The 57,671-nt window shown below is 38.8% G+C and carries 59 protein-coding genes, 1 tRNA gene and 1 riboswitch (2 of these 61 cut by a window edge); of the genes, 48 read left to right on the top strand and 12 right to left on the bottom strand.

The features are described from left to right. Nucleotides 1–865, top strand: partial view of a bifunctional metallophosphatase/5'-nucleotidase gene (locus KW850_RS21275; RefSeq protein WP_256358367.1) — the 3' end only. The gene continues 893 nt to the left of window position 1, outside the view; the window shows 865 of its 1,758 coding nt (coding positions 894–1,758); the start codon falls outside the window, past its left edge; the stop codon is at nt 863–865. Nucleotides 866–909: 44 nt separating this feature from the next. Here the strand turns inward: KW850_RS21275 and KW850_RS21270 are convergent, their stop codons facing one another. Further along, nucleotides 910–2,592: a DMT family transporter gene (locus tag KW850_RS21270; protein WP_218349763.1), complete on the bottom strand. Its 1,683-nt coding sequence runs from the start codon at nt 2,590–2,592 to the stop codon at nt 910–912. Between the two features lie 168 nt (nt 2,593–2,760). Next, nucleotides 2,761–2,961, top strand: a riboswitch (cobalamin riboswitch). A 185-nt stretch (nt 2,962–3,146) separates the two neighbouring features. On the opposite strand from KW850_RS21270, the gene KW850_RS21265 reads away from it, so the two are divergent. The 3 genes from KW850_RS21265 to KW850_RS21255 are packed head-to-tail and all read left to right on the top strand — an operon-like array spanning nt 3,147 to nt 6,920. After that, the gene (locus KW850_RS21265) at nt 3,147–5,390 is read left to right on the top strand and encodes a ribonucleoside-diphosphate reductase subunit alpha (protein WP_374226376.1); all 2,244 of its coding nucleotides are present in this window, start codon (nt 3,147–3,149) and stop codon (nt 5,388–5,390) included. A 34-nt stretch (nt 5,391–5,424) separates the two neighbouring features. Continuing rightward, the gene (locus KW850_RS21260; protein ID WP_218349761.1) at nt 5,425–6,471 is read left to right on the top strand and encodes a ribonucleotide-diphosphate reductase subunit beta; all 1,047 of its coding nucleotides are present in this window, start codon (nt 5,425–5,427) and stop codon (nt 6,469–6,471) included. Next, nucleotides 6,468–6,920 carry a flavodoxin domain-containing protein gene (locus tag KW850_RS21255; RefSeq protein WP_218349760.1) on the top strand — a complete coding sequence of 151 codons (453 nt, stop codon included), beginning with the start codon at nt 6,468–6,470 and terminating at the stop codon, nt 6,918–6,920. Before KW850_RS21260 ends, KW850_RS21255 begins: the two co-directional genes overlap by 4 nt. Before the next feature lie 63 nt (nt 6,921–6,983). Here the strand turns inward: KW850_RS21255 and pepF are convergent, their stop codons facing one another. Further along, nucleotides 6,984–8,798 carry an oligoendopeptidase F gene (pepF, locus tag KW850_RS21250; RefSeq protein ID WP_218349759.1) on the bottom strand — a complete coding sequence of 605 codons (1,815 nt, stop codon included), beginning with the start codon at nt 8,796–8,798 and terminating at the stop codon, nt 6,984–6,986. A 241-nt stretch (nt 8,799–9,039) separates the two neighbouring features. Between pepF and KW850_RS21245 the strand changes: the two genes are divergently transcribed. The 4 genes from KW850_RS21245 (at nt 9,040) to KW850_RS21230 (ending at nt 11,381) form a co-directional block, all read left to right on the top strand. Next, nucleotides 9,040–9,516 carry a PaaI family thioesterase gene (locus KW850_RS21245; RefSeq protein WP_218349758.1) on the top strand — a complete coding sequence of 159 codons (477 nt, stop codon included), beginning with the start codon at nt 9,040–9,042 and terminating at the stop codon, nt 9,514–9,516. Between the two features lie 256 nt (nt 9,517–9,772). Then, on the top strand, nt 9,773–10,153 hold the full coding sequence (locus KW850_RS21240) for a CidA/LrgA family protein (RefSeq protein WP_218349757.1): 381 nt from the start codon (nt 9,773–9,775) through the stop codon (nt 10,151–10,153). Then, nucleotides 10,134–10,829 carry an LrgB family protein gene (locus KW850_RS21235; RefSeq protein WP_218349756.1) on the top strand — a complete coding sequence of 232 codons (696 nt, stop codon included), beginning with the start codon at nt 10,134–10,136 and terminating at the stop codon, nt 10,827–10,829. Before KW850_RS21240 ends, KW850_RS21235 begins: the two co-directional genes overlap by 20 nt. Before the next feature lie 138 nt (nt 10,830–10,967). Then, nucleotides 10,968–11,381 carry a hypothetical protein gene (locus KW850_RS21230; RefSeq protein ID WP_218349755.1) on the top strand — a complete coding sequence of 138 codons (414 nt, stop codon included), beginning with the start codon at nt 10,968–10,970 and terminating at the stop codon, nt 11,379–11,381. 8 nt (nt 11,382–11,389) lie between these two features. Here KW850_RS21230 and KW850_RS21225 read toward each other — a convergent pair whose 3' ends face one another. Beyond that, a complete protein-coding gene (locus KW850_RS21225; protein ID WP_218349754.1) occupies nt 11,390–12,310 on the bottom strand; it encodes a TetR/AcrR family transcriptional regulator in 921 nt (306 codons plus the stop codon). A 183-nt stretch (nt 12,311–12,493) separates the two neighbouring features. Here KW850_RS21225 and KW850_RS21220 point away from each other — a divergent pair, with 183 nt between their 5' ends. The 3 genes from KW850_RS21220 to KW850_RS21210 all read left to right on the top strand — a co-directional run bounded on the left by KW850_RS21220 (nt 12,494) and on the right by KW850_RS21210 (nt 15,616). Further along, the gene (locus tag KW850_RS21220) at nt 12,494–14,032 is read left to right on the top strand and encodes a DHA2 family efflux MFS transporter permease subunit (protein WP_218349753.1); all 1,539 of its coding nucleotides are present in this window, start codon (nt 12,494–12,496) and stop codon (nt 14,030–14,032) included. Nucleotides 14,033–14,160: 128 nt separating this feature from the next. Next, nucleotides 14,161–14,760: a branched-chain amino acid aminotransferase gene (locus KW850_RS21215; RefSeq protein WP_218349752.1), complete on the top strand. Its 600-nt coding sequence runs from the start codon at nt 14,161–14,163 to the stop codon at nt 14,758–14,760. Nucleotides 14,761–14,842: 82 nt separating this feature from the next. Next, a complete protein-coding gene (locus KW850_RS21210; protein WP_218349751.1) occupies nt 14,843–15,616 on the top strand; it encodes a cobalamin-binding protein in 774 nt (257 codons plus the stop codon). A gap of 48 nt (nt 15,617–15,664) precedes the next feature. Here the strand turns inward: KW850_RS21210 and KW850_RS21205 are convergent, their stop codons facing one another. Together KW850_RS21205 and KW850_RS21200 are read right to left on the bottom strand one after the other, a co-directional pair. Next, nucleotides 15,665–15,964: a hypothetical protein gene (locus KW850_RS21205; protein WP_218349750.1), complete on the bottom strand. Its 300-nt coding sequence runs from the start codon at nt 15,962–15,964 to the stop codon at nt 15,665–15,667. Nucleotides 15,965–16,070: 106 nt separating this feature from the next. Further along, nucleotides 16,071–16,646: a CBO0543 family protein gene (locus KW850_RS21200; RefSeq protein WP_218349749.1), complete on the bottom strand. Its 576-nt coding sequence runs from the start codon at nt 16,644–16,646 to the stop codon at nt 16,071–16,073. A gap of 179 nt (nt 16,647–16,825) precedes the next feature. Here KW850_RS21200 and KW850_RS21195 point away from each other — a divergent pair, with 179 nt between their 5' ends. From KW850_RS21195 to KW850_RS21085, 23 genes are all read left to right on the top strand, one after another. Then, complete coding sequence (locus KW850_RS21195; protein WP_218349748.1) at nt 16,826–17,512, top strand: NAD(P)H-binding protein; 687 nt, start codon at nt 16,826–16,828, stop codon at nt 17,510–17,512. Between the two features lie 25 nt (nt 17,513–17,537). Then, nucleotides 17,538–18,344, top strand: coding sequence for a uroporphyrinogen-III synthase (locus tag KW850_RS21190; RefSeq protein WP_218349747.1), 807 nt, complete (start codon nt 17,538–17,540; stop codon nt 18,342–18,344). A 719-nt stretch (nt 18,345–19,063) separates the two neighbouring features. Next, nucleotides 19,064–20,434 (top strand): NAD(P)-dependent oxidoreductase, encoded by a 1,371-nt coding sequence (locus KW850_RS21185; protein WP_374226375.1) that lies wholly within the window; start codon nt 19,064–19,066, stop codon nt 20,432–20,434. 30 nt (nt 20,435–20,464) lie between these two features. Continuing rightward, on the top strand, nt 20,465–21,751 hold the full coding sequence (gene preA, locus KW850_RS21180; protein ID WP_218349746.1) for an NAD-dependent dihydropyrimidine dehydrogenase subunit PreA: 1,287 nt from the start codon (nt 20,465–20,467) through the stop codon (nt 21,749–21,751). A 21-nt stretch (nt 21,752–21,772) separates the two neighbouring features. Beyond that, nucleotides 21,773–23,191 (top strand): dihydropyrimidinase, encoded by a 1,419-nt coding sequence (gene hydA, locus KW850_RS21175; protein ID WP_218349745.1) that lies wholly within the window; start codon nt 21,773–21,775, stop codon nt 23,189–23,191. 62 nt (nt 23,192–23,253) lie between these two features. After that, on the top strand, nt 23,254–23,469 hold the full coding sequence (locus KW850_RS21170) for a hypothetical protein (RefSeq protein ID WP_218349744.1): 216 nt from the start codon (nt 23,254–23,256) through the stop codon (nt 23,467–23,469). 38 nt (nt 23,470–23,507) lie between these two features. Then, nucleotides 23,508–23,741, top strand: coding sequence for a hypothetical protein (locus tag KW850_RS21165; protein WP_218349743.1), 234 nt, complete (start codon nt 23,508–23,510; stop codon nt 23,739–23,741). Between the two features lie 80 nt (nt 23,742–23,821). Continuing rightward, nucleotides 23,822–25,414 (top strand): PucR family transcriptional regulator, encoded by a 1,593-nt coding sequence (locus KW850_RS21160; protein ID WP_218349742.1) that lies wholly within the window; start codon nt 23,822–23,824, stop codon nt 25,412–25,414. A gap of 192 nt (nt 25,415–25,606) precedes the next feature. Beyond that, nucleotides 25,607–27,073 carry a CoA-acylating methylmalonate-semialdehyde dehydrogenase gene (locus tag KW850_RS21155; protein WP_218349741.1) on the top strand — a complete coding sequence of 489 codons (1,467 nt, stop codon included), beginning with the start codon at nt 25,607–25,609 and terminating at the stop codon, nt 27,071–27,073. A gap of 100 nt (nt 27,074–27,173) precedes the next feature. Beyond that, nucleotides 27,174–28,529: an aspartate aminotransferase family protein gene (locus tag KW850_RS21150; protein WP_256358366.1), complete on the top strand. Its 1,356-nt coding sequence runs from the start codon at nt 27,174–27,176 to the stop codon at nt 28,527–28,529. A 399-nt stretch (nt 28,530–28,928) separates the two neighbouring features. After that, on the top strand, nt 28,929–29,891 hold the full coding sequence (locus KW850_RS21145; RefSeq protein ID WP_218349740.1) for a DNA-binding transcriptional repressor DeoR: 963 nt from the start codon (nt 28,929–28,931) through the stop codon (nt 29,889–29,891). After that, nucleotides 29,884–30,543 carry a phosphate propanoyltransferase gene (gene pduL, locus KW850_RS21140; protein WP_218349739.1) on the top strand — a complete coding sequence of 220 codons (660 nt, stop codon included), beginning with the start codon at nt 29,884–29,886 and terminating at the stop codon, nt 30,541–30,543. Before KW850_RS21145 ends, pduL begins: the two co-directional genes overlap by 8 nt. Continuing rightward, the gene (locus KW850_RS21135) at nt 30,543–31,295 is read left to right on the top strand and encodes a hypothetical protein (protein ID WP_218349738.1); all 753 of its coding nucleotides are present in this window, start codon (nt 30,543–30,545) and stop codon (nt 31,293–31,295) included. The genes pduL and KW850_RS21135 overlap by 1 nt, the downstream gene beginning before the upstream one ends. Then, nucleotides 31,292–31,591 (top strand): EutN/CcmL family microcompartment protein, encoded by a 300-nt coding sequence (locus tag KW850_RS21130; RefSeq protein WP_218349737.1) that lies wholly within the window; start codon nt 31,292–31,294, stop codon nt 31,589–31,591. The genes KW850_RS21135 and KW850_RS21130 overlap by 4 nt, the downstream gene beginning before the upstream one ends. A gap of 2 nt (nt 31,592–31,593) precedes the next feature. Further along, nucleotides 31,594–33,027, top strand: coding sequence for an aldehyde dehydrogenase family protein (locus KW850_RS21125; protein ID WP_256358365.1), 1,434 nt, complete (start codon nt 31,594–31,596; stop codon nt 33,025–33,027). A gap of 113 nt (nt 33,028–33,140) precedes the next feature. Next, nucleotides 33,141–33,419 carry a BMC domain-containing protein gene (locus KW850_RS21120; protein ID WP_144548608.1) on the top strand — a complete coding sequence of 93 codons (279 nt, stop codon included), beginning with the start codon at nt 33,141–33,143 and terminating at the stop codon, nt 33,417–33,419. A 10-nt stretch (nt 33,420–33,429) separates the two neighbouring features. Continuing rightward, nucleotides 33,430–34,269 (top strand): triose-phosphate isomerase, encoded by an 840-nt coding sequence (gene tpiA, locus KW850_RS21115; protein WP_218349736.1) that lies wholly within the window; start codon nt 33,430–33,432, stop codon nt 34,267–34,269. Then, nucleotides 34,266–34,724: a ribose 5-phosphate isomerase B gene (rpiB, locus tag KW850_RS21110; RefSeq protein WP_218349735.1), complete on the top strand. Its 459-nt coding sequence runs from the start codon at nt 34,266–34,268 to the stop codon at nt 34,722–34,724. Before tpiA ends, rpiB begins: the two co-directional genes overlap by 4 nt. Nucleotides 34,725–34,898: 174 nt before the next feature. After that, entirely contained in the window at nt 34,899–35,186 is a 288-nt protein-coding gene (locus tag KW850_RS21105) for a EutN/CcmL family microcompartment protein (RefSeq protein WP_218349734.1), read from the top strand. A gap of 1 nt (nt 35,187) precedes the next feature. Continuing rightward, nucleotides 35,188–35,463, top strand: a complete 276-nt coding sequence (locus KW850_RS21100; RefSeq protein WP_218349733.1) for a BMC domain-containing protein — start codon at nt 35,188–35,190, stop codon at nt 35,461–35,463. Continuing rightward, on the top strand, nt 35,463–35,726 hold the full coding sequence (locus tag KW850_RS21095; protein ID WP_218349732.1) for a EutN/CcmL family microcompartment protein: 264 nt from the start codon (nt 35,463–35,465) through the stop codon (nt 35,724–35,726). Before KW850_RS21100 ends, KW850_RS21095 begins: the two co-directional genes overlap by 1 nt. 174 nt (nt 35,727–35,900) lie before the next feature. Further along, on the top strand, nt 35,901–36,548 hold the full coding sequence (gene deoC / locus KW850_RS21090) for a deoxyribose-phosphate aldolase (protein ID WP_256358371.1): 648 nt from the start codon (nt 35,901–35,903) through the stop codon (nt 36,546–36,548). Between the two features lie 175 nt (nt 36,549–36,723). Continuing rightward, the gene (locus tag KW850_RS21085) at nt 36,724–36,924 is read left to right on the top strand and encodes a helix-turn-helix domain-containing protein (RefSeq protein WP_218349731.1); all 201 of its coding nucleotides are present in this window, start codon (nt 36,724–36,726) and stop codon (nt 36,922–36,924) included. A gap of 47 nt (nt 36,925–36,971) precedes the next feature. Here KW850_RS21085 and KW850_RS21080 read toward each other — a convergent pair whose 3' ends face one another. Beyond that, complete coding sequence (locus KW850_RS21080) at nt 36,972–38,162, bottom strand: hypothetical protein (RefSeq protein WP_218349730.1); 1,191 nt, start codon at nt 38,160–38,162, stop codon at nt 36,972–36,974. 108 nt (nt 38,163–38,270) lie between these two features. On the opposite strand from KW850_RS21080, the gene KW850_RS21075 reads away from it, so the two are divergent. From KW850_RS21075 to KW850_RS21045, 7 genes are all read left to right on the top strand, one after another. Continuing rightward, nucleotides 38,271–40,514 carry an AAA domain-containing protein gene (locus tag KW850_RS21075; RefSeq protein ID WP_218349729.1) on the top strand — a complete coding sequence of 748 codons (2,244 nt, stop codon included), beginning with the start codon at nt 38,271–38,273 and terminating at the stop codon, nt 40,512–40,514. A 118-nt stretch (nt 40,515–40,632) separates the two neighbouring features. Continuing rightward, a complete protein-coding gene (locus KW850_RS21070; protein ID WP_218349728.1) occupies nt 40,633–41,430 on the top strand; it encodes a hypothetical protein in 798 nt (265 codons plus the stop codon). A gap of 28 nt (nt 41,431–41,458) precedes the next feature. Next, nucleotides 41,459–42,304, top strand: coding sequence for a DUF3307 domain-containing protein (locus KW850_RS21065; protein WP_218349727.1), 846 nt, complete (start codon nt 41,459–41,461; stop codon nt 42,302–42,304). A gap of 210 nt (nt 42,305–42,514) precedes the next feature. Beyond that, nucleotides 42,515–43,123 carry an alpha/beta hydrolase gene (locus KW850_RS21060; RefSeq protein ID WP_218349726.1) on the top strand — a complete coding sequence of 203 codons (609 nt, stop codon included), beginning with the start codon at nt 42,515–42,517 and terminating at the stop codon, nt 43,121–43,123. 368 nt (nt 43,124–43,491) lie between these two features. Continuing rightward, entirely contained in the window at nt 43,492–44,604 is a 1,113-nt protein-coding gene (gene proB / locus KW850_RS21055; protein WP_218349725.1) for a glutamate 5-kinase, read from the top strand. A gap of 6 nt (nt 44,605–44,610) precedes the next feature. Beyond that, the gene (locus KW850_RS21050; RefSeq protein WP_218349724.1) at nt 44,611–45,852 is read left to right on the top strand and encodes a glutamate-5-semialdehyde dehydrogenase; all 1,242 of its coding nucleotides are present in this window, start codon (nt 44,611–44,613) and stop codon (nt 45,850–45,852) included. Between the two features lie 156 nt (nt 45,853–46,008). After that, the gene (locus tag KW850_RS21045; RefSeq protein WP_218349723.1) at nt 46,009–48,309 is read left to right on the top strand and encodes an ATP-dependent DNA helicase; all 2,301 of its coding nucleotides are present in this window, start codon (nt 46,009–46,011) and stop codon (nt 48,307–48,309) included. 38 nt (nt 48,310–48,347) lie between these two features. Here the strand turns inward: KW850_RS21045 and KW850_RS21040 are convergent, their stop codons facing one another. After that, nucleotides 48,348–48,668 (bottom strand): hypothetical protein, encoded by a 321-nt coding sequence (locus tag KW850_RS21040; RefSeq protein ID WP_218349722.1) that lies wholly within the window; start codon nt 48,666–48,668, stop codon nt 48,348–48,350. Nucleotides 48,669–48,935: 267 nt separating this feature from the next. Here KW850_RS21040 and KW850_RS21035 point away from each other — a divergent pair, with 267 nt between their 5' ends. The 3 genes from KW850_RS21035 to KW850_RS21025 are packed head-to-tail and all read left to right on the top strand — an operon-like array spanning nt 48,936 to nt 51,247. Next, entirely contained in the window at nt 48,936–49,187 is a 252-nt protein-coding gene (locus KW850_RS21035; RefSeq protein WP_218349721.1) for a FeoA family protein, read from the top strand. Then, nucleotides 49,180–49,899, top strand: a complete 720-nt coding sequence (locus tag KW850_RS21030; protein WP_218349720.1) for a FeoB small GTPase domain-containing protein — start codon at nt 49,180–49,182, stop codon at nt 49,897–49,899. Before KW850_RS21035 ends, KW850_RS21030 begins: the two co-directional genes overlap by 8 nt. Beyond that, nucleotides 49,874–51,247, top strand: coding sequence for a nucleoside recognition domain-containing protein (locus KW850_RS21025; RefSeq protein WP_218349719.1), 1,374 nt, complete (start codon nt 49,874–49,876; stop codon nt 51,245–51,247). Before KW850_RS21030 ends, KW850_RS21025 begins: the two co-directional genes overlap by 26 nt. Nucleotides 51,248–51,354: 107 nt before the next feature. Here the strand turns inward: KW850_RS21025 and KW850_RS21020 are convergent. From KW850_RS21020 to KW850_RS21005, 4 genes are all read right to left on the bottom strand, one after another. After that, nucleotides 51,355–51,440, bottom strand: a tRNA-OTHER gene (locus tag KW850_RS21020). 51 nt (nt 51,441–51,491) lie between these two features. Continuing rightward, complete coding sequence (locus KW850_RS21015) at nt 51,492–52,577, bottom strand: Ger(x)C family spore germination protein (RefSeq protein WP_218349718.1); 1,086 nt, start codon at nt 52,575–52,577, stop codon at nt 51,492–51,494. Continuing rightward, on the bottom strand, nt 52,570–53,655 hold the full coding sequence (locus tag KW850_RS21010) for a GerAB/ArcD/ProY family transporter (RefSeq protein WP_218349717.1): 1,086 nt from the start codon (nt 53,653–53,655) through the stop codon (nt 52,570–52,572). The genes KW850_RS21015 and KW850_RS21010 overlap by 8 nt, the downstream gene beginning before the upstream one ends. Before the next feature lie 19 nt (nt 53,656–53,674). Further along, entirely contained in the window at nt 53,675–55,171 is a 1,497-nt protein-coding gene (locus KW850_RS21005) for a spore germination protein (protein ID WP_218349716.1), read from the bottom strand. A 203-nt stretch (nt 55,172–55,374) separates the two neighbouring features. Here KW850_RS21005 and KW850_RS21000 point away from each other — a divergent pair, with 203 nt between their 5' ends. Next, a complete protein-coding gene (locus KW850_RS21000; RefSeq protein WP_218349715.1) occupies nt 55,375–56,286 on the top strand; it encodes an LCP family protein in 912 nt (303 codons plus the stop codon). Between the two features lie 193 nt (nt 56,287–56,479). Here the strand turns inward: KW850_RS21000 and KW850_RS20995 are convergent, their stop codons facing one another. Next, complete coding sequence (locus tag KW850_RS20995; protein WP_218349714.1) at nt 56,480–56,779, bottom strand: hypothetical protein; 300 nt, start codon at nt 56,777–56,779, stop codon at nt 56,480–56,482. Between the two features lie 145 nt (nt 56,780–56,924). On the opposite strand from KW850_RS20995, the gene KW850_RS20990 reads away from it, so the two are divergent. The 3 genes from KW850_RS20990 to KW850_RS20980 form a co-directional block, all read left to right on the top strand. Next, entirely contained in the window at nt 56,925–57,206 is a 282-nt protein-coding gene (locus KW850_RS20990) for a DUF1292 domain-containing protein (RefSeq protein WP_218349713.1), read from the top strand. A 131-nt stretch (nt 57,207–57,337) separates the two neighbouring features. Continuing rightward, the gene (locus KW850_RS20985) at nt 57,338–57,586 is read left to right on the top strand and encodes a hypothetical protein (RefSeq protein ID WP_218349712.1); all 249 of its coding nucleotides are present in this window, start codon (nt 57,338–57,340) and stop codon (nt 57,584–57,586) included. Nucleotides 57,587–57,609: 23 nt separating this feature from the next. Next, nucleotides 57,610–57,671: the 5' portion of an alpha/beta fold hydrolase gene (locus KW850_RS20980; protein ID WP_218349711.1), read on the top strand. The gene runs 724 nt beyond the window's last position; the window shows 62 of its 786 coding nt (coding positions 1–62); its start codon is at nt 57,610–57,612; its stop codon lies off the right edge, out of view.

Genomic DNA, 57,671 nt, shown 5'->3' with positions numbered 1-57,671 from the left:
TCCAAAAGGGCAGTTAGTCGATATTGCTAACAGGGTGGACGATGAAGTGGATATCATTTTTGGCGGCCATAATCACGCCTATATGAACGCAATGATTGACAATAAATTAGTAGTCCAATCCTATTCTTATGGCACGGCCTTTTCAGATGTGGATATCGAGATTGATCCACAAACTAAGGATATCGTCTCAAAATCGGCAGAAATTGTAACTACGTTCCAGGAAGGTATCAAGCCAGATCCAGAGATAAAACGAATGATTGAAGGATATGAAGCAAAAGTGGAACCCATTGTTAATCGGGTGGTCGGGTCTTCAGCGAATAGTCTGACCGCTAAGCAAAATGAGAATGGTGAGTCCGTCCTTGGTGATTTCATTGCAGATGCGGGGAGGAAGGCGATGAATACCGACTTCGCCTTTATGAATCCTGGCGGAATCCGAGCGGACATCGACCCTGGTGATATTACCTGGGGAGAAGTTTACACAGTTCAGCCCTTTAATAATGACCTTGTTAAAATGACAATGACTGGACAGCAGATTAGGGCACTGCTTAACCAGCAATGGGGTCCAACCAAAACCAATATGCTGCAGATATCTGGTTTAAGCTATAGCTGGGATCCCAATAAATCAATCGGTCAAAGAGTAGTGAGCATTAAGTTGCCAGATGGCACGGAAATAGATCCAAATAAATCCTATTCAGTAACAGCGAATATCTTCCTTTCTGGCGGCGGAGATGGATTTACCGTATTTACTCAAGCCCAAAACAAAGAAGTCGGGCCCGTTGACCTTGATGCGTTAGTGAACTTTATCTCAGCCCAACATAAACCATTCACTTATCAAATTCAAAACTGTATCCAGAGGGTTCAGTAATAAAATAGGGTGTCAGGCACCAATTGGTGCCTGACACCCTATTTTTAGTGTAAAGCTTCGATAGTCAGATCTTTGGCGGGAAGGAAGTCTTCGCCGGTGTCCAAGTAATGGACGGTTACTTTATCACCTTCTTTTAAGTAGATAGCGAGTGGGGATTTTTCCGAAGAAACGATAAAGTTTTGGCGGTTGTTTAATAAGAATGAGACAACGGTGAAATCCCCGCTTTTTTCCTTGTAAACTCGCACAACAGTTCCGCTGATTTGCTTTTCTTCCGCCTTTGAATTTCCATCAACAGTGCCCTTGCCCCTTTGTAAAGCTGTTTTATATTGTTTAAGGGCCTCATTTGGGGTGCTGGCGTACACAGAAATTTCTGGATTAGCTGCTGATACAATAAAGTAATTTTGGAGAAATCCGTTTGAATCCAATACGGGTGTTAACCAACTAGCTTCCCCATAAAAATTATAAAGAATCGGCATTTGCCCAAGCCATTTCTTTTCAATAAATTTCTTCTCAATGATCTGCAAGGCACCTTGCGAATCCATATATGACTGCTCTGGATTTCCAGTATAGAATGTTGCTTTACCTGTCCGTGAGTTAGTCAGCGAGTACCCTAGCATGGAATCAACCCCTTCTTTAGGACTAGTGAAATCAGTGAAATAATACATCATTCCATTTTCATCAAAGATTGGGCTTACGTTTGACTCCGTTCCTTCATCGGAGGGCAGTTTCACATCAGACTTTCCGAATACACTATTCCAAAATCCATGAATGAGGTTTCCGTAATAGCTGTTTTGCAAACTAACAGCTTCAGGGGAGACTGCACCATCGATAAATTCTGGAACATTTGATAACGGAAATTCTTTCATTTCGCCACTTTTAGAATCGACGACGACAACACCCTTTGTATTAAATCCATTACGGGCGGAAATAAATTCACCGTAGGTACGGATATAATATGGTTTTCCGTCCTCGTCAATTTCTAATTGAACGTCGCCATAGAAAATTTTCATCGGATATTTCATGCGAATATGACGCTCAATATTTTTATTAAAATAAGAGGAAGGGGTATAAATCATTTCTGACTTAATGAATTTAGGATTAGCGCTAGAATCGGTTGCACTTAATGTAAAGTAGCCTGGTGTACTTTCTCCTTTCCACCATTTGAAAAAGCCCGAGAATTCAACGGGAGCGATGTATACATAATCCCCGTTCAGTTTTTGAATTTGCAGGTTTCCAAGCTCGTAGTAACTAGTGTTCGGTACCTGCCCAAATGCCTTTTTCATTTTGTTGCGGGCAAACTGCGGCGGAACGCTGGCAGGAGTTTCTTTCTCATCAAAGGTTTGAATCTCTACCTTTTCATCCATCTTGGCGACTTCATATTTTTCATCAGCATTAAATATAAACGCAGTTAAAAAATAAATCCCAAGGGCCACACTTGCTAGAAAGAGAATACCTTTAATCTTTCTTTCTGCCCCTTTAGAAAATACGGCTCCAGCAGCGGTAAGAACAATACCTAAAGGCCAAACCGAGGTGAAATTTCTATCATGATTACTTAAATAATAGAATAAAAACACAGCTAGCATAAGAATGGCTACAACTGTAATGAAGAGCCTGATTTTCCGTTTTTTTCCGTCTTTTTTACTTGACTGTTCATGTTTAAACATTGGGATTAGTATAACTGCTGCGGCTATCCCAATAATCAACGTAAATAGAAATATGCTCCCCATAAAAAATGCCCCTTTTCAACTAAGTCTTTCTACATTTACGGATATAAATCCAACAAGGTTTCATTTTTATTTTATTAATAGACTTGAAATACTTTGGTGACTATACTATTATATAATTTAATTGATTCACTATATATTGGTTCAATTAAGATTATTAAAACTACATATTGTGTTAGCCTTAAGAGATGATGCCATTGTGGCTTAATAGGGAATCTGGTGTAAATCCAGAACTGCCCCCGCAACTGTAATTGCTGACGAAATGAACAAACCACTGTATAAAACTGTCTAATTTATTAGGTACTTATATGGGAAGGGTTCAAAGTAGGTAGAAGCATGAGTCAGGAGACCTGTCTTTCTTAAGATGTTTCAACTTCTTCGGGGATTGAGAAGATGAACGGTGGCGACAAGAGGCATTAGAATATTGTTTATTTTTTTCCTTTTGGCATGTTATCGTTTCATCCGCTCAATGACCCTTGAGCGGATTTTTTTATTTTAGGGGGAAATGAATCATGATTAATGAGATTCTATCAGAACGTAATTATGTTTTAGAAACGATGGAACAAATTACAGGACAATATCAGATTGATACAAGGGAACTTAAAAAACAAATAAGCGAAATGAATGTATCGGAGCTAGAAGCAAACCAGCAAGCATTAATCTATGCAGTAAATCATATTGCTATGGACCAGCCGGATTGGACATATGTTGCAGCCCGTTTCTATTTAAATGAATTATATGGAAAATCCGCAATAAGTAGAGGTTATCACCATTCATTAAAATATGGTGACTTTTATCAATTAATAAAAGAATTAACCGATAGAGGGATCTATTCTAATGAATTATTAAGTTTATATAGTAAAGATGAAATCGATCAATTGGCAAAAGAGATTAATCCAGATAAAGATTTTTTATTTAATTACATAGGGTTATTTTTACTGGCGGATCGCTATCTTGCTCAAGATCATAATCGCAATGTGTATGAACTCCCGCAGGAACGGTTCATGATTATTGCGATGACACTTATGAAGTATGAAAGGCAGCCTATCCGCCTCCAGCTTGTAAAGGAAGCTTACTGGGCATTAAGTAATTTATATATGACGGTTGCAACCCCGACTTTAGCGAATGCAGGCAAAAGCTATGGGCAACTTTCTTCCTGCTTTATTGATACTGTAGACGATTCTCTTGATGGTATCTATTTAAATAACTGGGATATTGCCCGGTTAAGTAAAGATGGCGGAGGGATTGGCATCTATTATGGCAAAGTCCGCGCCCTTGGTTCCGATATAAAGAAATTCAAAGGAAACTCTTCTGGTGTGGTGCCGTGGATTAAATTGGTAAATGATACTGCGGTCAGTGTCGATCAGTTAGGTCAACGTCAAGGTGCCATTGCTATTTACCTGGATTTGTTTCATAAAGATATCATGAATGGGTTTCTCGATTTGAAAACAAATAACGGGGATGAACGCCGTAAAGCCCATGATATTTTCACTGGTGTCACCATACCTGATTTATTTATGAAAAAATTGGAAGAGAAAGATGAACAGGGCAGAAGTATTGGACAGTGGCATACATTTTGTCCCCATCAAGTAAAACAAATTATGGGTTGGAAAGATGACCAGGGGAACCTTCTCGGCCTTGAGGATTTTTATGATGAAACGGATGTTAAGTATTTTTCCGAGAAATATGAAGAGGCCACAAATAACCCGCTACTTCCTCGAAAAACCTATCGTGCAATGGATATTATGACACGTATCATGGTTGCCCAATTAGAAACAGGAACGCCATATATGTTTTATCGTGATGAAGTAAACAGGCAAAATCCAAATAAGCATGTAATGGGAAAGGGAAGGACCTCCATTTACTGCAGTAATTTATGTACAGAAATTGCGCAAAATATGTCCGCAACAACAATTGTTAATGAATACCAAGATGAAGACGGCAATATCGTCATGGTTCGGAAACCAGGTGACTTTGTAGTTTGTAATTTATCATCTATTAATCTGGCAAAAGCAGTACCTTCAGAAGGCATTGAGCGTTTAATTCGGATCCAAGTTAGAATGCTCGATAACGTAATAGATTTAAATACTATCTCGGTTGGACCAGCTCAATTAACAAATAAAAGGTACAGAGCAGTAGGGCTTGGTACGTTTGGCTGGCACCACCTATTAGCGCTAAAAGGAATACATTGGGAATCTGAAGCCGCAGTAAAGTATGCAGATCGTTTGTATGAGGAAATCGCCTATTTTACGATCCGTTCGTCCATGGAACTGGCAAAAGAGAAAGGGGCATATAGTAAGTTTAAAGGTTCGGATTGGCATACTGGATTGTATTTTGAGCGGAAAGGATACAAATCAGAAAGGTGGAATGAGTTAAAGAATGATGTAGCTAAGCACGGCATAAGAAATGGTTGGTTAATGGCCATTGCTCCGAACTCATCAACTGCCAAGATAGGAGGTTCCACAGATGGAATCGATCCAATTTATGCTGTTGAATATGCAGAGGAAAAGAAGAACTTTAAATTTAAAGTCACTGCACCTGATTTAAACCATATGACGTATGACTATTATCGTCGTTCGAGACATTCATTAGATCAACTTTGGAGTATTAAACAGAATGCAGCACGCGGACGGCATATTGATCAGGGGATTAGCTTTAACCTTTATGTTAGGCATGATATTAAGGCCAAGGACCTGCTTAACCTTCACATGGAAGCTTGGAAGCAAGGTTTGAAGACAACTTATTATGTAAGAAGCACTTCGCAAACAGAAATTGATGAATGTGAAGCATGCCATAGTTAACATCTTTTTAAGAATGAGTGGAGGAGAAATCCAAATGGATATTCATTTACCAATGTCAAAAATAAAACTGTTAAATCCAGAGTTTCCTAATAAATCAACTGGGATTATTAACGGACAATCATCTGGACTGCTTAATTGGAATGATATTGCCTATCCGCAAATATATGATTTATATCAGACATTATTGTCCAACTTTTGGAAGGCGCAAGAGATTAATATGCAGGATGATATTAAACAGTGGGACCTGCTCAGTTCAACAGAACAAGATGTTTTTTTGCGCATTAATACACAACTCGCTTCATTAGATAGCCTACAGACACCTACCATGTGTCAGGTGATGGACTATGTGACTGATTCTAGTTTTAAAGCAATATTTGCGGTTATTGCCCAGCAGGAAGCAGTTCACAATGAATCATACTCCTATATTCTAAGTTCACTTGTACCTTTAAGTGAACAAAATGATCGCTTCAATCAAGCAAAAAGTGATCCCATAGTGAAAAAACGAAATCAACTCATTTTAGATTCTTATGAAAGATTTCGAGAGAATCCCACACCTCAAAATCTTTTTCAATTAGGTGTAAATTCTATTAATCTTGAAGGTATTTATTTTTATGCAGGCTTTGCTTTTTTCTACCATCTTGCCCGTCAGCAAAAAATGCTTAAGACAAGTACAATGATTAGTTATATCCAACGTGACGAAATGCAGCATGCATATTTCATGGCCCAGTTTCTACGAATTCTCTTAACAGAACATCCGGAATTGAATACAGACGCGAATATTGATTATGTGTATAAGACAGTTGGACAAGCTGTCCAGCTTGAGAAAGAATGGGCCCATGTAATTTTGAAGGATATAGAAGGTATTAACTTGAATGAGTACGAAGAGTACACAGAATACCTTGCAAATAAACGTCTGCGCCAGCTTGGATTACCAAACTTATTCAGCGAAAGGATCAATCCAATGCCATGGATCCATGTTTTCAGCGATGAAATGATAAATGAAACAAAATCCGATTTCTTTGAACAGAAGGCGAGGACCTATGCAAAGGTAACCCAATCAAATGGCTTCGATGAATTATGAGGATGGCTCTTGTTTATTCCTCAAAAACGGGAAATACAGAAGAGGTAGTTCATTTGATTCGGCAGTTATTTTTAGAGGAAAAGATTGATGTCACACTTTTTCGAATCGAAGAATTTCCTGTTATGAATGTAATTCACTACGAGGCTGTTGTGATTGGTACTTACACTTGGGGAAATGGAGAAATTCCTCTAGAAATGATGGAGTTATATCGTGCTTTCGAAAAGTTGGATGTAAAGGGAATCCTTACAGGAGTGGTTGGCACGGGAGATAGTGGGTACCCGAAGTTTTGTGGAGCTGTTGATGAATTTAAAGATATGCTGTTCGTTCACACAAATTTAATGGTGACACTGAAGATTGAGCTAAGCTTACAAATGAATGATATTCTTAAGTGTCAAATGTTTGTAAGTAGTCTTGTTAAAGGTTTAAAGCGAAAGAAAGGAAAAGGGTAGTCCATCTACGGATGGACTACCCTTTTAATGTTGATCGTATCCCCATTAATATTTCACCTGATTTTACTGATAAGACCGTTCAAGTTCCTCAATCAATGACTCAACATATTCAACCGCTTTCCGAATTGGATCAGGTCTCGACATGTCGATACCTGCATGTTTCAATAACTCAAGTGGTTTCATTGTTCCACCCGCACGAAGGACATCGAGCCACCTTTCGACTGCTGGATGACCTTCTTCCTGAATCAGTTGAGCAATTGCTGTCGATGCCGTCAATCCTGCTGAATAGGTATAAGGATATAAGCCCATATAGTAGTGAGGCTGGCGCATCCAGGTTAGGCTGGCACCTTCATCGATTTCAACCGTTTCACCCCAAAACTCGGAAAGGACTGCACCAGTAACCTCTGATAATGTTTTAGCAGTAAGGGCTATGCCTTCCTCCGCAAGACCGTAGACTCTGCGCTGAAATTCTGCCTCGAGTAAATGAGTGACAAAGTTATGGTAGTAGGTTCCAAGCAGCTGTAGGACTACCCAGCGACGCATCTGTTTATCTTCCGTTCCAGCAAGCAAATGGTGGCCTAATAACATTTCATTCATTGTTGAAGGTGCTTCAATAAAATACATAGAAGGACGAACATTCATGATGCGCTGATTTTTATTCGATAAATAAAAATGCCCAGCATGACCGAATTCATGTGCTAAGGTGAAACATCCGCGCATGTTATCCTGCCATGTGATGAGAATATATGGGTGGGCCCCATAAGGGCTGGAACAGAAGGCACCCGTTGATTTTCCAACATTGTCAGCAAGGTCTATCCATCTCTCCTTAAAGCCCCTTTCGATGATCCCGACGTACTCAGGTCCCAATACTTTTAGTGATTCTAAGATTACTTCACTAGCTTCTTTAATGGTTATGGTTGGATTGAAATCTGGGTCTAGTGGCGCTTTCAAATCACAGAAAAGCATTTCGTCGAGTCCTAAAACTTTCTTCTTTAATTGGGCGAAACGGCGCATATGCGGGGCCAATTCTTTATATATGATATCGATCTGATTATTGTACATTTCCAGAGTAACTTGGTGCGGTTCTAAAAGCATTTGCTCTACGGATTCATACTTGCGCAGGCGAGAGAGTGTTACTTGCTTTTTCACCTCTGTCGAGTATGTTGCTGCCATCGTATTTCTATATTGTTTAAGAGTAGAAACGAATGAGTCATAAGCTTTTCTGCGAGTATCAGTATTAGGTGAAAATTCATGCTTGCTCTCAAATAAGGCAAAGGATACAGGCTGTTCGTTGCCTTCTGAATCATGAATCGGAGTAAACTCCATATCTGCTAATTTGGTCATTTGATAGATTTGATAAGGGGCTCCTTGCAGTTCACCAAGAGCAGCCAGTACTTCTTCCGTTTCTGGTGAGAGCATATGTTTTTTCGTCTCAAGTAGTTCTACAAGGTTTTTACGGAATGGTTCCAGCTCTTGTTCTTCTCGAAGGTATTTTTCAACTGTTCCCTCTTTAAGTGCAAGGATTTCAGAATTAATGAAGGATAAGACAGCCATCCCTTTTGTGCGTAAAGCAGAAAACTTAGCGGAATTTGCCTGATTCACTGGGTCTGTTCCGTCAGCTGATTGTTTTAGATTTGCATATGTCCAGGCTTTTATTATTCGCATTGAAAGCTGTTCTTGTGCGCTTAAACAGTCTAATAAAGCTTTTGAACCTGTATGTAAGGTGCCTTTAAATTTAGCAAACTGCGCTATTTCTTTCTCAATCACATATAATTCATCTGCCCAGGCTTGCTCAGAAGGAAATAAATCAACTAGATTCCAAGTCAATTCTTCAGAAACCTCAGAGCGGGTCAACCGTTTCCCAACTGTTTTTTTCATTAAATCTCCTCCTCAAATCTTTCGAATTTACTAAATTTTATCATAGATTTTTAGAAAATTGTGTCAAATGATAGTTGGTGTCAGGCACCGACTACAGAATTCTCAATATTTGGTCTATTGGTTGACCGCTTATTTTTTTTGATGGTATTATTTATCTGTTAGATATTGAAATCGTTTTCAATATGCGTGGAGTGAAACTTAAGTTCTAGATTTACTAAGAAAAGTATAGGGGGAGATCTAAATGACTGAAGAGGTAGTTAATGCAATTCAAGATGAGTATCCGGCTGATTTTGCTTGGTGTTATGGCTGTGGTCGATTGAATGAAGGGGGACATCATTTTCGAACTGGCTGGCAGGGTGAGCAAACAGTAACTCTTTTCACACCAGAAGCAGAGCATCTAGCACTTCCAGGTTTTGTTTATGGCGGCATTGTTGCCTCATTAATTGATTGTCATGGGACTGGTTCGGCAGCACTAGCCCTTCATCGGAAAAATGGCCATGAAACTGGGGATGGAGCGGAGCCTCCAAGGTTCGTAACTGCTTCCTTAAATGTGAATTTCCTCAAGCCCACTCCACATGGTATACCTTTAAAAGCAATTGGAACCGTACATGAAATTCACCCTAAAAAGTTTAAGGTTGAGACGGAGGTTTACGCCAATGATGTAATTTGTGCTCGTGGAGAGGTCGTCGCTGTTGTTATGCCTAAATCCTTTTTTTAAATAGGAAATTAAATAAATTCAGTTTTAGCCGGTCCTACTATTGGGAATCGGCTTTTTTTACTTCATGAAGGGTATCTCGAAAAAAAGTAAGTTTTACTAACATGTATTAAATCAATTTTATAAAATTTATGTTAGAAACCATTCCACATTTACAGAAAAACTTAATAAGGTATGCAATACTGACGTTAGAGAAATAAGTGACTTCATTTGTCAAAAAATAATGGGTCATTAGACTAAAAGCAGGGGGGTGAGCCAAATGGTTCGTACTATTGCTCAGTTTCTCACAATATTAGTAATATATTTGATCGGAACAAGGCTTGTTACTTGGCTGGATCTTCCTGTCCCAGGAAGTATTGTTGGTATGGCCCTCTTATTCATTGCATTGGTGTCAGGTGTTTGTAAGCTCAAATGGATTGAAGCATGCGCCCAGTTGCATATCAGACATATAACGCTTCTATTTATTCCCTTTATAGTAGGTGTTTGGCATTTTGCGGGGATTTTTAGAGCAGAAGGAATAAAATTAGCCATTACCCTAGTAGCAAGCAGCCTGGTCGTTCTTCTTGTTACAGCTTTTATTGCTGAGTATTTAGAATCTAAAAGAAAAAGGAGTAAACAAAATGGGAACAATGATTTCTAATATATTGTTATGTACCAGCATTACTGTGATGAGTTATGCAGCAGGAAATAAGGTGTTTAAAACGTATAACAAGGCATGGTTAAATCCGTTATATACTGTAACAGTGTTCATCATTTGTTTATTGACGCTTTCTCATGTGCAATTCGCCCAATATTCTTCTGGAACAGGAATATTTTCACTTTTATTAGGAACTGCCACTGTATCACTCGCTGTTCCCCTATATAAACATGTGAGAATTATTCAAAAAAATTTCTTAATTATTTTCTGGGCGGTCATGCCAGGCACATTAACTGGTGTAATTTCAATTGTCTTATTGACGAAGTCTTTGCACATGAATAAGGAAATTATGTTGTCGCTTATCCCAAAATCTGTAACTGCTCCAATTGCCTTATCAGTATCCCAGTCATTAGGGGGTATTCCGTCACTTACGATTTTGTTTGTATGTATTTCTGCTGTTTTTTCATTAATGATTGGACCATTTCTTTTAAATTTTACTCGGATTAGAAGTAGAATTGCTAAAGGATTAGCGTTAGGAACCTCAGCCCAGGCAATTGGTGCCAACCGTGCATTTGAATGGGGTGAAATCGAAGGGGTGATGGGGAGCATCGCGATGATTACTTCCGCATTGATTATGTCTATTATGATACCTTTATTATTACATCTTTACCTTTTTTAAAAAACTAATAATCCTAATTAAAAAATTCAATAGCTCATATTAAAACAATTTTAATGAAAATGAAATATTTTTTTCGAAACCAAAAATACCCATCCGTCGTCAAATTAAATAGAAGCAGATAAATAAGGAGGCGAAGGGGTGGAGGGGATTAGAAAAATGGCCGTTACCCTCGTGATTGTTTCAGTCATAGGATGTGGTCTAGTTTTCAGCAGTTTTGGATCTGCGCTTTTTCAGGAGGGAAATCCAATACCATTAATTATTTCTGCATTGAAACTTCACTTTTCCGATTCTGAATTTGAACTGTTCTCAAAAACAGAAAAACGTAGCAGGTTCTTGTCGGAAAGGAATGGAAGTAGCAGCTACAATGTGGTAAATAAATATATGAAATCAAAAGGGTGGAAGTTTCAAGAACAAATGGGTTCAGGGTTAATATTTACAAAAAATGGTGAGGATGCAATTGTAGTGGTAAAACCATATTTAAAGAATTACTTTATTTGGGAAATTCAGCAACGCTTTTCAAATAATAAAAGCCTTACATACACAACCCCCTAATCCATGGATTAGGGGGTTGTGTCTATCGACTCTGTCAGACTATAGAAAGACTCAATCAATTCATTAAGCTGCCCGAGCTCTTTTTTCCAAAGTGTAGCGGGGTTTTGCTTTAAAGATAACAGGGCACTTTGAATAAGATACTTTCTTGGTGATCTAGTATGGATGATTTCTTCTTGAATAAAATCCAAAAGTTCATTGTATTTGTTTTGTTCTTCTACTTCCTGAATGCTCTTCGTTATCGATGACCGTAACGTTACCGTTATTTTCATCAACTGGGTGATTATCTCTTGATTGTTTATTTCGCAGCCAGGAACCCATTTTTCTAAAGTTTTAGGTTCAATTAATTGCTCGCCTGATTCAGAAACCTCATCAACCATTTTAACTATTCGCGCCACACTGTAGCGGACAACACTGCTTATTTTTTCACCAGATTCATGGGCCATTCTATTGTATTGAACATTATGTTGTAATATCCCCTGAAACATAATCGCACAGTCTAACAGGAATGGCTTTTTCCCTTCGCCGAAGATGTCGATAAACCGATTGAAATACCAACGAAGCGCATTTAAACGACTCCGTTGGACAAATTGTTTGAGGTCAGCATCATTAGAGGACAATACTTCCTCGTAGAGGGCAATTAATTTATTTTTCCTATTAGAAATCATTTGCATTTCCACTTGCTTAATGAAAATCTCAATACTTGAAGGGTTTTGACCGATTAGTAAATCGTTTCGATCCTTTTCCAGCTTCTTATAAATTGTTTTATAAATCGCGATTAATAATTCACTCTTAGATGAAAAATAATTATAAAATGTCCCTTTAGAAATCCCGCTATAGTCTAAAATATCCTGTATAGACGTTGCTTGGAATCCTTTATCGATGAATAATTGATGAGCCATATTTACTACATGCAGTTTGCGGTCATTCATAAAATCACCTTTATTTCAATTTGTACTATTAGTATAAAATTATAGTACATTATTTATAGAATGATTACAAACCCATAATTTTGTAGGTTTTTTTAATTGCAAAAATTGAACTCTGCGTATATTATTATGTAAGTGTGAAATAGGTGTATAAAAAAATGAACATATATTATAGGGGGAACTTTAATGAATCAAACCATAAAAAAGACTGCAGGCCCACCGTATGGCGTTCTTGCCGTACTGATAATCGGCGCTTTTATTGCATTCTTAAATAACACATTGTTAAATATCGCACTGCCTTCGATCATGGCAGACTTAAAAATTGAACCATCAACTGGTCAGTGGTTGATAACCGGTTTTATGTTAGTGAATGGAATACTGATTCCATTATCAGCATTTTTAATTCAAAAATTTTCTGTCCGGCAATTATTCCTAGCAGCCATGCTTTTATTTACGTTAGGAACGGTATTAGCCGGCTTTGCTCATACCTTTCCATTATTGTTATCTGGTCGGATGATTCAGGCTTCTGGATCAGCGATTATGATGCCCTTGTTAATGAATGTAATGTTAACAAGTTTTCCAGTTGAAAAACGTGGATTAGCTATGGGGGTTTTCGGGTTAGTATTAATGTTTGCTCCTGCAATTGGCCCGACTTTATCGGGTTGGATTATTGAACACTATGACTGGAGAATGCTGTTTCATTTTGTCACACCAATCGCGATTCTCGTCGTTTTGCTTGGCTTTTTCTTGCTTAAGGATAAAAAAGATAAGGTGGATATACGTCTGGATTTCTTATCTGTGGTGTTATCCAGCATAGGTTTTGGCGGTATCCTTTATGGATTTAGTTCAGCTGGTAAAGAAGGATGGGATAGTCCTCAGGTTTATGGGACGCTTGCTGTTGGTCTCATTTCATTGGTAACATTTATTTTGCGTCAATTAAGACAAGAACGGCCACTCCTTAACTTCCGGATTTATAAATACCCAATGTTTGCTTTATCTTCTGCAATATCCATGGTAGTTACAATGGCGATGTTTTCAGGTATGCTTCTTCTGCCAATTTATGTCCAAAATATTCGCGGAATTTCCCCGATAGATGCGGGTTTAATGTTGTTGCCAGGGGCAATTCTAATGGCCATTATGATGCCGATTACAGGTAAACTATTTGATAAGTTCGGTGGTCGTGCTTTAGCTATTATTGGTTTAGCAATTACCGTAATAACAAGTTACTTATTTAGTAAATTAACACTGGAAACCACATATCCTCATTTAATTATTTTATACACGATCCGTATGTTTGGTTTTTCAATGGTAAATATGCCAGTTACGACCAATGGCTTAAACCAATTACCGGCACGGTTTTATCCACACGGCACAGCGATGAACAATACGATGTCGCAGGTATCCGGTGCGATTGGTACAGCGTTATTGGTAACGGTAATGACCACCCGTGCGAAAACACATGCTACTGAACTAATTGCTGCTGCAAAGAAGGCTGTACCAAATCCATCAGTCAAAATAACGGAAGCAATGCAATTAAAAATGCAGCATGATATTCAAATGAAAGCTACGTTAGAAGGTATTAATGATGCTTTCTTTGTTACCGTCTTTATCGCCGGTCTTGCTTTGGTGCTTGCCTTATTTATTAAACGGGCGAAGCAAGCGGAAAATCCAGGTGAAGTAAAACCTTCTACACATAAGGTAAAAGCGAAATTAGCGGAGAATTAAATTGCACGAGAAAGAGGGGACTTAAAGAGTCGCCTCTTTTTTTGATTATAAACATCTTCACATTTGCTTTTTTATAAATAAACAATCAAAATTAGAAGCAGATAAGCGATTCATAGGAGGATATTCTGATGTTAAAAGACAAAATCAAACAGTACATCACTGAACAGCAAAATAGTTCAAATGGAAATATAACCATTTTTAAAGAAGAAAAAGAATATGTTGAAAAGAATCAGTTAGCAGATCATATACAATTTTTGGAGAAGGATAAGAAGGCGCGCTTCGCTGACGCTTACATAGAGAGATGTGATAAAGAATCTGAAAACATGATCAAAAACGAATCATCATCCTTTTTAAATGAGCCGCTTGATTTCTTAAAAAAGCATAAAAGTGAATTTATCTATGTGGAATCGAATTGGTTTGAAATCATTAGTGTCGAAGCTGTTTCTTTAGAAGCAGATGATGTGTTCGGGACTTATGATGTTATGTTAGGTTTAAAACTCCAAAAGAAATTTGAAAAAACGTTAAAGGAAAATTTGAATTTCCTCTTACATGGGGATGAAGCGAAATTTGATTTAATGTTTAGTTTAGAGGATGGCTTATGGAATTTGAATTTTGCCTTAAACTATGTCGATGGTTTTAAGGAAGAGATCACAATAGGTGAGGCGTTCCAGCTCATTTATCAGTTTTTATTTCAGTTGGTTGAAGCGGTGGAAGGGGAACGCAAGTAGCATTTGTCAAAGACGCATGGATAATAATCGATCCATGCGTTTTATGATTCATTCGCTTTAACTAGAGGAGAGATGTTAATAGATGCGAGTCATTTCCATATGCCCAAGTAATACGGAAGTCATCGAATATCTGGGTTTAACACACTTACTAGTAGGAGTGGACGACTTTTCCGATTGGCCAGCCTCAATCGAAAGTCTCCCTAAGTTAGGTCCAGATTTGTCCATTAATATGGATTTAGTTGAACAATTGCAGCCAGACATGGTCCTTGCATCCCTAAGTGTTCCAGGGATGGAAAAAAACGTGGAAGCTTTACAGAAACGTGGGATTCCCCATCTTGTTTTAAATCCGCAATCACTAACTGATATTGAAAATGATTTAATGACAATAGCAGAAGCACTAGGGGAACTTGAACGGGGAGTAGATGCGGCCCGGCAATTTCATTTCCGTCTGGAAAAAGTAAAACAGCGAAGTGCAAATCTTAGTTACAGGCCAAGTTTGTACTGGGAATGGTGGCCAAAGCCGATATTTACCCCAGGAAAAGTAAACTGGCTTACAGAGATCTCCCAGGCTGCTGGAGCAGTGAATATCTTTCAAGATGTTGAATTAGCTAGTGTTCAGACGGATTGGGAGGATGTAGTAAGTCGCAAGCCCGATTTTATTTGTCTTGCTTGGGTAGGTGTAAGGAAGGAAAAGATTCAAAAAAGCATCGTGAAAAAGCGGTCTGGATTTGAGAAATTAGGATTTTCAAGTGATGAGCGAATTCTGATACTTGAGGAAGAGCTTTACTGTAGACCCTCTCCACGGCTCCTTGATGGATTAGAGAGGTTAGTAGAGTTAATCCATAGAAATCAATGACCATGCAATGATAAAATGAAAAGGGAGGGTATCACCCTCCTATAAAAATTAATTAATATCCTGCTCAGAAATCGAAATCGCCGAACCCGTTGAGGTGTGCGCGTTGACCCATCCAAGCGAGGTTTCTGACACATTCGTCCAATTTGGAATTTCATCCTTATGCTGTTCCACCCAGCTCATACAATATTGCGGGTCAATATTATAATCGAGGCACTGGGCTAGAAAAGCTTGGATAGTTTCTTCATTACAATTCTGCCAAGACCCACATGTATTGATCCACACATTTTCCATTTTCGTCTGTAACGAAACCTCATTAATAAAATTACTAAATTGGAAATCGTTAGGCATCTATGTTCCTCCTTTAAAAAAAATTTCACATCCTTCAGTATGTCCAACGAGAAAATAATTGAACATAAAAAACAAATTAATTTCAAAAGTTTATCATTACTAAGGTTTATATCGCTTTGTCTTCTTCACTTAAAGGTGAAAATTTATTTTTCTTACTTAACCAATAAGCTCCCATAAATATCGCGATTTGAATAGGGACAGAATAGATAAACCGCCAATGTATAGGGTTGTATACCTTCAACCATGCGAAAAAAGGTTCGGCTATATTGGAACTAAGGAGGGCGAAGAATATCGCTTTAAGCAATGGATTTCCTTTTGGACGAAACTGTAATAATACCATAATTGTTAAGGGCATAAGCGTAACGTCCCAAGGAAAGTATGTTGGAAGAACGGGGATCACATGGTATCGATAATGCCATAAACCTAATTGGTCTCCGATAATATCAAGCATAACGGAGATAGACATGACATAAAAACCCACATACATCAGTAGGTCGGTACTTTGCCTTTTTCTAATCATGAACCAAATCATCCAAGGCAAAATGGAAAGAGCAACTCCCATCCACCATAATCCTGAAAAAAGGACATGTTCTTTCCAAAGATCAATTTTAAGATCAATTAAATCTTCAATTTTATCCACGTTTTTATCTAGTATATTAATAACTTTATCGTTATTTTCCATATTTACCTCTTTAGTTCTGGATCGTTCTTTTTAGGTTTTATACAAACAAGGGAAAATATACTTCTGAGGATTAATATTCTTCATTATTCCTGGGGATTATGCCATAATCTAAATGTAGTCGATTCATCAATTTTTTTATAGGAATTGAGTTAAATGGTTGGATCGAAAGGGGACTAGATGTGAATAACAGGAAAAAAACTGCCCTGATTCTAGGTGCTACCGGACTAGTAGGTAATGAATTAGTAAAAATACTCACCCAACAAAAAAATTATGAAAAGTTACACTTGTTAGTTCGAAGACCGATTGAAAGCAATAATGCTGTATGTGAAGAGCATGTTGTTGATTTTGAGCAGCTTCATACATACCGAGAATTATTTCAGGTAACAGACGTCTTTTGCTGTTTAGGGACTACAATAAAAAAAGCAAAAAGCAAAGAAGCTTTTCGTAAAGTAGACTATGAATATCCAATCGGGGCAGCCAAAATAGCAAAAGTGAGTGGGGTAGAGAAATTTCTCATTATAACCGCGATGGGTTCAAATCCAAAATCAAGGATTTTTTATAATCAAGTTAAAGGTGAAGTTGAGGAATCTCTTGGTAAGTTAGATTTACCATCCGTTCATATTTTTAGGCCATCATTATTATTAGGGGAAAGATCAGAATTTCGTTTTGGTGAAAAAATGGCAGCAAAAGCAAGTGCTTTCTTCAATGTATTCATGGTTGGTCCATTACGTCCTTATAAAGCAATTGAAGCTAAAACCGTAGCAGCAGCAATGGCCGCAGTAGCCGAATCTAGTAAAAGTGGAGTAAATATTTATCCATCACATACGATTGATCAAATTGCGAAAGAAAAAAATAAAACCATTTAATAATTTAGTCTGAGAGGTAAGTAAAATGGAAAAAGGCTTGACAGGAAAGCGAGTCGTCATCTGCGGATCGCGCAAGATAGAAGAAATAAGTACCTTAATTAAAAAACAGGGAGGTATTCCTCTCGTTCGACCCCTTCAAGGGACAGTATTTTTGGCAGAGAAAGAAGTAGAACCAGATTTAAAGGAATTCGTGGAAAATGGTGCAGATTGGGTGATTTTCACCACTGGGATTGGCTTTGAAACCCTAGTCGATCTAGCAGGAAGACTTGGGATACAAGATTCATTTTTTAAGAATATTCGCCAAGCAAAGATTGCATCGAGAGGATATAAGACCTATTCTGCCCTTAAGAAATATGATCTTCAGCCACTCGTGGTCGATGAAGATGGCACAACTAAGGGATTAGCGCTCGCGCTCGAAAAAGAAGATTTATCTGGAAAGAGGGTGATGGTTCAACTACATGGTGAAACAGCTCCATCATTAACAAATTTTTTAAAAGAGCGTGGGGCAACTGTAAAAAAGATACTTCCTTATCAACATATACCCCCTGAAAATGAGACAGTCGACCAGTTACTTCATGAACTGAAATTCGATAAGTGTGATGCGGTTTGTTTTACCACGGCTACACAGGTTCATTCACTTTTTGACTATGCACGTAAACAAAGTATCAATTCAGAAATTGTGGCCCTGTTTAAGGAAAAGGTGGTTGCTGGAGCTGTTGGGAAAGTGACTGAAGCAGCATTAAAAGATGAAGGAATAGAAAGAATTGTTGTTCCTGAAAAGGAACGAATGGGAGCAATGGTTATCAAGTTAGCTAAATTTTATCTAAGTTAAACTAGTATTCGTGTACCTGCATGACGTTTGGTACACTTTTTTTATAAGGCTGTGTTAAACGATATTGTTGATATTTCACCTGTGTTGATTGGAGCGGAAATCAACATGTAAGTTTTACACAACCTTTTTGAAAACGGGTGAATGTCATAACTGTAGAAAATGTCGAGAAGTTTTTAACAGAATTATATCGAAATTTATGTTTTTCTAAGTGAGACGAAGTCCAAGTAAATAAGTAATGAAAAGGGTGAGTAAACCTTCCAGCGTGTATAAATAAAGTATGGAAGATTATTTGACAATTCGATATATTTTTACAATTTTTTTGGTATTATTATGTTAAATTGAAAAAGTATTCAGAAAAGAGTACATGAAAAGTAAGTCCTCTGTAAAGTCTTTATCCAACATTCCCTATCAATGCCAACTTACATCAATGTTCCTCTAGGATTCTACATTCATTGGCAACAACTTTCTTTTTACATAATGGTTAATTTATTGCATGCATCATTTTACAGATTGTCAGGTGAAATGCCTATTTACAGTCTGTAAAATTATTATAAGATGCAGAATTTTCTGCGAAATACATAAATGCGTTAAAGGAGTTGGTCCCTTTTTGGTAATATCAGTTTATTAAAGCGCTTACATTTTAGAGTTCAAAAAAAGCAGGACAACTTTAAAAACCCATAAGTATTGAAAAATCCATATATATAAAAGGAGGTTTCTCTATGGCGAATGAAAAAATGCAGCGTATTTCCTTATCCCATCTTGAAAAGAACTTTCTAGAAGTGGAAAAGGGGCTGACAAACCGAGAAGCTGTTGAAGAATCTAATCGTTGCCTCTATTGCTATGATGCTCCATGTATTAAAGCCTGTCCGACAGGTATTGATATTCCTACCTTTATTAAAAAAATTGCCTCAGGAAACTTGTTAGGATCTGCCAAAACAATCATGTCTTCCAATCCTGTGGGTGCAAGTTGTTCGAGGGTTTGTCCAACCGAAGAACTTTGTGAAGGGGCTTGTGTCCTAAATCACTCCACCAAGCCAATCATGATTGGCGACTTACAAAGATATGCTACGGATTGGGCAATGGCAAATAATCAAACACTGTTTCAAGCTGGTCAAGCAAACGGAAGGACAGTGGCTGTTATCGGTGGTGGTCCGGCAGGATTATCTTCAGCCAGAGAATTGGCAAGATTAGGGTACGAGGTAACGATCTTTGAAGGAGCCGAGAAAGCAGGCGGTTTAAATACGTATGGTATTGTCTCATTCCGATTACCGCAAAGGGTATCTTTCTGGGAAGTAGAGCAAGTCGAGAAATTGAATGTAGAAATTAGAACGAACACGTTAGTCGGCAAGGATATTTCAGTTGAAGAAATTACTGAAAAGTTTGATTATATCGTCCTGGCGGTGGGGATGGCACATGTTCCAAACCTTGGAGTGGAAGGAGAAAACCTCGCAGGTGTCTATGATGCGATCGAATTTGTTAAGGCAACAAAAAGCGGTCAGTTATCCGATGAATTTGTTGGTAAACGAGTAGCTGTGATTGGGGCCGGAAACACCGCGATTGATGGTGCAACCTGTTCTGTCCGCTTAGGAGCTGAAAACGTCAAAATCTTATATCGAAGAACAGAGGAAGAAATGACCGCGTATGACTTTGAATATGAATTTGCTAAACAGGACGGAGTGGAATTCCGTTGGTTAACAGCACCAAAACGAATTATCGGTGATGAATCTGGAAAAGTAACGGGAATCGAGTGTATCAAAATGGAGCTCGGCGAGCCTGAACTAGATGGCCGACGCCGCCCTGTAGCCATTGAAGGGTCTGATTATGTACTTCCTGTTGATGCCGTGGTAAAAGCCATTGGACAAACCAGACACCTTAAACTGATTGAAGAGTTTGGTCTTGAGCATAATGGTGGTGTTGTCAAGGTAGACTCAGAATCATTCCAAACCTCCAATCCAAAAGTATTTGCTTGTGGTGATGTCGTGTTTGGTAAAGGAAACGGAGACGCCATGGTCGTAACGGCTGCCCAACAAGGAAAAGATGTGGCTTATGCGATTCACAAACAATTATCTGTTGTAGGAACGGTAAACTAACTTCTTATTTGATAAAGGGGAGAAATATAGATGGCTGATTTACGTATCGATCTTGCAGGGATTAAATCTCCTAACCCATTCTGGCTGGCATCGGCTCCGCCAACCAACTCTGGTTATCAAGTGCAAAGAGCCTTTGAAGCAGGCTGGGGCGGGGCTGTCTGGAAAACATTAGGAGATCCGATATTAAATGTATCTTCAAGGTTTGCTGCGGTAAGTTTTAACGGACAAAGAGTAGCCGGTTTTAATAATATTGAACTTATTACTGACAGACCATTAGAGGTCAATTTAAAAGAAATCTATGAAACTAAGAAACGGTTTCCAAACCATGCCATCATTGCTTCGTTGATGGTGGAACCGAAGCAGGAAAAGTGGCATGAGATCGTTAAACGAGTCGAGGATGTCGGTGTTGATGGACTTGAGTTAAATTTCGGCTGTCCTCACGGAATGGCCGAACGTGGCATGGGAGCAGCTTCAGGTCAGGTGCCTGCCCTTGTTGAACGTCAAACCTATTGGGCGAAGGAAGTTGCCAAGACACCTGTCATTGTAAAATTAACACCAAACATAACCGATATCACCGCTACGGCTGAAGCTGCCTGCAATGGTGGTGCTGATGCAATAAGTATGATTAATACGATTAACAGCCTAATGGGCGTCGACCTCGATACCTGGAATACGATTCCACATGTTGCAGGAAAAGGAGCACACGGTGGATATTGCGGACCTGCAGTAAAGCCGATTGCCTTAAATATGGTCGCAGAATGTGCAAGGCATCCACATATTAATGTCCCAATTTCTGGGATTGGCGGGATTTCTGACTGGAAGGATGCCGTTGAATTTATGTTAATGGGTGCAACAGGAGTTCAAGTTTGTACAGCTGCCATGCACCATGGTTTTCGAATTGTTGAGGACATGATTGAAGGTCTTAGCAATTACCTGGATAGTAAAGGGATTGCTTCCGTTTCTGAAATCATGGGGAAATCTGTACCTAAATATTCGGATTGGGGTAATTTGGATTTAAATTACAATATCGTTGCAAAAATCAATACGGATGTCTGTATTAATTGCAATAAGTGCCATATTGCCTGCGAAGATACTTCACACCAATGTATTGATATGGTAACAGACGAAAATGGAAAGAGCATTCTTAAAGTTAGGGAAGAAGATTGCGTCGGCTGTAACCTATGCTCAATTGTATGTCCTGTCGATGGGGCAATTGACATGGTGGAAATCCCAAGTGAATTGATGCCGATGACCTGGAACGAGCGGCAGGCTGCCTTAAGTGGAGTAGCCGTGACTAAAGCAGATATTACCAAGTAAAAGATACGGAGGGAATTGTAGATGAAAAAAATTATCAAAAATGGCACGATCGTCACTGCTTCTGACACCTATCAAGGAGAAATATTAATTGAGGATGGGAAGATAACACAAATCGGCACGAATTTAACAGCGATTGGGGCAGAAATTATCGATGCAAAAGGCTGTTTTGTTTTTCCGGGCGGGATTGATCCACACACCCATCTCGACATGCCTTTTGGTGGAACGGTAACGAAGGATGATTTTGAATCAGGAACCATCGCAGCTGCCTTTGGTGGTACGACAACGGTTATTGATTTTTGCTTAACGAATAAGAGTGAGCCACTAAAGAATGCCATTCAAATTTGGCATGATAAATCAAAAGAGAAAGCGGTCATTGATTATGGCTTCCACTTGATGATCTCAGAAATCAACGAGGATGTCCTTAATGAACTGCCGCAGGTTATTAGTGAAGAAGGAATTACTTCTTTTAAGGTATTTATGGCCTACAAAAATGTCTTTCAAGCGGATGATGAAACATTGTTTAAGACCCTTATTTCTGCGAAAGATCATGGAGCCTTGGTTATGGTCCATGCAGAGAATGGGGATGTCATCGATTACTTAACGAAGAAAGCCCTTGATGAAGGGAATACAGCTCCAATTTACCATGCTTTAACAAGACCGCCTGAATTAGAGGGAGAGGCTACAGGCCGTGCCGCAAATTTCACCGGGCTAGCCAATTCCCAACTGTATGTGGTCCATGTATCTTGCGCTGAGGCTGTTGAACAAATTGCTAAAGCACGAGCTAAAGGCTTTGATGTCTGGGGAGAAACATGCCCGCAATATTTAGTCCTTGACCAAAGTTATTTAGAAAAACCTAATTTTGAAGGAGCAAAATATGTATGGTCCCCGCCGCTAAGAGAGAAATGGAATCAGGATGTACTTTGGAATGCGTTGAAGAGCGGTCAGCTGCAGACCCTTGGATCAGATCAATGCTCGTTTGATTTTAAAGGCCAAAAGGATTTAGGAAGAGATGACTTTACTAAAATTCCGAACGGCGGCCCAATTATTGAAGATCGATTATCGGTTTTATTCTCTGAGGGGGTGAAGAAAGGACGGATAAGTCTAAATCAATTTGTTGATATTACTTCAACGCGGAGCGCTAAGCTATTTGGTTTATTTCCGAAAAAAGGAACAATCGCCATTGGTGCAGATGCGGACCTTGTAATCTTTGATCCTAACATCGAACGTGTAATTTCAGCTGAAACACATCATATGGCTGTGGATTACAATGCGTTTGAAGGAATGAAGATTACTGGTGAGCCTGTTTCCGTGCTGTCCCGTGGAGAATTTGTTGTCCGCGATAAGCAGTTTGTAGGTAAACCTGGATCTGGTCAATATTTGAAGCGTATGAAATATAATAAAAATGCTCTCGTAAACCAAGGCGAAACTCTATCAATCTAACCTTTATAGAATAAAGCACAAATACGATAAGAAATATATGAATGAAAAAGGGGGGAGATTGGATGTCAGAACATCAGCAATTTTTAGATGAAAGAGACAAAATTGATTTTCTCATCCAAAAAGGGTATCGGATTAGTGGTGTCAAAGAACATCTTAATGGGGCTACAGTTGAATTTGCACATCCAAAAGGAAATGTAACTGAAATTTTGAAAATTGGAACGGCAAATGCCCGTAAGTATTTTGCTAGTCTCCTATTAAAGCAAAACCACTCAAGATAGAACAGGGTTAAAAATAGAGTAAAAAGGGGGTGGGAAGTATGGAATTTTCTTTAAGATCCAAAGATAATGCCTATCCTTGTGAAGTCACAATTGACGAAGACAATGGCCGTTATACGATTCGAAAGTCCGATTCGAGCGGAGAATACTTTAACTCTGCGAAAGAATTAGTAGTTTGGATTTTGGAAAATTGGCACTCTGAGGATTTTCTTGATCGAGTGGAATTTGAATCAATGCTTAGCCAAATAAAAGTATACTTCCCAATAATCCATTAGAAATAACTGAAAGGATTGGTTGAAAGGCCAATCCTTTTATCAACCATTATTTCTGTTCAAATTTTTCCAAGGAGAGTCAAATGATCAAAGACCATTTTCATTTAACAGTGGCAGATATTTTAAAGCGAAAAAATTTTGAAAATGCACGGGTTATTGCCGGGGAAAAAGGTATCCAACGCTTTGTCAAATGGGTTCATGTTGTCGAGGTCACCAGTATTCGAAATCTCCTTAATGGAAATGAACTTATTCTCTCTACTGGTGTTGCCTGGAGGGAAAATACCGATTTATTTGTCTCGATGGTAAAGGAATTTCTTGAAAACCAAGCTGCAGGTTTATGCATTGAAATGGGAACATATATGACGGAGATTCCAACTGAAGTCATTGAAATTGCAAATGAACATCAATTCCCTATCATTATTTTTTCTCAGGAAGTTCCGTTTGTACAGATTACTCAAGACATTCATTCTATGATCATTAACCAGCAATACCAGAAGATATCTGATTTAGAGAATTACTCTCAAAACCTGAATAAACGACTCCTAACGATCGAAAGTTATGAAGATATTTTGCAATGTATGTATTCTGCTTTGGATTTACAGATTATTTTTCGTTTGAAAAATCAAGAGTATGAATTTGTTCCACACATCAATCAACATGATCAAAAATCTATGATTATCCAGCTCAAAGCACTCAAAACACACCCATGTGAAAACATTGCCTCATCCCCAATTTTCTTGTTTGAGCAAGAATGTGCAGAGTTATTTATTTATTCGAAAGATCTTCCGATAAGTGAATACGATTTATTGATTTTAGATCGGACCGCTACAGCAATTGCCCAACATTTATTAAGGGATATGTATGTCGAAGAAAAAAAACGTGCAGAAGAGTTTGAGTGGTTGTATGGCTGGCTTGAAGGTGAACATTCACCCGAAGGCATTAGTGAATATTTTGTGCAGAATGGAATCAAAACAAAAACCAACGAGGCCGTTGTCTTAATTGCAAAACTTATTCCCCTCAAAGAGAAAATAACTCAAGATGTCACCTATCTCAAATTATTATTTCGTTCTGTACTTGAACAAAATGGCTTCACGGCATTATCGGTTGAAAAAAGAAATGAAATAACCTTCATTCTTGTAAACAACCGGGCAAAAAAGAATGTAAAGGAACGCATTAAAACGGCAATCGAATCGATAATCGAATCCGAGTTTATTAGGAAACAATGTTCAGCGAAAATAATGATTGCTGCTGGGAGTTTTATCGGGAATTTACATGATGTACATAAAAGTTATCAATCAGCAAAAGAAACTCAGCGAATCCAGCAAAAAATGTCTAATAAAGCAGACTATTATTTTTATGAAGATTTGCATTTATATCGTCTAATCTCACAGATGAGTAAACATATCAATCTTCAAGAGGTTGCAGCTGAGTATTTACAGCCAGTTATTCACTATGATCAAAAATATAATGGCAAGCTGTTAGAGACATTAAAAGTCTATTTAGAGTGTAATGGCTCAAAGCAGGAAGCAGCAAGCAGGCTTTATATCGTCAGGCAGACACTGTACCATCGTTTGCAAAAGCTTGAAAACATTCTTGGCGAGGACTTTATGGAACATGAAAAACGTGTGGCTATCGAATTTATGCTGCTCGTTCAGGACTATTTAGCATCGTCCTAATCCAATGTAAATAATAACCAATTTCGAAAACTGGAATAATCGTAGATGGTTGCTCATATCGTCAAAGAAATGCCGCACCTCATTTTACAGAATGTCTAATGAAAGCAGCTTCTAGATACGAGATAATGAGGTTACAAGGATTACAATATTAGAAAATTCAAAACAATAGATAACAATTAGGAGGTTGAATATATGAGTGTAACGAAAAAGGAAACGGCAGTTTTAAAAAATTATATTAACGGTGAATGGGTGGACTCCAATAGTGATCAAACCCTGGATGTACCGAATCCTGCCACGAATGAACTGTTAACCAAGGTTCCTGTGTCAACGAAAGAGGATGTAAATCTAGCTGTAACAGCAGCTAAAGCAGCCTTTAAAGAGTGGAAAAATGTCCCTGTCCCAAAACGAGCAAGAATTCTTTTTAAGTATCACTACCTGTTAACTGAAAACCATGAAGAATTAGCTAGATTAATTGTTTTAGAAAATGGAAAGGCATACAAAGAAGCATACGGAGAGGTCCAGCGCGGCATCGAGTGTGTTGAATTTGCCTCGGGTGCACCAACGCTAATGATGGGCGAAACATTATCAGGAATTGCTGAAGATATTGATTCTGAAATGTTCCGTTACCCAGTTGGGGTTGTCGGCGGGATCACCCCGTTCAACTTCCCGATGATGGTCCCGCTGTGGATGTTCCCGCTTGCGATCGCTTGCGGAAATACATTTGTACTAAAACCATCTGAACGCACACCAATACTAGCTAATCGATTAGCAGAGTTGTTTACAGAAGCTGGAGCACCAAAAGGCGTGTTAAATGTGGTACACGGAGCTCATGATGTTGTCAATGGTTTACTAGACCATAAGGACATTGCCGCGATCTCATTTGTAGGCTCACAGCCAGTTGCCAAGTATGTTTATCAACGTGCTGCTGCCGAAGGAAAGAGAGTTCAAGCTTTATCTGGCGCTAAAAATCATCATATTGTAATGCCGGATGCCGATATGGATAAGGCAGTTCAACATATTATCAGTTCCACTTTTGGTAGTGCAGGTCAGCGCTGTATGGCTTGTAGTGCAGTCGTAGTTGTCGGTGATAATGTGCCATTTGTTGCTGCACTAAAGAAAAAGGCGGATGAATTAATTATCGGAAACGGAATGGATGATGAGGTGTTATTAACACCAATTATCCGCAAGGAACACCGCGAAAAAGTTCTAGAATATATTGAAAAAGGGCTTAATGAAGGTGCTGACTTAATTAGGGATGGACGGAGAGAAATGGATGAATTGCCTGAAGGAAATTTCTTAGGGCCAACGATTTTTGATCACGTCACACCGGAGATGACGATTGCAAAAGAGGAAATCTTTGCACCGGTGTTAAGCTTGCTCCGTGCCAATGATTTAGATGAAGGATTGGAATATATCCGTAAATCTAGATATGGAAATGGAGCGACCATTTATACCAACAATGCTAAAGCTGTCCGTCAATTCCGTGAAGAAGCAGATGCAGGTATGCTTGGAATTAATGTTGGTGTTCCGGCAACCATGGCATTCTTCCCATTCTCAGGCTGGAAGGATTCGTTCTATGGTGACATGCATGTAAACGGAAAAGATGGTCTGAATTTCTATACACGGAAGAAAATGATTACTTCACGCTTTGATGGTTAGAAAAGGGAAAACGCCCTTGCAATGCTAGACAATAGAAAAACGAATGTGCCTGAATACCTTTTGGTGTCAGGCACCAATTTTAAGAAATGGAGGGATGAGGATGGTGCAAACAAGTCGATCCCAAGAAACGTTGTTAGAGCAGGATGATAAATATGTATGGCACTCGATGAAACCATATAATCCAAATGCGACGTTAGTGGCAGCAAAGGCAGAGGGTTCCTGGGTAACAGATGCCGATGGAAAACGTTATTTAGATGCGATGGCCGGCCTTTGGTGTGTGAATATTGGTTATGGCAGGGCTGAACTTGCAGAGGCAGCTTATGAACAATTGAAGGAAATGGCCTATTTTCCACTCTCGCAAAGCCATATTCCAGCAATAAAACTTGCCGAAAAGTTGAATCAAATGTTAGGTGATGATTATGTCATCTTTTTCTCTAACAGTGGATCAGAGGCCAACGAAACAGCCTTTAAAATAGTTAGGCAGTACCACCAGCAAAAGGGTGCACATAACCGCTATAAAATCGTCTCACGCTATCGGGCTTATCACGGGAATTCAATGGGGGCACTTGCTGCAACTGGGCAGGCACAGCGTAAATACAAATACGAACCACTTGCACCAGGTTTTATTCATGTCTCACCACCTGATTCCTACCGGGATGATATAAATGTATCAGATCCGAAGGAATTATCCTCAGTAAAAGAAATTGACCGGACGATGACATGGGAGTTGAGCGAAACCATTGCCGCTATGATAATGGAACCGATTATTACAGGGGGCGGTGTCCTCATTCCACCGGACGGCTATATGAAAGCTGCAAAAGAGGTTTGTGAAAAACATGGAGCGTTGCTTATTGTTGATGAGGTCATTTGCGGGTTTGGCCGTACCGGTAAGCCGTTTGGATATATGAACTATGGTGTGAAACCTGATATCATAACCATGGCAAAAGGAATTACCAGTGCCTATCTGCCGCTTTCTACCACAGCTGTACGCAAAGACATTTACGAAGCATTTAAAGGCTCGGAGGAATACGATTACTTCCGCCATGTTAATACATTTGGAGGGAATCCAGCAGCCTGTGCACTCGCCTTAAAAAATCTCGAGATTATGGAAACGGAAAAATTATTTGACCGTTCACGTGATTTGGGTGAGCAGCTATTAAACGATTTAAGGAATCTGTTGCAAGACCACCCATATGTTGGGGACGTACGCGGGAAAGGCTTACTGATTGGAATTGAATTAGTTAAGGATAAGCATACCAAGGAACCGTTAGAAAATGATCTCGTCAATCAAGTAATCTCCAACTGTAAGCAGGAAGGGATTATCATCGGAAAAAATGGGGCTACAGTAGCTGGATTCAATAATGTGTTAACACTGGCACCACCATTAACGATTAAACAGGTTGATTTAACTTTCCTTGTTAAAACACTTACCGAGTCCCTCCAGAAGATCATTTAACCAAAAAAGAACCCATGTGATTTACATTTGTAAACCACATGGGTTCTTTTTTTCATGGGAAAAATGCGACTATTCTACTCATTTCAAGGGTTGCTTAGAATCTAGTAAATTAATGTCGAAATCTTTTGAAAGAATGATTGACAGATGGTTTCCGTCGGTTATAATAAAATTAGCAAATGTTCAATGTGACTTTACATATTTTCACGAAACAAAAATACTTATTGCACAAATGCGAATTTTAATTTTTACACAAAGTTGTAACCGTTTACTTTTTTGAAACTCTGTTCATTATTGAATTTTTTCAAGGTTGATTTGAGCGGAAATCAAAATGCAAGTTTAACAGAGCCTTTTGTAAAAAAAAAAAGAGTTTGATAACTTAAAAAATTAGGTGAATGAACAATGGCGGATGAAAGGATTTCGCGCTTGGTGGAAGTGGCTAAAATGTACTATCAATTAGACTACAGTCAACAGGAAATTGCGAAAAAGTTAGGTATTTCCCGCCCCACCGTCTCTAGGCTTCTAGTCCAGGCTGTTGAAGAAGGAGTAGTCCATATAAAAATTTGCGATCCCGCAGAAGATGTTCAGGAATTAGCATTGCAATTAAAAGAAAAGTTTCACTTAAAGGATTGCATTGTCGCATCGATTCCCGAATATAAAGATGAGCTAATAAAGGAGAAGCTGGGGGAGGTTTCAGCAGATTATTTATATAAGATTGTTCAAAGCGGCGATACGATTGGGATTACCTGGGGAACAACTTTATATCAACTAGTGAAACAAATTCAACCTAAGAATGTAAAGGATGTAACCATTGTCCAGCTAAATGGTGGGGTAAGTTACTCAGAATCGAATACGTATGCATCAGAAATCATTAACGGTCTTGCTAATGCATTTCATACGATCCCACATTTTCTGCAGGTACCTGCAGTCGTTGACCACATTGTTGTCAAGCAGGCGATCATAGCGGATCGGCATGTTAAAAAAATCTTGGAATTAGGCAAACAGGCAAATATTGCTATTTTTACTGTCGGGGATCCAGGTGAACAATCAACACTCATGCATGCAGGATATTTTTTAGACAGCGATATTGAAATTCTGCGGGCAAATAAAACAGTTGGTGATATATGTTCAAGATTTATTGATATCAATGGGCATATTAGTCATCAATCATTGAACGATCGGACGATTGGAATCGAACTCTCTCATTTAGCGGAAAAAGAATACGGCATCCTCATTGCAGGTGGTAACTCAAAGGTCGAAGGGATATATGGAGCTCTTAAAGGACGTCATGCCAATGTCCTCATAACAGATCAGTATACGGCCAAGGCACTACTCGATTTTGGGGGTGAACACAAAAATGAATAAAGACAAGATTAGAGAGATTGTCGAAGAAATGGTCAAAAAGTCTCTCAAGAAATCTAAAATGGTTCCCATTGCAGCATCTAACCGGCATATTCATTTATCCACTGAACATGTGGAGCGACTGTTTGGACGCGGCTACGAGCTTACTAAGTTAAAAGACTTGTCACAGCCAAACCAATTTGCTGCCAAGGAAACCGTAACACTTATCGGTCCAAAAGGGAAAATAGCCAATGTCCGGGTCCTCGGACCTGCCAGAGGCAGTACACAGGTAGAAGTATCATTATTTGACGGTTTTACCTTAGGCGTCATGCCGCCCATTCGGAATTCCGGGGATATTAAGGGGTCAGAAACGATTACCATTCAAGGGCCGAGGGGGCAACTGACGATTCGCGAAGGATTGATTTGTGCCGCTCGCCATATTCATATGCACACAAGTGATAGTGAGACATTTGGCGTACAGGATGGAGACCTAGTTCAAGTAAAAGTGGATGGATACCGCGGGGTCATTTTTTCAAATGTCTTAATCCGTGTTTCTCCAAAATACAAGCTTGAAATGCATATTGACCTTGATGAAGCAAATGCAGCCGGGATCAAAAATGGGCAATTAGGTGAAATTATTGCCGCCAAAAGTCCAAATCAAGTAGGTGGGGAGTAATGCTGGTGGATATTAAAACGCAGGTTAAAATGCTTGTCCAGCAGGTCGTTGAATCCTACTTAAAAGATGAAATGAACATGAAAAAGGATGTTCCGATAGCGATCCTATTAGGCTATCAATCTTCTAATCCAGCCACTGTTTTGGAAGCGGTTACTCCACTTTTGGATACCTATAATGTTACCTTCCTATTAACTAAGGAATGGCTGTCATTTCAAGAACAAATGAAAGGGCTTTCCTATATGCTGATTGAGAATATGTCACAACATGAATTGACTGCCATAATCCAACAATCGTCTGTTCTTGTCATTCCTCAAGCTTCGTATAGATTGCTTTCAAAACTAGCATTAACGATGGATGATGAGACAGCAGTGTGGGTGGCTGTCCAATATCAATTACAAGGAAAACCGATTGTGATTGCAAGTAACGGGGTTGAACCAACTGTGTATCAACAAATCCATGCCCCGCATACTGTCCAAGAACGTATCCAGTCCTACATAAGGAGGATTCAGGCCGATCAGGTTAAGTGGGTACCGCTTAGCAAGTTGGTTAAAACAGTGGATGAACAATATGCAGCCTACTTTGATAAGCAACCTCTCATTCTAGCAAAACATGTCGAAAGAGCTTATCAGGAAGGACTCAAGCAAATTGAAGTTACTGAAAAAAGCCGGATTACACCTTCTGCAAAAGATCTGGCAAGAGAATTTAAGATTCAAATTAAACCGATCGATTCCTCGAAAGGAGGGACGCTATGATCATTTGTAAAGTGGTAGGTTCCATTGTTTCCACTACTAAAGCAGAGAAATTAAAAGGAAAAAAACTCATGATTGTTCAGCCGCTTGATATGAAGAGCATCGAAGAAGAAGGGAAACCGCTCGTTGCGATCGATACGGTTGGATCAGGTGTGGGCGAAGTGGTTTTACTTGTCAGCGGAAGTTCGGCTAGACAAACAGAAATAACAAACGGTGTCCCCGTTGACGCAGCAATCGTAGGAATTGTTGATCAAATTGAAATCCAAGGGACCTTAACCTTTAATAAAGGAGGTAACTAACCTTGCAAATAAATGAAACCGATATCAAAAAAATGGTTGAACAAGTCCTCAGCCAACTAGGACAGAACCAAACAGCAATCACCGCTGACACCCCTGCAACACAAAATGATGTCAAGTTAGGCAATGGCGTGTTTTCAACGGTTGATGAAGCGGCAGCTGCAGCACGACTGGCCTGGGAAAAGCTTCGCAAACTACCAGTATCAATAAGAGAAAAAATGATTGAAAATATGCGAGCTGTGAGCCGGGAGCATGCCGAAGAGTTAGCAAAACTTGCTGTCGAAGAAACAGGTTTAGGAAAAGTAGAAGATAAGATTGCAAAAATTCTGTTGGCTACGAATAAAACACCAGGTATTGAAGATTTAGTCAGCACTGCCTATTCAGGTGATGATGGATTGACGTTGGTCGAGTTTGCCCCAATCGGTGTATTTGGTTCAATCACGCCTTCAACAAACCCGGCAGCGACCGTCATCAATAACTCGATTTCTCTATTAGCAGCTGGAAATACGGTTATTTACAATCCTCATCCAAGTGCGAAACGGGTTTCCATTCAAACGCTTCAACTTCTTAACCAAGCGATTGTAGCTGCAGGCGGACCTGAAAACACACTCACATCTGTGGCAGCGCCTAATCTTGAAACATCGGCTCAAGTAATGAATCATCCGCAGGTGAATGCACTTGTGGTGACGGGAGGCGGTCCTGTTGTTAAAGCAGCAATGGCAGTTGGTAAAAAGGTCATAGCTGCTGGTCCTGGCAATCCACCAGTAGTTGTGGATGAGACGGCGATTATCTCAAAGGCTGCAGCAGATATTGTCAAGGGGGCTAGCTTTGACAACAACGTATTATGCACGGCTGAAAAAGAAGTGTTCGTTGTGGACAAGGTTGCCAATGCCCTGAAAGCAGAAATGGTCAAAAACGGTGCAATTGAACTCAAAGGCTTCCAATTCGAAAAACTGCTTGAGAAAGTACTTGTGAAGAAAAACGATAAGTTTTATCCAAACAGAGACTTTATCGGGAAAGACGCTGCTGTCATTTTGCAAGCAGCCGGCATTCATGCAAGCCCAAATGTGAAGTTAATTATTGCTGAAACCACTAAGGATCACCCATTGGTGATGACAGAGATGTTAATGCCAATTTTGCCAATCGTCAGAGTTCCTAATGTGGATCAGGCCATCGAGCTTGCGGTGATTGCAGAAAAGGGAAACCGACACACAGCGATTATGCACTCACAAAATATTACGAACCTAACCAAGATGGCGCAAGAAATTCAAGCAACCATTTTTGTGAAAAATGGTCCATCAGTATCAGGATTAGGCTTTGAAAGTGAAGGATTTACTACATTGACAATTGCCGGACCGACAGGAGAAGGATTGACCAGTGCCAAAACATTTACACGTCAGCGCCGCTGCGTTTTAGTAGATGGATTAAGAATCATATAGTGAGGTGTTAGGATATGGCGAAAGCAAAAGAAGAAAAAACAGTCACTTCACAGGAAGAACAATTGGAAAACCAAGAAAAACCAAAATTAGAGGTTACTAGAGGAGGAAATAAAATGGGTCAAGAAGCTTTAGGTATGATTGAAACAAAAGGTTTAGTAGGTGCCATTGAAGCAGCAGATGCGATGGTTAAAGCTGCAAACGTTGCATTAGTAGGCAGAGAATTAGTAGGGGCTGGCATCGTAACTGTTATGGTCCGTGGGGATGTTGGTGCAGTGAAAGCAGCTACTGAAGCTGGAGCGGAAGCAGCACAGCGAGTAGGTACTCTCCTATCTGTACATGTCATTCCACGTCCTAACGGCGATGTAGAAGGTATTTTACCGAAAGCAGAATAGGTGAATGTAAATGGAACAATCCATTGAAAGCTATATCAAAAATCTTGTTAGAGATGTTATTGGTCAAAGTATAGGTGGACTGCAGCTCCAAAATGATCGGCAAACATATGTGATTGCTAATTGGAAGATGAACAAGAACCTAAATGAGACCGCTGAATTTTTTCAAAAAATAAACAGCAGCCCTGATGTGTCAGTAGTGATTTGTCCACCAGCCCAACTGTTATACCCGTCCCATTTAATGATCAAACAATCTGGTAAGCCGATTGGATTAGGCGGGCAAAATGTTCACTGGGCTGACAAAGGTGCTTACACTGGAGAAACATCAGCTGCTATGTTGACAGATGTCGGCTGTGAATATGTGATTATTGGCCACTCTGAAAGAAGACAATACTCTTTTGAAGATGACGAGTTAGTCAACAAAAAGGTTCTGCATACGATCAAGTCTGGGCTTACCCCGATCATCTGTTTCGGCGAAACACTAGGACAAAAGAACGCAATGCAGACAGAACAGGTTTTATATAAGCAACTTTGCGGTGCTTTAAAGGATATTGATTCAAGCCATTTTATTCTTGCGTATGAACCAGTTTGGGCGATTGGAACAGGGCAGTCAGCTACAGCTGAACTAGCTCAAGAAACACACGCGTACATTCGTTCCGTGTTAAAACAAATACTGGGTCAAAGAGCAGAAAGTATTTCGATTTTATATGGCGGATCTGCAAATGAAAGCAATGCAGCTGAATACAGTGCAATGCCTGATATTGATGGTGTGCTGGTTGGTGGTGCGAGCTTAGACGCAAAAGTCTTTGATGCAATTATCAATGTATTTGCCGAAGGAGAACAAAATTCATGAAAAAAGTTGCGATAGGTTGCGACCATGGTGGATACGAACTAAAAGAAAAGTTAAAGACCTATTTAACGGAATTAGGCTACGAATATTTAGATTTTGGCTGTAAAGCAAATGAATCCGTTGATTATCCGGATATTGCCTTTCTTGTTGGGGAGACGGTCGCAACGAATGATAGCTATGTAGGCATTATGATTGATGGTGTCGGCATTGGCAGCGGGATGGTATTGAATAAAATCCCAGGTGTACGTGGTGCTGTATGTTGGGACTTATCTTCTGTTATTAACAGTAAAGAGCATAATAATGCAAACGTTTTATCAATCGGTGGTCAATTTATTGGTGAAGGCCTTGCCAAGCAATTAGTTAAGACTTGGTTGGAAACAGAGTTTGCCGGCGGCCGTCATGATCGCCGTGTGACGAAAATTATGGAAATCGAAAGCCGTTTCTTAGGGCGTAATTAGCACTAAATCTGAGATTCGCTGATAAAACCTTCAGTTTCGCTGATAAAAATGATTTATCGCTGATAAAAGTAAATTACCGCTGATAAATGGTTGAGATTCGCTGATAAACAGTTTAGATAGAAAAATAGGAGCGTTTAACTCAGAGATATATAGATAAGAAAGCAGGTTTGAAAGATGTTTGTAGCCAAAGTGATTGGAAATATGGTCTGTACACATAAAAATGAGAATCTTATAGGTTTAAAGCTGCTGATTGTCCAACCAGTAGATGATCAATTGAAAGACAAAGGCAAACCACTTGTGGCTATAGATACGATTGGACAATCAGGAGAAGGAGAACTTGTTTACTTAGCAAAAAGCAGGGAATCTTCCTTACCGCTTAATAAAGATTTGGTTCCATCAGATGCTGGAATCTTAGGGATTATCGACTACTATAATGTGACGAATCGAATGGAGGAAATATAATATGAACAACGCATTAGGAATGATCGAAACTAAAGGTTTAGTAGGGGCAATTGAAGCAGCAGACGCTATGACAAAAGCAGCCAACGTTACATTACTAGGAAAAGTGAATGTGGGCGGCGGGTTAGTATGTGTGATGGTTCGCGGTGACGTTGGTGCGGTAAAGGCAGCAACTGAAGCAGGTGCTGATGCAGCGCAGCGTGTGGGCGAATTCTTATCTGTTCACGTTATTCCAAGACCACATTCTGACATCGAGAAAATTCTTCCTGTTGCAAAATAATGAAACTAGCAAAAGTGGTTGGAAATGTCGTATCAACGATAAAAACACCAAGTCATCAATATAAAAAGCTCATGGTTGTCATCCCTGTGGACGCATCAGGCAATGAATGCGGTGATTCAATGATTGCCTTTGATCGTTTTTCAGCAGGGATCGGCGATTATGTTCTGATACTAGAAGAAGGTGGATCAGCAAGAGACATTTTAGAAGACCCCAATGGTTCTTTTGATGCTGTCATTGCCGGTATTGTTGATCGATTATATTAATGTGAGGTGAGCACGATGCAAATTGAAGCATTGGTAGAACAAATTACAAATCAAATTATGCAGCAATTAACAAATAAAGATGAGTTGAAAGAAGTTAAGCCTGTAACTTCTGGAAATGTGACTTATAAAGAAGGAACATCATCCAATATTATTACTGGTCCATCTGTGGCGCGTATGATTGATCATACGTTATTGAAGCCAGAAGCATCCAAAGACCAAATTGTAAAACTCTGTGAAGAAGCAAGAGAACATAAATTTGCAACAGTCTGTGTGAATCCTTATTGGGTTGCTACAGCTGCTAAAGAATTAAAAGGTTCTGGAGTAGGGATCACCACTGTTGTTGGTTTTCCACTTGGGGCAACGAGCACATTTGTAAAAAGTGCGGAAACTCGTGATGCAATTGCAAACGGTGCAACGGAAATTGACATGGTCATTAACATTGGTGCCCTAAAATCCGGCGACTTCGAGACTGTGAAAAAGGACATTGAAGGTGTTGTGTTAGCGGCGAATGGTCACGCACCAGTAAAAGTCATTATTGAAACAGGTCTTCTTGAAATCGAAGAAAAGAAAAAAGCTTGTATTCTAGCAAAAATGGCAGGTGCAGACTTTGTGAAAACATCCACAGGTTTTGGCCCTGGATGTGCAACGGCCGAGGACATTAAACTTATGCGTGAAGCAGTAGGTCAAGACATGGGTGTGAAAGCGTCTGCGTGTGTGAGAGATTTAGATACTGCTAGAAAACTAATCCAAGCTGGTGCAACAAGAATTGGTGCAAGTTCTAGTATTGCCATTATTACTGGCGGTCAAGGTACTGAGTATTAATAGGAGTATTATCCTGTTTCCAAGTTGATTTTGAGTATTTCATGTAGCAATCAATGCAAGATGAAATACTCAGATTTCTTTTTTCCTCTTCTATTAAAAATGTTGTAAAATTTTTAATAGTTTATTATAATAAAGTCAACAAAATGAAATCGCTTACATAATGAGGGGGCTTACTATGAATCAGATTGGACATCAACTAAAAAAAATGAGATTAAATCGTGAACTTGATATAGAAAAATTGGCTTTGCTTTCAGGATTAAACGCGGGAACGATTGCCGCTATTGAAGAAGGAGAACTGGATGTACAGGTTTCTATTTTAGCGAAGATTTCTGATGTCTTGAATTGCTCTTTCTCAATTGGAGACGTATCGATTTAATAATAATATAATAAAAAATCGCCGTGTTAGGCGATTTTTTTTTTAAGTTATCTATTTTTTCTCCTCCGAAGTCTAAAACGGAAATTGTCACTACTTTCAAAATCATCATATTTGTTTACAATTGGAGCAGCATCAACAAATTTATTTTTCACTCTTTCAGGTTTCACATTTGCTGCCTCAACTTCTGCTTCAACCTCATTAACCACATCCGCAACTACCACTTCATTTTCCGGTACTTGCTTTTCATCCCCAGGATTTCCTGAATCATCCAGAACAGCTTCAACTTCAGTATTAATTGTTTCAACTTTTGGACTAAAAGTTTTAAAATCATTACTAAAAGTTTTAACATCAGGACTAAAAGTTTTAACATCAGGACTAAAAGATTTAAAATCAGTACTAAAAGTTTTAAAATCAGAACTTAAAGATTTTAATTCAGAATCAAAAGATTTTAATTCAGAATCAAAAGATTTTAAATTAGAATCAAAAGATTTTAAATCAGAACTAAAAGTTTCGACTTCAGCACTTACAGTTTCGACTTCAGCACTTACAGTTTCGACTTCAGCACCTACAGTTTCGACTTCAGCACTTACAGTTTCAACTTCAGCACTTACAGTTTCGACTTCAGCACTTACAGTTTCGACTTCAGCACTTACAGTTTCAACTTCAGCACTTACAGATTCGCCTTCAGCACTTACAGTTTCGACTTCAGTACTTACGGTTTCGACTTCAGGTACTGGCTCTGTTATTTCATCAAATTCCTCTATCACATCAACAACCACTTCATCATCGGAAACACTTTCCTCATTTTCATTAAATAATTCCGATTCATCATCAGTTACATCAGCCATTACCTCATCTTCGAGGAAAGAATCTTGTTTTACTTTTTTAATTTTTCCAAGTGCAATTGTCCTCTTAACAGCGATTCCAATTACTTCATCAATTAGTTCAGTGAATTGATCGAAATCCACATTATTTTCGCCGCTATTTTGGATGACATTTAGAAAATCTTGATGAAATAGATTAAATTCTTGCTCGAATTGATCGCGGTCCATCTCTCTGAAAGAGGTCCCTTTAATACGAATAAATCCATAAATTAATTTACTCAATACCTTGGAAACTGCTTGTAATTCCAACGGGCTTAATTCAGTATCATTCGTTAGATAATAATGGACATCCCGAAGTGTTTGATAATAGCTCTTAAAATTCCTGCTTATTTCTAAGAAATCTAATTTACTCATTAGAAATATCCCTCCCTATTTATTTAATGTATAATATTTGGAATTAGTGCATATCTCCTTTTTTTATAAGGATATGTAGGGAATATGCATATAGAAGGGATTATTTTTATGAAGGTGATAAATTTTATTAAAGAATGGCAGAGGGCTCTACAACATGAAATCCTCCATTTGAAAAAATATGGCAGTAATAAATTTCTTGTTTCTAATGGAAGGCTTTTATCCACAGAAGGATCCTATACATACTATTTCGATACCGCTCTCTCTCTCCGTATACCAATTGGTTCTCAAGTACGACTCGAATGGGGAAGTATGAAACAAAATGGACGAGTCCTTTCTTCTGAAGGTAAAGGCGTAATGCTTGCCATGGAGCAATCTTTTGGAGATTTAATTGGTGAAGCGCAGCTAATTCACGATCCATGGGAACTGCTCGAACAGCTTATAGAGCGCCTCGATGAAATGAAAAAAAATAAGCAGAAACGAATCAGAGTAAAAAGGTTGATGGACCCATCCATGCCTGCTAAGCATCCGGTTGAAAAAATGAAAAGCAATGTTCATGAACTTGTTTTACGATCGAAATACAACCCTGTTACCTTTGTTTGGGGCCCGCCTGGAACAGGGAAAACCTATACTTTGGCACGAGTAGCCGCTAATAAGTATTTTCAGGAAAAGAAAGTGTTGATATTATCACACAGTAATCAAGCAGTAGATGTTCTGATAAGTGAAATATCTACTTTTATTCAAAAGAAAGACCGTTTCCGTGATGGGGATGTGCTTCGTTATGGATTTAATACAGGGGAGCAGCTCGAACATCATGAAGCAGTGACCACAAGTCAACTTCTTCAGAAAGACAATCCCCAGCTTGCAGACGAGAAAGAAATGTTACTTGAGGAACGACGTAAACTGAAGCAGGATATTGCCCGTTCCTTTAGCAAAAGGGATACTAATCAATTGCTAGAACTAGAGACCAAAATTGCTAAGATTCTTGACAAGATTCGCCAGAAGGAACTTGAATTTATCCAGGATGCGTTTATTGTCGGGACAACACTAGCCAAAGCAGCAGGTGATGCGGCGATCTATGAAAAAGAATTTGACCTTGTCATCCTCGATGAAGCCAGTATGGCTTATGTTCCACAAGCTGCTTTCGCTGCTACACTCGGTAAGCGCGTCATTATTTGTGGGGATTTTAAACAATTACCACCGATTGCATCCGCTCGTGATCCATTAGTCACCATGTGGTTAAAGGAGGATATCTTTCATCGCGCAGGTGTTGTCGACTGGGTTAATGACGGAATGCTGCATCCGCATCTTTTTTTATTAAAGGAGCAACGCAGAATGCATCCAGATATTTCTGCATTCACGAATCAGTACATCTATCATTCACTTGTCGGTAACCACGAAAGTGTTATCAAAACCAGAAAACCTATTGTAGATCTTGCACCCTTCCCAGGCATGGCTGCAGTACTTCTCGATACCAGTCATCTTGGGGCCCATTGTATATCAGAAAAGGGGTCACATTCGCGCATGAATTTATGGCAGGTGTTATTGTCTTTTCAATTAATTCATGAATCCTATTTGGCCGGGGAACGATCGATTGGTTATGTTACCCCATACCGTGCGCAAGCGGATTTAATGGAATTAATACTTGCGGATTTATATGAAAAGGAACTCTCAACGGCTGATATTATCGCTGCCACCGTGCACAGGTTTCAAGGCAGTGAGCGTGATGTCATGGTCTTTGACACGGTGGATAGTGAGCCGCAGACACGGGCAGGGATGCTCCTAACCGGAAAGGATAGTGAGCGATTGATTAATGTTGCCATCACCAGAACGAAAGGAAAGTTCATTCATGTCAGCAACCAATCCTTTATTCGAAATCATGTTTTTCATCGTAAAACACTTCGACAGCTGGTGGAACATCAGGTAAGGAATCAGCAAACAATTGGAACAAAGGATATTGGAAAATGGATTAAGAATCAGCACCCAAGATTAGATTGGATGCATGCTCGTAAGTTAGAGAAAGTAATCCGAGATATTGAGTCTGCTAAAAATTCGATTCTTCTTTCTTTACCGGAGCAAACAGTCCTAGCTGAGCAATGGAAGGTTCAATTGCAAAACCGGAACCAATCCGTCAAATTAACGGTTTTGGCTGGGGAATCATGGGAAGAGTTACAGCCGGATCATATCCTTTCCGTCAGCTTGTCGTTTCCATTTATCATCATCGACGAGCAGCTCTTGTGGCTTGGCTTACCTTTAGAGGCGACCAAGGGTGTCCATCCCCCCTATATTGCCGCTAGACTCCAATCGGAAAAGGTATGTGAGTATTTGATCGGACAGTTCCAAACGAGACAGTAGTTCATTGTACAACACAAAAGTTTCTCCAGATAGACTAATTTGATGATAGTTTGACACAATAATCTAACTTAATTAAAATTAGATTATATAATCTAATTTTTGTTAAAGGGGAAAATAAATGAATGCTCCGATATCGATTTTTATTCTAGATGTAAGCAATTCCAGTGTCGGAAAAATGGCGGAGGAACTTACCATTTATTTGGATGAAGTAGTCGACTGGATTACTTGTTGGACAAAGAATATTGGTCCAATCCAAATTAAGCATCGGGCCGGTGATGAAATTATTTTTGTCGGTCCTGGTTATTCTACTGCTTATACCATTGCCTTTTTTGTCAGCAGAGTGTGGAAATACAAAGATCATATGCCTTATTTTGGCTTGGCATTTGGTGATATAGAAAAGGAATTAAAGGAAGTCGATATTGAAAAATGGATCCACCCTTTGGTCAAACAAGCTAGATATGCGAATGATTTAATAAAACAAGAAAAAAATAGAATGCTCTTTAAGTTTGAACTCGATCAGTTTTACCCAATTGAGACCAATCATTTGTTACCGTATCATCAGTTCAGAAATGAATTTGAAACACTAATCAATGCATTGTTACATTTACAGTTGAAATTTATTCAAAATCAAACGGATATACAGGAGCTTGTATGTTCCCTTTTCCTTATATTAAATCAGCAAAAGGGGGTTGCAAAAATCCTTGGCAGAACGGCTCCAACAATATCGAGTCATTTTAAAAAGGGAAATAGTGAAGAAATCCTAGATACATTTACAAAAATAATTAGTATACTGCAGTCATTACAAGAAAAAGCATATCCTGGAAATGCAATTAGTCCAAAAGATACCAGCGAGATCCTAACAACAAGCATTCGGAATCATTTAAAGTCGATACTGAAAACATTAATCGATTCTTAGATTCCAGCATAAAGAGAGAGGAGAAACCATGTTATTTTTCAGTCTAGTCCTTGCCCATTTAATAGCAGATTTTTATTTACAAACAGATGACATGGTCATTGAGAAACGCAAAAATCTACGGAGACATACCATTCACCATTTCTTCATGACTGTAATCGTTTTAATCGGATTCTGGGTACACGAGTTTCATTTTAAGAATGTCCTTACTAATCTATTCATTCCTTTAATCGCGATTGTCATATCGCATTTTATCGTGGATTATTTTAAGATTAAGCTGCTAGATAAAATGAAGATAACGAACGAGGAAAACATGAAGCGGCTGGGTTACTTTGTTTTTGATCAGGGACTTCATCTAGGCGTCATTTTATTTGTATGCATGTTCTGTTTTCAGTTTGAAATAAAAGGGTTATTCAAGGATGGGGGTTTAGGTTTTATTGATTCTGTTTTGTTTATCATCATCATTATCATTTTAGCCACAACTGTAAGCGGGCATATGATCAAGATTCTCCTAGGGTCCTTGCCAAATCAACTATTAACCTTTGAGGGGAAGTATTCTTTTAAAAATGAGCGCAATGAAACTGAGATTATACATAAGGGTAGAAAGGGATTAACAGAGGAATACAATTATACCGTTTTTAGTAAGCATGATCTTTCACGTGGAAAATTAATTGGCTATATTGAGAGATTACTAGTATTATTGTTAACATTTTATAGTTCCTATCCAGCGATTGGGTTTATTGTGGCAGCCAAGTCTATTGCCCGCTTTAAACAAATGGATGACAGGGACTGGGCAGAATATTTTTTGCTTGGAACACTAACCTCGATGTTCTTAGGAATTACCCTAGGTATTTTATTAAAAGCTGTCCTAACATAAAGCAGATTGAGACAAAGCATCCAGTGGGGTGCTTTTCTAATTTGTAGAATGGATTCAAAGTAATTGACGAGATGCTAAAATAGTATTACTATTATCTCGTATTCGAGATAATTGGATTTAAGATATTTAATCATTTGGACGGTTAGGAAATGATAAAGTATCGAACAATAATTGTAAGGTGCATTTAGAATGAGGAAGGGGATGGACAACATGAAACATATTTTTCAAAAGGGGAAAGACACATCGAAACCAACTTTTTTATTGCTGCATGGGACGGGCGGAACGGAGTTAGATTTGATTCCACTCGTAGGTAAAATTGATGAGGATGCTTCTTTTTTAAGTGTGCGTGGAAATGTCCTTGAGAATGGGATGCCGCGATTTTTCCGCAGATTAGCAGAAGGTATTTTTGATGAAGAGGATCTTATTTTTCGTACAAAAGAATTGTATGAATTTCTAGACGAGGCTTCACAAAAATATGAATTTGATCGAAATAATGTCATCGCGATTGGATATTCCAATGGGGCTAATATTGCGGCGAGTTTGTTGTTCCATTATCAAGATGCGTTAAAAGGAGCCATTCTTCATCATCCAATGGTCCCTTTAAGAGGAATTGAATTACCAGACTTAACAGGGATATCCGTATTTATTGGCGCAGGGACAAACGATCCGATTTGTTCACCATTGGAATCAGGTGATCTCGAAAAATTGTTGGAAAATGCGAATGCGAAGGTCCATCTTCACTGGGAGCATAATGGACACCAATTAACCTATAGCGAAGTCGAAGCAGCAGCGGCTTGGTATAATAAAATTAATAAATAAGACTATCTTTAAGAGCTAATCCGATTGTTTTCGGTTAGCTCTTTTTCTAAAATTTTAAATATTCTATTGACTTTTATTCATTTTCTAAGGATAATCAAAGAAATTATAAATCGAAAACAGTTTGGGATTAGTAAATCTTTGGAACGTGTTAGAGAGTGAAACCCATCGGCTGAAAGGTTTCTCACGGAAAAAAGTTTGAACCTGCCCTTACACACACTGCTTATGCAAACATAAGCCGTCACCCTCGTTACGGGTTCAAAGTGGGTGCATGGCATCAATAAAGGTGGTACCGCGGAAACGACTTTCCGTCCTTTTTTTAAGGACAGGAGAGTCGTTTTTTTATTTTTTAAAAGAAGGGTTCGAGGGAAATGAAAAAACAGTTGGTGGTTGTAAAGATTGGGAGCAGTTCGCTTACGAATGCCTCAGGGACAATTTCTGAAGAAAAGATCCGTGACCATGTAGAGGCGCTTGCTTCTTTAAAGGAGCAGGGGCATGATGTCATCCTAATATCTTCCGGAGCAGTTGCCGCGGGATTTGGCTTACTTGGTTATCCAACACGTCCCAAAAGTGTGGCAGGGAAGCAGGCCGCCGCAGCTGTGGGACAAGGGCTCTTAATGCAAAATTATATTCAGTTGTTTAACGAGTATGCGATAGTACCAGCACAGATTCTCTTAACTCGTGAAGACTTTTATAGCCAAGTCCGTTTTCATAACCTCTTTAATACCATTCAGGAGTTACTTCAAAAAGGTGTCATACCGATTATTAATGAAAATGATTCGGTGGCGATTGAAGAATTGACTTTCGGCGACAATGATATGCTGTCCGCTTTAGTAAGTGGCTTTTTACATGCGAACGCATTGATGATTTTAACGGATGTCAATGGTTTATATGATGGAAATCCAAAAACGTCTAAGGAAGCTAAGAAATATCATTTTATCTCTGAAATATCTGACAATCTCTTAGGAGTTGCAGGAGAAGCCGGTTCCTCGGTAGGAACGGGCGGAATGAAATCGAAATTACTAGCTTCAAAAAAAGCTCTCTCCCTTGGGGTCAGTGTATTTGTCGGTACAGGAAAGGGTAAGGAAAAACTGGTTGATATTCTCGCTGGTAAAGGGGATGGGACGTATATTGGCGGACCATTCCAAACTCAAATGCAAATGAGAAAGCAGTGGATTGCTTACCACTCACAAGTAGGTGGTGTGATTGAAATTGATGACGGGGCGGAGAAGGCTGTGTTGTTCCAGGGAAAAAGTTTATTGCCTGTTGGAGTGACAAATGTAATAGGTGAATTTAATGCTTTAGACGTTGTCGTGGTCCGCAATCAAAAAGGGAGAATCGTCGGGAAAGGACAAAGCTACTATTCTTCTAAAAATCTACTAAAAGTAAAAGGTATGCCAAGTGAGCAGTCAAAAGATTATTCGATTAATAAAAAAGCAGAAGTGATTCATCGTGATAATTGGGTCACGATGCCTAAGGAGTGATAACAAATGAGTGAGTTACTAGAAAAAGCCGGCAAATTAAGGAAAGCAGCCAAACAATTGGGAATGCTGTCAGCAGAGGAAAAAAACGAAGCACTATTGATGATCGCTGACCATTTATTGAAGGGAAAAGAATGGATCATTGCTGAAAATGCCAAGGATATTGAAGCAGGAACGGAAAATGGATTATCCGAGTCGCTGTTGGATCGTCTGCTGTTAACAGAAGAAAGAATCGAACAAATTGTGGATGGGGTTCGTCAGTTAATTGAATTGAAGGATCCAATTGGCGAAACAATTGAAGCATGGGACCGTCCAAATGGGTTAAAAATCGAAACGATCCGAGTTCCGCTCGGAGTGATTGGAATGGTGTATGAAGCTCGTCCCAATGTTACCGTTGATGCAGGAAGTCTTTGTTTAAAAGCAGGGAATGCTGTTCTTTTAAGAGGGAGTTCTTCGGCGATTCATTCGAATAAAGCGCTCGTTCATGTCATGCGCAAGGCGCTTGCAGAAACCGCTGTACCAGCGGATGCTGTTCAACTTTTGGTGGACACAAGCCGGGAAACGGCTTCAGAAATGTTTAAATTGAATCAATACCTCGATGTCCTTATCCCGCGCGGCGGTGCAGGGTTAATCCAATCGGTCATCCAAAATGCAACTGTGCCAGTTTTGGAGACAGGTGTGGGTAATTGTCATGTGTTCATTGATAAAACGTCCAAAGAAAAGATGGCCATCGACATCGCGATCAATGCGAAACTACATCGTCCATCGGTTTGTAATGCAGCAGAAACCCTGCTCATTCACAAAGAATGGCCGTATGCAACTGAAATTTTACAAGCCTTACATGACCAAGGGGTAGAACTGCGTGGGAATGAAGAATTAGCATCCGACTATCCGTTTGTGAAGCAGGCAACGGAAGAAGATTGGTGCAGTGAATTTTTAGCTCCGATTTTGGCTGTAAAAAGGGTGAATGATGTGAAGGATGCGATTGACCATATTGACCTGTATGGGACAAAACACTCCGAGGCAATTATCAGTGAAGATCCAGATAATGTTCATTTGTTTTTCCAGGCAGTCGATGCAGCGGTATTATATCATAATGCCTCGACTCGATTTACCGATGGAGAACAGTTTGGCTATGGGGCAGAAATCGGAATTAGTACCCAAAAGCTTCATGCCCGTGGACCAATGGGGCTCCGTGCACTAACAACGACAAAAGCGATTGTTCGTGGTTCAGGACAAATTCGTTCATAGGAACCAACATACAAAACAGGTAAGGATGCTCGTTCATCTTTACTTGTTTTTTCATTTTTGGGGTCAGTACTATCCAATCAAGTGGAAAATTTGCTATAATTAATAATAAGGCAAACATATATTCTGGTTATGATTTTTTAGTAAGTTGGTGATTTAGTGACTGATGTTATTTCTATATCCGTAAGAACTCTCGTTGAACATGTATATCGTAGTGGCAGTATTGATTCACGTTTCCGGTCACAATCCACGCTCCTAGATGGAACAAGGATTCATCAAATGATCCAGAAAACGTATCAAGAATCCGATCGAAAAGAAGTATACCTCCGCGCTGAAGTCAAGGCTGAGGATCTTTCCTTCATTATTGATGGCAGGTGTGATGGGCTGTTGTTTCGTGATGACGAGGTGGTCATCGACGAAATCAAATCGTATTCACTGCTATCCGAGCAGATCCAAGAAGGCGGCTATCCTGTTCACTGGGCACAAGCGAAACTGTATGCCTATATGTATGCAAAGGACAATGATTTACAGGAAATTTCTGTTCAGCTTACCTATGTCCAGGTTGATACACTTGAAAAGACATATTTTAAAAGAAATTATCTCTTCGCAGAGCTCGAAGTCTTTCTCGGGCATATAATCTTGGAGTATTCTCCCTATGCAAATCTTCTCCATGAACATCGCCGAAACCGGAATAAGAGCTGTAAAGAGCTTGCTTTCCCATTTGATACCTACCGTGAGGGACAACGGAAATTAGCTGGAGTCGTGTACAAGACGATTTTCGATAAAAAAAATATATTTGCTAAAGCGCCAACAGGAATAGGGAAAACCATCTCGACACTCTTTCCTTCCGTAAAAGCAATCGGAGAAGGTCATTTGGACAAAGTATTCTACCTGACAGCTAAAACGATCACCCGGACAACAGCCGAAGAGGCGTATAAGAAAATGCGTGCTTGCGGTCTTTGTATGAACACCGTTACGATAACGGCTAAAGATAAAGTTTGTTTTAAGGACGAAACCAATTGTCAAAAGGATTACTGTGAATTCGCCAACGGTTATTATGATCGGATTAATGGTGCGATTCTTGATATATTTTCGAATGAAACGGCGATGACTAGAGACGTAATCGAAAATTATGCAAAGAAACATACCGTCTGTCCCTTTGAATTTTCGCTTGACCTTGCCTATGCAGTCGATTGCATCATTTGCGATTACAATTATGTATTCGACCCGCGCGTCTCCTTAAAGCGTTTGTTTGAAGAGCAAAAGAAGGCTGCTGCTTTATTGGTAGACGAGGCCCACAATCTTGTGGATCGGGGGCGGGAGATGTTTTCATCGTCAATAAACAAAGATCAATTTCTTCAATTGAAAAAGGAATTTAAAGGAATCAATAAAGAGATAGTTGACGCTGCTGGTAAACTAAATGCATGGTTTCTAGCACTGAAAAAAGCAAATCCGGAGAAACATGAGTTTACGATTGAAAATCTGGATGAAGAATTGTTGGAACACTTGATCCAATTTGTAGAAATGACAGAACGAGTTCTTCCCACCGAAAAGTCCCAGACACTTTTAGAAGCGTATTTTACGGCCAATCATTTTTTGAAAGTGGCAGAGTTTGTTGATGAACACTATATTATTTACGGGGAAAAAGTGAAAAATGATTTCACGATTAAGCTTTTTTGCATTGATCCATCAAAGCTTCTAAAACAAATGGGAAAGGGATATCGGTCCAAGATCTTCTTTTCAGCAACACTTTCACCATTATCCTACTATCAAGATCTCCTTGGCGGTCAGGTAGATGATTATGCGCTATCTATTCCTTCGCCATTTTCAAGTGATCAGGTCGACGTCCATATCCATCCATTGTCCACCCGCTACCGGGATCGAGACAAGACGAAGGAGTCGATTGTTTCGGTCATTCAAGCATTGATTAAAAGCCGGCCAGGGAACATATTAATTTTTTTTCCATCCTATCAGTATTTATTGGCTGTTTATGAGGAGTTCAAGCAACAGGACGATGAAACAAAAACGATCATTCAAGCAGCTGGGATGACTGAAGCGGAAAGAGAAGCCTTTTTGGATGCCTTTTTGCCTAACCAAACAGAATCCTTACTGGGCTTTGCTGTTCTTGGCGGGATTTTTTCAGAGGGTGTCGATTTAATAGGTGATCGATTAAGTGGGGTCGTCGTTGTTGGTGTAGGCTTGCCGCAACTTTGTTTTGAACGGAATCTCATTAAGGATCATTTTTATCAAAGAAACAAAAATGGTTATGACTATGCCTATGTCTATCCTGGCATGAATAAGGTGCTTCAAGCAGGGGGACGTTTAATTCGCTCGGAAGAAGACCATGGAACGATTGTATTAGTCGATGATCGATTTTTACAACGACAGTATCAACAGCTTCTGCCGCCTGAATGGCAGCAGTATACGCTTGGTTCTCCTAAACACGGATTAATCCTGTAAAAACCCTTATGGAATCTTTTCCATAAGGGTTTTGATGGTTATATAAGAAATGTTCCAGATACCATAAAGCTAAACAAGGACCCAAGAATTAAACCTGTTGCCGCAAAAAAGGTTAAGAAAGCACCGTGGACCTGACTGCGCTCACAGAAAGTCATAATTCCCATGAATACTGCCCCAACCCCAAATAGGAGAGGCATAAAGACAAGTGAAATAGCGAAGAACAACCAGCCCAAGATGACATAAGTTATTCCTTTCTTTTTACTAGGGGAAGATGCTTCATGCTGAAACGTAACACTCCCGCAAGTTTGACAAATATTTGAGTTGACCGCCTTGTAGGATCCTCCTGAAGAATTAAACATTTTACCCACCCCAATCAATATTTTTTAAAAAGACTGAATATTATAAAAATTAACTTCAGATTACCATAATTTTATAAAAATACAAGTGATAAAGATTATACCTTTAAATAAAAAGTGGCCTCTTTTCCTTTTTTTTATGAAAAAAGTCAAATTTCCAAACACTGTTAAAATATTTATTTTTGCAAAATAGGAGACATTTTTAGATTTTTTACATATAATTAAAGAAAAGTTGCACACGGTAAAAACTTTGAAGGAGGGGAAAGAGAGATGGATAAACCTAATATTATTAAACTGGTGAATGGCCAAAAAGGAAATTTGATAAAAATAACTGATATAAATCTAGAGGGTGTCATGAGAAGACGATTATTGGATTTAGGATTTGTGAATGGAGCACTCGTAGAGGTTATTCGCAAAAGTCCGTTGGGAGATCCAATTGCCTTTCGTGTCAGTCAAACAACGATTGCCCTCAGAAGAGAGGAAAGTTCAAAAATAGAAGGGGAGCTGGTATCTAATGGGTAATGAATATCGAATTGCCTTAGCTGGAAATCCGAATACGGGGAAAAGTACCTTGTTCAATGCCTTAACCGGCCTCAGACAGCATACAGGAAATTGGGCAGGAAAAACCGTTTCACTTGCACAAGGGACTGTTCAGCATAAAGATAAAACGTTTAATCTTATTGACCTTCCTGGCACCTATTCACTTTTCTCGAATTCAACGGATGAAGAAGTTGCGCGAAATTATATCGTTTTTGAAAAACCAGATGTGACGGTTGTGGTACTAGATGCGACCTCATTAGAGCGGAATTTTAATCTAGCGTTGCAGGTATTAGAGATGACAAAAAATGTTGTCATTTGCATCAATTTAATTGATGTTGCGGAAGAACAAGGAATTCAGATTAATGAGCGATTGTTGACCAATCGGTTGGGGGTTCCTGTCATCAAGATTTCTGCCAGGAACAAAAAGGGATTTCCTATGCTCTTAGATACCATTGATCGCATTGTGACAGGGGTGATTGAATGCAACCCGGTTCAGGTGTCCTATCCTGCGGAGATCGAAGCTAAGATTAAAATAATTGAACCTAAAGTACGTGAATTTATTGGAGATCAATTATCCTCTCGTTGGGTTTCTTTGAGATTGCTAGATGGAGACGAAACATTACTGAATGAAATTAGTAACCGATTGGTTGCAGGAGGGGGTTTAGAGAATGAGTATTCACAAGCTTTATGCTGAAGCTCAGGAGCTGTCGACACCAAAGCTGAGAGATGACATTGTTCAAAACCTTTACGATCGCAGTCATAAATTATGTCATGAAGGAATTACCTATACACAATCAAAAAGGGATACTCGAACCGAAAAACTGGATGCGGTTTTTACATCACCAATTTTTGGTTTTCCCATCATGATTATTATGTTAGGAGTTCTATTTTATTTAACAATCGCTGGAGCAAATATCCCATCCTCCATGATAGCTGAGTTTTTTGGATTCTTAGAGGGGTATATTACATCATTTTTTACTTTCCTGCATGCACCCGATTGGTTGCACGGAGTCCTTGTTCTCGGTTTATACCGAGGAACAACATGGGTGATTAGTGTTATGCTCCCGCCGATGGCGATCTTTTTTCCAACATTTGCATTATTAGAAAATTATGGTTATCTTCCAAGGGTAGCCTTTAACATGGATCGGCTCTTTAAAAGGGTAGGTGCCCATGGGAAGCAATCATTAACAATGGCGATGGGATTTGGCTGTAATGCGGCAGCGGTTATTTCAACAAGGATTATTGAATCACCAAGAGAGCGGATGCTGGCCATCCTTACAAACAACTTTGTTCCATGTAATGGACGATGGGGAACTTTAATTGTTTTAGCATCGTTATTCATGGCTGCCAATTTTACAGGTGGGGCAGCATCACTTGTTACCACAGGGGTCGTTGTCGGAATTGTTTTATTTGGTATAGTGGTTACCTTTTTTGTTTCTTGGGTTCTGTCGAAAACGGCCCTTAAAGGAGTACCAACTCATTACACATTAGAACTACCGCCTTACCGTAAACCGAAGATATTTGATACCGTGATTCGCTCATCTTTAACAAAGTCCTGGTCTGTGTTAGTTCGCGCCGTTAAAGTTGCCGCTCCAGCAGCGATTTTGACTTGGGTGTTCGCGAATATTTACATTGGAGATACCAGTATTTTGATGTATGCTGTTGAGTTTTTGGACCCATTTGGAAAAATGCTTGGCCTTGACGGTTACATCATGATGGCGTTTATTTTAGGGTTACCAGCAAACGAAATTGTTCTTCCAATCCTATTGATGGGTTATTTATCAACAGGATCTTTAACCGAAGTTGATAGCATGGTTGATTTGAAGAAAATCTTTCTTGATCACGGTTGGACGTGGCTCACAGCATTGAATATGATGTTATTTTCGCTGCTTCATTATCCATGCGGCACAACCTTGCTTAATATTTATAAAGAAACAAAGAGTAAGAAATGGACATTTCTTGCCTTCTTGATTCCGACTGTTATCGCAATTCTTGTTCCACTCATTATTACACAAACGGTTAGATATTTTGGCTTACTATAAAGATTGAAAAATGGGGCTGACACTTTGTCGTCCCTTTACTTTTGAGGGTTAATAAAAAAAGGTAAGTCAGTGTTTTTACTGACTTACCTTTTGCCGTTAGTTAGATAGGGGCTTGGTGGGATTTGAACCCACAAGACACACTGCAATCAACATATAGGACTACAGGTTGCTCTACCACTTGAGCTACAAGCCCTGATTTTATTTTGACCATATTCCTCGAAAATATCCGGTTCATTTTAAAGAATTAATCTACAGTCCCAGTTTGTTTGATATTTACCTTTACATGTACATGAACTTTTGCTGTAGGATAGAATCTCTTCCATTTTTTTTCATTAAAACCGCGATCCTGCTCTCTATATTTTGCACCTAGACCTAAAGGGTCCACGTCATGCTTTTGAAACTTTTTGATGAGTTTTAATGAGTGCTCTTCTAATTGCTCGGCAATTTCCTTTTGGATATGTTTTTTATCCAATGCTACCCTTTTTTTCTTTGGAGATGTGAATTCCTGAAGCCTTGTTTTCAACTTAAGATTAATCGTAAATTCCGGTCGGCCTTTTTTTATTTTTACTTGATAGTGTGCTTTAGAATGAAGATTATCTAGAACGACCCTTTCACCATTTTCTAAAGTGAAACGCTGTAAGCCTTGTATATATTTATCAACTAAACATTTAAATGTGAATGCATCTTCCATAAAAATAGGAAAGATATATCGATCATCTTTTAATATCGCCAGGCCAATAATTTTAATATTATCTTCTATCTGTTTGATTAATGGCAAATAGGGATCCTGTCCATTTTGGTTAAATTGAAATGAATATGTTTGTAAATTTGATTCAGGAAGATTATCTGATTTCATGGATTGATCCAGCATTTCTTGTACAAACAACGAAACATTTTCTGTTTTGAATTTCTCCATTTTAAGTAGTTCACTGGCATCCCCATCGACGACAGCCATTTGAATAACACTGCCTATGGCTGGGTCACGGTTTAGGGTGTCAACCACATCAGTAATCCCTTTTTTTGCTAGTGATTTCCCGAAAAGTGCAACCCGTAATTGACCGCTGACTAATGGATACCGTGACTCATTATTTATGTTGCTCCGAATTTCTTTACTCGTTTCACCTAAGGATATTTTGACTTCAGTGGTAGAGGGCTGATCCTTCTTATAAATTGGATAGGTGATGGATCCTTTTATCATTTTCTTTCCGGCCCAATCATATCCTACCCCCTGCGCCATATTTATTTGATTGACAATGTTGGTGGGTATCAGAGAACAACCGGATAATAAGAAAATAGTAACCCCTATTCCTATTAAGGTTCGATTAGCCATTTTGTTTTCTCCTTCTTAGTATTGTGAAAATTATTAGGAGGATTGGGATGTAGCCGTAAAAGATCCATAAATTTAGTTGGGTTACGTATTTATCCAGTGTTTCTTTCCATTGTTCGTTTATTAATTGAGATATAACGACACTGAGTAGGCTTAAAATGATTAAAAAGTTCTTTTGTTTCTTTTTAAAAATTCTCTTTAGACCTCTGGTAGTACACCATAATAGTAAAGCGATCAATGCTGAAACGATAATTAAATACATAGAAATATATAGGTATTCAAAGCGTTCTAAATAAGATAGCCGGATAATTTTTATTAAAGTTAATTCTGGCCAAATGATTTCATTTAACTGTCTTTCACTATAATACGTAAATGATACAATCGCAGAAAGCGTATATAGTAAGGTTGTAAACAATACAGCTAAATGAGCGAACTTTTTTGATGATTTAGGATCTCTTATAAATGGATAGAACATGAGTAACGTTTCTGTTCCTGCTAACGTATACATAGAACTTTTGACTGCATCCAGCATATCCAAAAAAGAATGATTCATGATTGGCAGTAAATTGGAAAAATGAGCAGCTTTCAATGGAAAAATATAAAGGACGATTAGGATGATTTGCGGATAAATAAATGACAAAAAAGAAACACCAACAACAACCCGAAATCCTCCAGATACACAATAATAAACTAAAACTAAGATTAATGAACAAAGTATCCATGAGGGTAGTGTAGGGAACATCCAAACTTGAATAATCTCAATAAATCCAAGTAAGACCGATAGACTGGCAATCCAATAATAAATCATAATGATAAAACTAAAAAAATTACCAAGAATATTCCCAAACAATTTTGAATGGACATCAACGATATCTCCATCGGCTTTTTCGAGCAGTTTATACATCATCCATATGAATAGTTGAACTAAACACCCTGCCAAGAGTACACCAATCCAAGCATCATATCCTGCTTTCGCAGCAATAGTTCTTTGGAATCCTAATATGCCAACCCCAACTTGTGAATTATAAATAATAAAGAAAACTAAATAGGGAGAAACTTGATGCCTTTTATTCACTTGCACTGGAATACCCCTCTACGATTTATTCATAAAAATCGTTCACTGGCTCTGGGTTTTCTCGATTCCCAGTTGCTTTTCTTTTCTTTTGCGGTCTAAGAGTGGTCGGATTTTCTTGCTGTTTGGAAAAAGGAAGTCTAAACCAAAGATCTTGAAAGGATGTTGATCGTATTGGGTATAAGCTTAAATAAGGACGCCCGAGAGAAGTTAACCGTAATAAATGGATTTGTGTAAATTGCCATCCTAAAAACACCCCAAACAATCCAAACCATTGGGAAAGAATAATTACTGGAAACTTAATAAACCGAACAGTGTTGCTAAATTTATAAACCGGCGACGTATAGGAAGCTAGGGTACCGAGCCCTACTAAAATAAGCAATACATTACTAGTTAACCCCGCTTCAACGACTGCCTGTCCGATAACAATCCCACCCACAACCCCAAGAGATTGCCCGATTTTAAATGGTAAACGAATACCTGCCTCTTTAACCATTTCAATCATGATTTCTAACATTAAAGCCTCTAAAAAAGGAGGAAAGGGAACAGTTGCCCTTGAACCAACTAGAGTTTCGAGCAATGGGGCAGGAATCAATTCATAATGATACGTCATGATCGCTACATACAAGGGAGTAGCTAGCCCAGAAATGTACAAAGTAAAAAAGCGTATGAGTCGAAAGAAATTTCCAATAATCCAGGAATAACTATAATCTTCCATCGCAATAAACGATTCAATTAAGGTAACTGGAACAAGGACTAGATTTGGTGAACCATCCACTGCAATGATTATTTTTCCTTCTGTTAGCCCTGCTGCCACACGATCGACTCGCTCAGTTGATATCGATTGTGGGAACAAGGAATTCGTATTGTCCTCAATCATTGAAGAAAGATAAGCACTGTCCTGGATATGATCATATTGAACATCGTTTATTCTTTGAACAACCGTGTTTACATTTTCCGGATCCGCAATCCCATCCAAATAGATAACGGCAACATTGGTTTTTGAAAGTTCGCCGACTTTCATTTCGATTACAAGCAGTTCAGGGACAGGTAATCTCTTTCGAATAAGATTAATATTGGTATCTAATTCTTCAATAAAACCAACTTGTGGTCCGACAGCCGAGGATTCCATCATTGATATGCTAACATCTCGAAATTTACTATTAGCAATATTAATTAATAAACATTCTTTATCTTGTCCATGCCTTTGAAGTGCCAAGAATCCCCGCATTAGGTTTTCAATGATTACCTTAGGATCATTTGTACAAAGAATTTCTTGTACAGGTATAACACTTTTTAATTCCTCTAAGGATAGATGCTCCTGCAAAAAGGGCAAAACATCCTGATGGAGGATGTCAGATGAAATCAGAGTCCGATAGTACGAAAGCCAAAAAGGATTCTCCTCTTTAATGGAAGTGTGCTCATGAACAAAGTCATTGGATTTTGATAAACGTTGGAGCCAATTTTGATCGTCATCGTTTTGTGGGTTTTCTTCCTTGTAAGGAAGATCTGCATTTGGTTTCATGATACACCCTCAAAATAATTTTTTTCTTATTTTGTGTAGAAAAGGGAATTTTATGCAAATCATCCTGTGATTATAAGGTTTATGGAAGGAAAGATAATGGCAGGGAAGAATAAACAAAAGCAAAAGATGAGAAATTAACAGGGTAGCAATTTGTATTTTGAATCGAATATTAGTGAAAGTTGGTGAAAAGCTTGAGAATATTCATGATAATTTTACTTTCTATTTTTTTAGGAGGCTGTTCAGCTGGAAATTTAAGTGACCAAAATCAAGTTCAACCCTCTTCACCATCCAAAAATGAAGACAGTACTTATCATAAAGATAAAAAAGGAATGATGAATTTTCTTTTAATAGGGAGTGACTCAAGAGGGGAACCTCAATCTTTCTCTGATGCCATTATAATAGCCCAATATGTTCCTAAAGAAGGTAATATCAAGTTAATTAGTTTGATGAGAGACAGTTATGTCAAAATTCCTGGCTATTCTAAAGGTTACGACAAACTCAATAAGGCATACTTTATCGGTGGCAATGAATTATTGAAGAAAACGATATATCAAAATTTCGGAATGAAAGTGGATCACTCCATTTCTATTGATTTTGAAGGATTTGCTAACTTTATTGACCTTATTGCACCGGAAGGAATTACTGTTAATGTTAGTCAAAAGATGATTGATGATTTTAAAATGGACGTGAAACCTGGAGAAAATGCCTTGAAAGGACGAGAATTGTTAAAATATGTCCGCTTTCGACATGATGCCGAAAGTGATTTTGGCCGAGTGAAACGTCAACAGGAAGTGATCGTCAAGGTAAAGGAACAATTAAAAAATAAATTTAGTCATATTGAGTCGTTAGCAGTACTGCCAGATTTTGTGGAGGAAAGTTTAAATCATGTGGATTCAGACATGGACAAAGGAGAGATTTTATCAGTTTTATCTAAACTGGTTTTTTATCCGATTAAGAACATCGATAGTTTACGGATTCCGGTCCAAAATAGCTACGTAAATAAAACGTATCCGCATTCTGGTGCAGTCCTGGAAATAAATTTGGAGGCCAATAAAGAAGCATTAAAGGATTTCTTACTTAAACCTTCACCCGTTAATAGAGAGTATCATTATTAAGGAAAAAGCAGACATAAGCTCGGGATTATGTCTGCTTTTTTACTATATCAGCCCTATTTGTTGGTAAAAAATGTCTAATTGCACAAAACACCTTAAATTCGGCACAAAACTCATGTGAAATAGCACAAAACTTTAAAAATTCGTACAAAACCAGCCAAAATCGCCACAAAACTACTCCAAAATGGCACAAAACTTATTTTTTCAGTTTGTTTATTTCTTCTGTAACAACAAAAGCAAGATCATCATTGCCAAACAACGATAACACACCAAGTAGTGTTTGGTCACCGACTTCTCCAGCTTCTTCTTTAGGTACAGTTAGCTCAATTGCCTCTCGTAATGCAGGGTTAGATCCCTGATGCGGATAGGCTCGCAAATATAACTCTTCCGGATTAAGATCATGATTCACGCACCATTGAGCAAATACAAGAATCATCATTTTCTCTTCACCACGATAGTTTTCGATAATCTTTTCTTCTAACTCTTTTTGATTCATTGGGATTCTCCTTAGAAAGCATTATGAACTAATTATATAAGATTTTTGTCGAATATATAGTGGAAATACATGTTTTCGAATTAAACTCCTTTTTTTTAGGGATACTGTGGGAATAAAATACTTTTTAAAGAAAGGTGAAGGTAAAATGAGTAAAGTAGAAGTCCAAGAAATTTTTACCATTACAGATGCAAACGGGGAGGAACAAGAAGTTGAAGTCCTGGGGGTCATGACTATAGAAGGAACGGATTATGTTGCTGTCGGATTTGCAGACGACATCAGGCAGGAATCTGATGAAGATATTGATATCTTTTTTATGAAAGTTGATGAAGACGGTGATTTAGCTGCCATCGATAGTGATGAAGAGTTCGACAAAGTTTCTGAAGCGTTTGATGCCATGATGGATGAAGAAGAGGGAATGGAAGAGTAATCACACGGTCGAAGAGGGATGATGTAATATCTCTCTTTTTGTTTGGATTTATTTCAATTGGGAAAATTATGTATGTATAAAACCATTCTAGGCATACTACATATGAATAAGATTTTAAAAGGAGTAATGTAATGTTAATTGAAGAAGGTACAAAATATCAAATATCGCAAGGGGTTAAAAGTTTTTTCAATTCTGCTGAATCCTTAACTGTCAAAAGTTATAATGGGGTTACAGTTCAATTTACGCTTGCTGATAGTAAAGGTCATGGTTCCATGCCAATTGATCACTTAGAATATTTATTGAAAAAATCAAATTTAACACTAATCCCAAATAAAAGAATATTACTAAGCAACGATAATAGCGAAGAGCAAATTAGCTGAACAAACTCTGGGGTGATGCCTGTATGGAAATGAAGAAACTCATGGTTCAAGAATCATCGGTGGCGTATATAGATAGTGGGAAAGG

The organism is Bacillus sp. sid0103, assembly GCF_019219025.1.
This window is presented reverse-complemented; position numbering and strand designations above follow the sequence as displayed.

What these genes read in the sequence shown, in the direction of transcription:
- KW850_RS21270 (WP_218349763.1), bottom strand. Translation starts at nt 2,592, where the DNA reads ATGGGGAGCATATTTCTATTTACGTTGATTATTGGGATAGCCGCAGCA.
- KW850_RS21025 (WP_218349719.1), top strand. Translation starts at nt 49,874, where the DNA reads ATGAGTATTCACAAGCTTTATGCTGAAGCTCAGGAGCTGTCGACACCA.
- KW850_RS21165 (WP_218349743.1), top strand. Translation starts at nt 23,508, where the DNA reads ATGGAATTTTCTTTAAGATCCAAAGATAATGCCTATCCTTGTGAAGTC.
- KW850_RS21160 (WP_218349742.1), top strand. Translation starts at nt 23,822, where the DNA reads ATGATCAAAGACCATTTTCATTTAACAGTGGCAGATATTTTAAAGCGA.
- KW850_RS21190 (WP_218349747.1), top strand. Translation starts at nt 17,538, where the DNA reads ATGGAAAAAGGCTTGACAGGAAAGCGAGTCGTCATCTGCGGATCGCGC.
- KW850_RS21075 (WP_218349729.1), top strand. Translation starts at nt 38,271, where the DNA reads ATGAAGGTGATAAATTTTATTAAAGAATGGCAGAGGGCTCTACAACAT.
- KW850_RS21030 (WP_218349720.1), top strand. Translation starts at nt 49,180, where the DNA reads ATGGGTAATGAATATCGAATTGCCTTAGCTGGAAATCCGAATACGGGG.
- hydA (WP_218349745.1), top strand. Translation starts at nt 21,773, where the DNA reads ATGAAAAAAATTATCAAAAATGGCACGATCGTCACTGCTTCTGACACC.
- KW850_RS21105 (WP_218349734.1), top strand. Translation starts at nt 34,899, where the DNA reads ATGTTTGTAGCCAAAGTGATTGGAAATATGGTCTGTACACATAAAAAT.
- deoC (WP_256358371.1), top strand. Translation starts at nt 35,901, where the DNA reads ATGATTGATCATACGTTATTGAAGCCAGAAGCATCCAAAGACCAAATT.
- KW850_RS21150 (WP_256358366.1), top strand. Translation starts at nt 27,174, where the DNA reads ATGGTGCAAACAAGTCGATCCCAAGAAACGTTGTTAGAGCAGGATGAT.
- pepF (WP_218349759.1), bottom strand. Translation starts at nt 8,798, where the DNA reads ATGAAAAAAACAGTTGGGAAACGGTTGACCCGCTCTGAGGTTTCTGAA.
- pduL (WP_218349739.1), top strand. Translation starts at nt 29,884, where the DNA reads ATGAATAAAGACAAGATTAGAGAGATTGTCGAAGAAATGGTCAAAAAG.
- KW850_RS20995 (WP_218349714.1), bottom strand. Translation starts at nt 56,779, where the DNA reads ATGAATCAAAAAGAGTTAGAAGAAAAGATTATCGAAAACTATCGTGGT.
- KW850_RS21255 (WP_218349760.1), top strand. Translation starts at nt 6,468, where the DNA reads ATGAGGATGGCTCTTGTTTATTCCTCAAAAACGGGAAATACAGAAGAG.
- KW850_RS21265 (WP_374226376.1), top strand. Translation starts at nt 3,147, where the DNA reads ATGGAACAAATTACAGGACAATATCAGATTGATACAAGGGAACTTAAA.
- KW850_RS21135 (WP_218349738.1), top strand. Translation starts at nt 30,543, where the DNA reads ATGCTGGTGGATATTAAAACGCAGGTTAAAATGCTTGTCCAGCAGGTC.
- KW850_RS21200 (WP_218349749.1), bottom strand. Translation starts at nt 16,646, where the DNA reads ATGGAAAATAACGATAAAGTTATTAATATACTAGATAAAAACGTGGAT.
- KW850_RS21005 (WP_218349716.1), bottom strand. Translation starts at nt 55,171, where the DNA reads ATGAAACCAAATGCAGATCTTCCTTACAAGGAAGAAAACCCACAAAAC.
- rpiB (WP_218349735.1), top strand. Translation starts at nt 34,266, where the DNA reads ATGAAAAAAGTTGCGATAGGTTGCGACCATGGTGGATACGAACTAAAA.
- KW850_RS21035 (WP_218349721.1), top strand. Translation starts at nt 48,936, where the DNA reads ATGGATAAACCTAATATTATTAAACTGGTGAATGGCCAAAAAGGAAAT.
- preA (WP_218349746.1), top strand. Translation starts at nt 20,465, where the DNA reads ATGGCTGATTTACGTATCGATCTTGCAGGGATTAAATCTCCTAACCCA.
- KW850_RS21065 (WP_218349727.1), top strand. Translation starts at nt 41,459, where the DNA reads ATGTTATTTTTCAGTCTAGTCCTTGCCCATTTAATAGCAGATTTTTAT.
- KW850_RS21015 (WP_218349718.1), bottom strand. Translation starts at nt 52,577, where the DNA reads ATGGCTAATCGAACCTTAATAGGAATAGGGGTTACTATTTTCTTATTA.
- KW850_RS21050 (WP_218349724.1), top strand. Translation starts at nt 44,611, where the DNA reads ATGAGTGAGTTACTAGAAAAAGCCGGCAAATTAAGGAAAGCAGCCAAA.
- KW850_RS21235 (WP_218349756.1), top strand. Translation starts at nt 10,134, where the DNA reads ATGGGAACAATGATTTCTAATATATTGTTATGTACCAGCATTACTGTG.
- KW850_RS21220 (WP_218349753.1), top strand. Translation starts at nt 12,494, where the DNA reads ATGAATCAAACCATAAAAAAGACTGCAGGCCCACCGTATGGCGTTCTT.
- KW850_RS21170 (WP_218349744.1), top strand. Translation starts at nt 23,254, where the DNA reads ATGTCAGAACATCAGCAATTTTTAGATGAAAGAGACAAAATTGATTTT.
- KW850_RS21145 (WP_218349740.1), top strand. Translation starts at nt 28,929, where the DNA reads ATGGCGGATGAAAGGATTTCGCGCTTGGTGGAAGTGGCTAAAATGTAC.
- KW850_RS20990 (WP_218349713.1), top strand. Translation starts at nt 56,925, where the DNA reads ATGAGTAAAGTAGAAGTCCAAGAAATTTTTACCATTACAGATGCAAAC.
- KW850_RS21095 (WP_218349732.1), top strand. Translation starts at nt 35,463, where the DNA reads ATGAAACTAGCAAAAGTGGTTGGAAATGTCGTATCAACGATAAAAACA.
- KW850_RS21155 (WP_218349741.1), top strand. Translation starts at nt 25,607, where the DNA reads ATGAGTGTAACGAAAAAGGAAACGGCAGTTTTAAAAAATTATATTAAC.
- KW850_RS21185 (WP_374226375.1), top strand. Translation starts at nt 19,064, where the DNA reads ATGGCGAATGAAAAAATGCAGCGTATTTCCTTATCCCATCTTGAAAAG.
- KW850_RS20985 (WP_218349712.1), top strand. Translation starts at nt 57,338, where the DNA reads ATGTTAATTGAAGAAGGTACAAAATATCAAATATCGCAAGGGGTTAAA.
- KW850_RS21210 (WP_218349751.1), top strand. Translation starts at nt 14,843, where the DNA reads ATGCGAGTCATTTCCATATGCCCAAGTAATACGGAAGTCATCGAATAT.
- tpiA (WP_218349736.1), top strand. Translation starts at nt 33,430, where the DNA reads ATGGAACAATCCATTGAAAGCTATATCAAAAATCTTGTTAGAGATGTT.
- KW850_RS21225 (WP_218349754.1), bottom strand. Translation starts at nt 12,310, where the DNA reads ATGAATGACCGCAAACTGCATGTAGTAAATATGGCTCATCAATTATTC.
- KW850_RS21085 (WP_218349731.1), top strand. Translation starts at nt 36,724, where the DNA reads ATGAATCAGATTGGACATCAACTAAAAAAAATGAGATTAAATCGTGAA.
- KW850_RS21060 (WP_218349726.1), top strand. Translation starts at nt 42,515, where the DNA reads ATGAAACATATTTTTCAAAAGGGGAAAGACACATCGAAACCAACTTTT.
- proB (WP_218349725.1), top strand. Translation starts at nt 43,492, where the DNA reads ATGAAAAAACAGTTGGTGGTTGTAAAGATTGGGAGCAGTTCGCTTACG.
- KW850_RS21120 (WP_144548608.1), top strand. Translation starts at nt 33,141, where the DNA reads ATGGGTCAAGAAGCTTTAGGTATGATTGAAACAAAAGGTTTAGTAGGT.
- KW850_RS21130 (WP_218349737.1), top strand. Translation starts at nt 31,292, where the DNA reads ATGATCATTTGTAAAGTGGTAGGTTCCATTGTTTCCACTACTAAAGCA.
- KW850_RS21040 (WP_218349722.1), bottom strand. Translation starts at nt 48,668, where the DNA reads ATGTTTAATTCTTCAGGAGGATCCTACAAGGCGGTCAACTCAAATATT.
- KW850_RS21100 (WP_218349733.1), top strand. Translation starts at nt 35,188, where the DNA reads ATGAACAACGCATTAGGAATGATCGAAACTAAAGGTTTAGTAGGGGCA.
- KW850_RS21070 (WP_218349728.1), top strand. Translation starts at nt 40,633, where the DNA reads ATGAATGCTCCGATATCGATTTTTATTCTAGATGTAAGCAATTCCAGT.
- KW850_RS21000 (WP_218349715.1), top strand. Translation starts at nt 55,375, where the DNA reads ATGATAATTTTACTTTCTATTTTTTTAGGAGGCTGTTCAGCTGGAAAT.
- KW850_RS21215 (WP_218349752.1), top strand. Translation starts at nt 14,161, where the DNA reads ATGTTAAAAGACAAAATCAAACAGTACATCACTGAACAGCAAAATAGT.
- KW850_RS21245 (WP_218349758.1), top strand. Translation starts at nt 9,040, where the DNA reads ATGACTGAAGAGGTAGTTAATGCAATTCAAGATGAGTATCCGGCTGAT.
- KW850_RS21240 (WP_218349757.1), top strand. Translation starts at nt 9,773, where the DNA reads ATGGTTCGTACTATTGCTCAGTTTCTCACAATATTAGTAATATATTTG.
- KW850_RS21205 (WP_218349750.1), bottom strand. Translation starts at nt 15,964, where the DNA reads ATGCCTAACGATTTCCAATTTAGTAATTTTATTAATGAGGTTTCGTTA.
- KW850_RS21260 (WP_218349761.1), top strand. Translation starts at nt 5,425, where the DNA reads ATGGATATTCATTTACCAATGTCAAAAATAAAACTGTTAAATCCAGAG.
- KW850_RS21080 (WP_218349730.1), bottom strand. Translation starts at nt 38,162, where the DNA reads ATGAGTAAATTAGATTTCTTAGAAATAAGCAGGAATTTTAAGAGCTAT.